Genomic DNA, 57671 nt, shown 5'->3' with positions numbered 1-57671 from the left:
TTCATAAATTGAACAATTCCGGTATCATCGCGCGCCCCAAGACCGTGATCCACCCTATAAAGATGAAAACGACCCTGATCGCCGCGGCCGAAGTCGACCGCCTGGAGACCTGGCAGCGCTATACCAGCAACATGTGCCATGGCTGCCATTCGACCTGCTGCACCCTGCCGGTGGAGGTGAAGATCAAGGATCTGATCCGCATCGGCGTGGTAGACGAGTTCGAGAAAGACGAGCCGCCGAAGAACGTGGCCAAGCGCCTGCAAAAAGAAGGCATCATCGAGCGCTTCAACCAGAAGTCGGGAATCTTCACCCTGACCCGGATGAGCAACGATGACTGCATGTACCTGGATCGTAAGAGCCGGCTGTGCACCATTTATGACAAGCGCCCGGATACCTGCCGCAACCACCCCAAGGTCGGGCCGCGGCCAGGGTATTGCGCCTATAAGCCCAAGGTAGTCGGGCGCTGATCGTCAGCCTTCAAGGGCCTCTTCGCAGGCTTGCCCGCGCCCACAGGCTCTTCACAACATTCAGAACCCGTGCAGCACCTGTGGGAGCGGGCAAGCCCGCGAAGGGGCCAACGCAAATCCTGAAGGCATAAAAAAACGCCCCCGGCCTTTCGACCGGGGGCGTTTTCATTCAGCCAAAGCTAACTTAGCTGTTTTTGGCTTTCTTGGCAGCGCGGGTACGCTCGCTTTCGTCCAGGATCTTCTTGCGAAGACGGATGGACTTCGGCGTTACTTCGCACAGCTCGTCTTCCTGGATGTATTCCAGAGCCTGTTCCAGGGTGAAGCGAACTGGCGGAACCAGAGCGATGACTTCGTCTTTACCCGAAGCACGCATGTTGTCGAGCTTCTTGCCCTTGGTAGGGTTGACGCCCAGGTCGTTGTCGCGGCTGTTCTGGCCGATGATCTGACCGTTGTAGATCTCCTGACCGTGCTCGACAAACAGCTTGCCACGCGCCTGCAGGGTTTCCAGCGAGTAGGTCAGCGCCTTGCCGGTTTCGACCGAAACCAGTACGCCGTTCTGACGGCCGGACATGTGGCCGGACTTCACCGCGTCGTAGCGGTCGAAGATCGAGGTCAGGATGCCTGCACCGTTGGTCAGGGTCAGGAACTGGTTACGGAAACCGATCAGACCACGCGCCGGGATGTTGTATTCCAGGCGGACACGGCCCTTGCCATCCGGAACCATGTTGGTCAGGTCGCCTTTACGCAGACCCATTTCTTCCATCACCTTGCCCTGGGCTTCTTCAGGGATGTCGATGGTGACGTTCTCGAACGGCTCTTGCTTGACGCCGTCTACTTCACGAATGATTACTTCCGGGCGACCCAGGGCCAGCTCGAAGCCTTCGCGACGCATGGTTTCGATCAGTACCGACAGGTGCAGTTCGCCACGACCCGAGACCTTGAACTTGTCTGGGGAATCGGTTTCTTCAACGCGCAGGGCAACGTTGTACAGCAGCTCTTTGTCCAGACGGTCCTTGATGTTACGGCTGGTGACGAACTTGCCTTCCTTGCCGCAGAACGGCGAGTCGTTGACCTGGAAGGTCATCGAAACGGTTGGCTCGTCAACGGTCAGCGGCTTCATCGCCTCAACGGCAGTCGGGTCGCACAGGGTGTCGGAGATGAACAGCTCGTCGAAACCGCTGATGCAGACGATGTCGCCAGCCTGGGCTTCTTCAACGTCAACGCGGTGCAGGCCGTGGTGGCCCATCAGCTTGAGGATACGGCCGTTACGCTTCTTGCCGTCAGCGTCGATGGCAACAACCGGCGTGTTCGGCTTGATGCGACCACGGGCAATACGGCCAACGCCGATAACACCCAGGAAGCTGTTGTAGTCCAGTGCGGAGATCTGCATCTGGAACGGGCCGTCACGGTCAACAGCTGGCGCTGGAACGTGGTCGATGACAGCCTGGTACAGGGCAGTCATGTCTTCGCCCATTTCGGTGTGGTCCAGACCGGCAATGCCGTTCAGGGCCGAGGCGTAGACCACTTTGAAGTCCAGCTGCTCGTCGGTAGCGCCGAGGTTGTCGAACAGGTCGAAGATCTGGTCCAGAACCCAGTCAGGACGTGCGCCCGGACGGTCAACCTTGTTGATCACGACGATTGGCTTCAGGCCGGCTTCGAAGGCCTTCTTGGTCACGAAGCGGGTTTGCGGCATAGGGCCGTCTTGAGCGTCGACCAGCAGCAGCACGGAGTCGACCATCGACATTACACGCTCAACCTCGCCACCGAAGTCGGCGTGGCCGGGGGTGTCGACGATGTTGATGTGGTAGCCGTTCCAGTTGATGGCGGTGTTTTTCGCCAGAATGGTAATACCGCGCTCTTTTTCCTGGTCGTTGGAGTCCATGACGCGCTCGTCGTTGAGCTCGTTACGCTCCAGAGTGCCGGACTGACGCAGGAGTTTGTCGACCAGGGTGGTTTTACCATGGTCAACGTGGGCGATGATGGCGATGTTACGCAGATTTTCGATCACAAGTGTATCTCGATCAGAGGATTCGGTTGCCGCCAGTGTAGGCGGCCAATATGTACTGTTTAAGGCTCAGCGGGCCCGGCGGTCGGGAGGGCGATGGCGGATACTGCCGCCAAACAGCCCCGGCGTCTTATGTCGGACGATAAACACGCACATTGGCATGTCCCTCACTGAGCAGATGGTGTGCGTGCAAACGGCTCATCACACCCTTGTCGCAATACAGCAAGTACTGGCGCGTCGGATCCAGATGCTTGAACTTGCTGTTGATGGCATAAAACGGCATGGCCTGGACTTCGATACCTTCCAGCACCAGGGGTTCGTCTTCCTGGGCATCGGGGTGACGAATGTCGATGACGATCTGGCCCGACAGTGCCTCGGCCACTTCCTCGATTTCGACATCCTTGCCCAGCTCGTCGATCACATGGTCGATGGAGATCAGCTTGGCGCGCTCCAGGGCGCGCTCCAGCACGGCCATGTCGAACTGCTTTTCTTCATGCTCCATGCGGTGGCGCTTGGCGTGAGTGGTCGGGTTTACCGAAATCACGCCGCAGTATTCTGGCATGTGCTTGGCGAAGTCGGCGGTGCCGATTTCGTTGGCCTGGTCGATGATGTCCTGCTTGTGGCTGGCCAGCAAAGGGCGCAGCACCAGCTTGTCGGTGGCCGAGTCGATGATCGACAGGTTCGGCAGAGTCTGGCTGGACACCTGGGAAATGGCCTCGCCAGTTACCAGGGCGTCGATCTCCAGGCGGTCAGCCATGTGCGCGGCGCCGCGCAGCATCATGCGCTTGAGGGTCACGCCCATGTAGCTGTTATCGACCTTGTTGAGGATCTCGCCGACCACTTCTTCGAACGGCACGCTGATGAACAGCACGCGCTGGCTGCTGCCGTACTTCTTCCACAGGTAGTGGGCCACTTCCATCACGCCCAGCTCGTGGGCACGGCCGCCGAGGTTGAAGAAGCAGAAGTGGGTCATCAGGCCACGGCGCATCATCTGGTAGGCCGCCACGGTGGAGTCGAAGCCACCGGACATCAGCACCAGGGTCTGCTCCAGGGCGCCCAGCGGGTAGCCGCCGATGCCCTGGTGCTGGTTGTGGATCACGTACAGGCGCTGGTTGCGGATTTCGATGCGCACCAGAACTTCAGGCTTCTTCAGCTCGATGCCGGCGGCGCCACACTGCTGGCGCAGCTGGCTGCCGACGTAACGGTCGACGTCCATCGAGGTGAAGTCATGGTGGCCACCGCGCTTGCAGCGCACGGCGAAGTGCTTGCCGGCCAGCAGGTGGCCGAAGTGGTGCTTGCACTTGGCAACGATGTCGTCGAAGTCACCCAGCGGGTATTCCTCAACCTGCAGGAAGTGGGTGATACCCGGTGTGCAGGTGAGGCGCTCGATGATCTCGCGCTGGACCTTTTCGTCCTCGATGCGGGTGACCACTTCGAGATTGTCCCAGACACCATCGACCGCGAGCTCAGGATCGAGGTCCTTGAGCACGTTGCGGATGTTCTTGGCGAGCTGGCGGATGAAGCGCTTGCGCACCGGCCGGCTCTTGATGGTGATTTCTGGGAAGACTTTGACGATAAGTTTCATTGGTTAACAGCGCGCGCAGGGCCTGCCGAAAATGTGGGGCGCGAATTATAGCGGAAACTGCTCAGGATTTGACCAACTTTTGTACAGAAGGTTGGATTTATATTGCCTGTACTGGCCTCATCGCCGGCAAGCCTGCTGCCACAGGACTTCGGCAGGCCTCAAGATCTGCGCCCTCTCTGTGGGAGCCGGCTTGCCGGCGATGAGGCCCTTAAAGGAAGCACCCAACCCAACCAATGCACCCTATTGGTGCGTTGATGCCAAAAACCGCATCGTAAGGGTGCACTTTTCCCCGCCAACCCGCCGCCAAATGCCCGCAAACGCCTGCTTTTATCCTACCCTCGCCATTTTCGGGCACTGGCATGCAATTTGCTCCCTTGTGAGGCAGGTAAGCTTGGCCGACTATCCGCGCCCGGCAACACCCTTTTTCCAGGGCAGCGGCCCACCGCGCTCTAGACCCTCCGGAGGACAACATGTCGAAGTCGGTTCAACTCATCAAAGATCATGACGTCAAGTGGATTGATCTGCGTTTCACGGACACCAAAGGCATTCAGCACCACGTGACCATGCCGTCGCGTGATGCGCTGGACGAAGACTTCTTCGAAGTCGGCAAGATGTTCGACGGTTCCTCCATTGCTGGCTGGAAAGGCATCGAAGCTTCCGACATGATCCTGATGCCGGTTGACGACACTGCCGTCCTGGACCCGTTCACCGAAGAACCTACCCTGATCATCACCTGCGACATCGTCGACCCGTCGAGCATGCAGGGCTACGATCGCGACCCACGTGCGATCGCCAAGCGCGCCGAAGAGTACCTGAAGAGCACCGGCATCGGTGACACCGTATTCGCAGGCCCGGAGCCAGAGTTCTTCATCTTCGACGAAGTGAAGTTCCACTCGGACATCTCCGGTTCGATGTTCAAGATCTTCTCCGAGCAAGGCTCGTGGATGACCGGCGCTGACGTGGAAGGCGGCAACAAAGGCCACCGTCCAGGCGTGAAAGGCGGCTACTTCCCGGTTCCGCCGTTCGACCACGACCACGAAATCCGTACTGCCATGTGCAACGCACTGGAAGAAATGGGCCAGACCGTTGAAGTTCACCACCACGAAGTGGCGACTGCCGGCCAGAACGAAATCGGCGTCAAGTTCAACACCCTGGTGAAGAAAGCTGACGAAGTACAAGCCCTGAAATACGTCGTGCACAACGTTGCCGACGCTTACGGCCGTACCGCTACCTTCATGCCGAAGCCACTTTACGGCGACAACGGCTCGGGCATGCACGTGCACATGTCGATCTGGAAAGACGGCAAGAACACCTTCTCGGGTGAAGGCTATGCCGGCCTGTCCGACACCGCCCTGTACTTCATCGGCGGTATCATCAAGCACGGTAAGGCCCTGAACGGTTTCACCAACCCGTCGACCAACTCCTACAAGCGTCTGGTCCCAGGCTTCGAAGCCCCGGTAATGCTGGCCTACTCGGCTCGCAACCGTTCCGCCTCGATCCGTATTCCTTACGTCGGCAGCCCGAAAGCCCGCCGTATCGAAGCACGCTTCCCGGACCCATCGGCCAACCCGTACCTGGCCTTCGCGGCCCTGCTGATGGCTGGCCTGGACGGCATCCAGAACAAGATCCACCCAGGCGATGCTGCCGACAAGAACCTGTACGACCTGCCACCAGAAGAGGCCAAGGACATTCCGCAAGTGTGCGGCAGCCTGAAAGAAGCCCTGGAAGAGCTGGACAAAGGCCGTGCGTTCCTGACCAAGGGCGGCGTGTTCTCCGATGACTTCATCGATGCCTTCATCGAGCTGAAGTCGGAAGAAGAGATCAAGGTCCGTACCTTCGTGCACCCGCTGGAATACGAGCTGTACTACAGCTGCTGATCTGATCGGCGCCTCGCGCCGGTAAAATGATCACGACGGCCTCCTTCGGGAGGCCGTTTTCGTTTGCGCCCCACGCAGAACCCTCGCCACTCACGCTATGCTCTATCTTGGTGCAATATTGAATGCAGTGCCCCGAATTGCTCCCCAATCTGGTTCACATTAAACGTTTCACCAAGACATTCTGATCCGAATTTGCGCAGATCCAGGCCTTTATCGGCAAATCCCGCTTCTTTTCGGAGCTTTGGTTTGTTTCTTGCATTTTTCTGTGGAGAGACTGGCATCAGCAGATGCACCCCGAGCCCGGACCTGGCCAAAGAAGTGCCAGGCAAGCGCCAAAAGAGGTCAACGACGCCTTATGACCATCAGCGATGCGCAGCACCGTCTGCTTCTGGACAACCTGACTACCGCCACGTTGCTGCTCAACGCCGAGCTGCGCCTGGAGTACATGAATCCGGCCGCGGAAATGCTACTGGCCGTCAGTGGTCAACGTAGCCATGGGCAGTTCATCAGCGAGCTGTTTACCGAATCGACCGAAGCGCTCAGTTCGTTGCGCCAGGCGGTGGAGCAGGCGCACCCGTTCACCAAGCGTGAAGCGCAGCTCACCTCGCTGACCGGGCAGACCATTACCGTCGACTACGCGGTAACCCCCATCCTCAACCAGGGCCAGACCCTGTTGTTGCTGGAGGTGCACCCGCGCGACCGGCTGCTGCGCATCACCAAGGAAGAGGCCCAGCTGAGCAAGCAGGAAACCACCAAGATGCTGGTGCGCGGCCTGGCCCACGAAATCAAGAACCCCCTCGGCGGCATTCGCGGCGCAGCCCAGTTGCTGGCCCGCGAGCTACCCGAGGAAGGCCTGCGCGACTACACCAATGTGATCATCGAAGAGGCCGACCGCCTGCGCAACCTGGTCGACCGCATGCTCGGTTCGAACAAGCTGCCGTCGCTGGCCATGACCAACATCCACGAAGTGCTGGAGCGGGTCTGCAGCCTGGTCGATGCCGAAAGCCAGGGCTGCATCACTTTGGTGCGCGATTACGACCCAAGCCTGCCGGACGTGCTGATCGACCGCGAGCAGATGATCCAGGCCGTACTCAACATCGTGCGCAATGCCATGCAGGCGATCAGTTCGCAGAACGAACTGCGCCTGGGCCGCATCACCCTGCGCAGCCGCGCCTTGCGCCAGTTCACCATCGGCCATGTACGCCACCGCCTGGTCGCGCGGGTGGAGATCATCGATAACGGCCCGGGCATTCCGCCGGAACTGCAAGACACCCTCTTCTATCCCATGGTCAGCGGCCGCCCGGACGGTACCGGGCTGGGCCTGGCCATTACCCAGAACATCATCAGCCAGCACCAGGGCCTGATCGAGTGTGAAAGCCACGCAGGCCACACCGCCTTCTCGATCTACCTGCCCCTGGAACAAGGAGCCACCGCCTCATGAGCCGAAGTGAAACCGTATGGATCGTCGACGATGATCGCTCCATCCGCTGGGTCCTGGAAAAAGCCCTGCAACAAGAAGGCATGACCACCCAGAGCTTCGACAGCGCAGATGGCGTGATGGGCCGCCTGGCACGCCAGCAGCCGGATGTGATCATTTCCGATATCCGCATGCCGGGCGCCAGCGGCCTCGACCTGCTGGCACAGATCCGCGAGCACCACCCGCGCCTGCCGGTCATCATCATGACCGCCCATTCCGACCTCGACAGCGCCGTGGCGTCGTACCAGGGCGGTGCTTTCGAGTACCTGCCCAAGCCGTTCGATGTGGACGAAGCCGTCTCGCTGGTCAAGCGCGCCAACCAGCACGCCCAGGAGCAACAAGGCCTGGATGTGCCGCAGAACCTGGCGCGCACACCGGAAATCATCGGCGAAGCCCCGGCGATGCAGGAGGTGTTCCGCGCCATCGGCCGCCTCAGCCATTCCAACATCACCGTACTGATCAACGGCGAGTCCGGTACCGGCAAAGAGCTGGTCGCCCACGCCTTGCACCGTCACAGCCCGCGTGCAGCGTCGCCGTTCATTGCCCTGAACATGGCGGCCATCCCCAAGGATTTGATGGAGTCCGAGCTGTTCGGCCATGAGAAAGGTGCTTTCACCGGTGCTGCCAACCTGCGCCGGGGCCGCTTCGAACAGGCGGATGGCGGCACCTTGTTCCTCGACGAAATCGGTGACATGCCCGCCGACACCCAGACCCGCCTGCTGCGGGTGCTGGCCGATGGCGAGTTCTACCGCGTTGGCGGCCATGTGCCGGTCAAGGTCGACGTGCGCATCATCGCTGCGACCCACCAGAACCTGGAGTCGCTGGTGCAGGCGGGCAAGTTCCGTGAGGACTTGTTCCACCGCCTGAACGTGATCCGCATCCACATTCCGCGGCTGGCCGACCGCCGCGAGGACATCCCTGCCCTCGCCCGCCACTTCCTCGCCCGCGCCGCGCAAGAGCTGGCAGTCGAGCCGAAGATCCTCAAGCCGGAAACCGAAGAGTTCATCCGCAACCTGCCGTGGCCAGGCAACGTGCGGCAAATGGAAAACACCTGCCGCTGGATCACCGTGATGGCCTCCAGCCGCGAGGTGCTGATCGGCGACCTGCCGCCCGAGCTGCTGAACCTGCCACAGGATGCCGCACCGGTCACCAACTGGGAGCAGGCCCTGCGCCAGTGGGCCGACCAGGCGCTGGCACGCGGGCAGTCGAACCTGCTGGACAGCGCGGTGCCGAGTTTTGAACGGATCATGATCGAGACGGCGCTCAAGCACACCGCAGGACGGCGCCGGGATGCGGCGCTGTTGCTGGGCTGGGGGCGTAATACCTTGACGCGCAAGATCAAGGAGCTGGGCATGAATGTGGCGGGTGGGGATGACGAGGAAGGGGACGAGCACTGACTTATCGGTAAACCCGTAATCTCCCGGGGCTGCTTTGCAGCCCTTTCGCGGCACAAGGCCGCTCCTACAGGGGTTCGCGTTCTCCTTTAGGAGCGGCCTTGTGCCGCGAAAGGGCCGCAAAGCGGCCCCAGCTATTTCAGCCCCGATGCACCGATCCTGTGCCCAATGCACCTCCGGAAGGCACAAACCCCCTCAAAACCCGGCCAAATCCCCCTCAAAGCCCAACATTCACGGGCTTTGCAAAACTGGCACGCCCCCTGCAATAGCTAATACATACCCAGTTTCGGGGGCCCTGGTACAGGCAGGCCGGGTGAACCCCTCTTTTATTCGCAGCACCGCCCGTTTTGGGGACCTCGGTACAGGCAGGCCGGGTCATCCCCCCTTTATACGCAGTAACCCCTTTTGGGGACCCTGGTACAGGCAGGCCGGGATATCCCCTCTTTTATTCGTGCAGTTTCACCTGCACCCGCCAACGCCCATCGTCCTCTGCACCGGCCCACTCGCCGTGCAGGGGACGCGCGGCAATCACAGTCAGCAGCAACCCTTCGTCACTGTTCTGCACCCGCCAACTGACCGGTTTGCCTTGCAGGCTCAATTGCCCGTGCTGGCTCTTGCCCTGGGCCTGGAACAGCAGCGCAACCGTACCTTCCACATTCTCGCCATGCAGCTCGGGTTCTTCGTTGAACCACAACGTCAGGCCATCCTGCATCACCTCCACCTGCTGGAGCTCACGCTCGTCGGGCGCGGTCAGGCGGCCAATCATCAGCCCTACCATCAAACCGACAATCGCCAGTGACAGCATTACCCGAGGGAAGGCCTTCGAACGCACGTCCGGTTCAGGAGTAGAATGCCCGTCATCTTCACGCTTGGAGCCGTGCATGTTTCACGTCATCCTTTTTCAACCAGAAATTCCGCCGAATACCGGCAACATCATTCGCCTGTGCGCCAACAGCGGCTGCGACCTGCACCTGATCGAACCCATCAGCTTCGAACTGGATGACAAGCGCCTGCGTCGCGCGGGGCTGGATTACCATGAGTATGCCACGCTCAAGCGCCATGAGAGCCTGGCCGGATGCCTGGAAAGCCTCGGTAATCCAAGGCTGTTCGCCTTTACCACCAAGGGCTCGCACCCGTTCCATGAAGTGGCCTATCAGCCGGGCGACGCCTTTCTGTTCGGGCCAGAAAGCCGCGGTTTGCCGGCCGAGGTTCTCGACAGCCTGCCGGCCGAACAGCGTCTGCGCCTGCCGATGCGGCCGGGGTGCCGTAGCCTGAACCTGTCCAATACCGTGGCGGTGACGGTGTATGAGGCCTGGCGGCAAAACGGGTTTGCCGGGAGCTGATTTCTTACCTGCAAGGGCCTTTTCGCGGGCTCGCCCGCTCCCACATTGAAATGTGTACGCCAATCCGTAGGGGGAGCGGGCAACAAAAAAGCGCCCCGAGAGGCGCTTTCTTGATACCGGCAGTGATTACTGTACGGTCGGCACTTCGCCGGCTTCCTGCATGCGCTGCATTTCTTGCGCGTACAGGGCGTCGAAGTTGACCGGCGACAGCATCAGGGCCGGGAACGAACCACGGGTCACCAGGCTGTCCAGGGTCTCGCGGGCGTACGGGAACAGGATGTTCGGGCAGAACGCACCCAGGGTGTGGCTCATCGAAGCCGCATCCAGGTTGGCGATCAGGAAGATACCGGCCTGCTGCACTTCAGCAATGAAAGCCACTTCGTCACCGTTCTTGACGGTTACCGACAGGGTCAACACCACTTCGTGGAAGTCACCTTCCAGGGCTTTCTGCTTGGTGTTCAGGTCCAGCGCAACGCTCGGCTCCCAGGTCTGACGGAAGATCTGCGGGCTTTTCGGGGCCTCGAACGACAGGTCGCGCACATAGATGCGCTGCAGGGAGAACTGAGGGCTGTTGTCTTCTGCAGCAGCGCCGTTGGTCTGTTGGTCAGTCATGGCAGGTCCTTATCCTAATGTTTTTGAATGCAGTGCAAATCAGGCCGCCAGCAGCGCGTCGAGCTTGCCGGCGCGCTCCAGGGCATAAAGGTCATCGCATCCACCGACATGGGTGCTGCCGATCCAGATCTGCGGCACCGACGTACGGCCAGCCTTCTGGCTCATCTCGGCACGAACCTGCGGCTTGCCGTCGACCTTGATTTCCTCGAAGGCCACGCCCTTGCTCTCGAGCAGGTACTTGGCGCGCATGCAGTAGGGGCAGTAGTCGCTGGAATAGACGATGACGGGCTTCATATCACTTCACCAGGGGCAGGTTATCGGCTTTCCAGCTGGAAACGCCACCGCTCAGTTTGGCGGCGGTGTAACCAGCCTTGAGCAGTTCGCGGCAGTGGGTGCCGGACTGCTGGCCCATCGCGTCGACGACGATCAGGGTCTTCTCTTTGTGCTTGTCCAGCTCGCTCATGCGGGCGGCCAGCTTGTCCTGCGGAATGTTGATCGCACCGACGATGTGGCCGGCGGCGTATTCCTTGGCAGTACGGATGTCGATGACCAGGCCCTTGTCGGCATTGACCAGGGCGGTCAGTTGGCCATTGCTCAGGCTCTGGCCGCCGCGGCGGATTTCATTGAGCAGCAGCAGGACCAGCAGAACAACGAAGATCGCAACCAGGATGTAGTGATCTGTCGCGAATTGAATCAGGTGAGCAACCATCAGCGGTGTTCCAGGCGATTGAAAATGCCGGCCAGTATACACAGCCCCCCAGTACCACCAAAGCCCGACGGGCCGGCCGCAAAGGTACCTTCATGTTGCCGCATGGGCCGCGCTGGTCAGGGAACAGGACGAATATTCGCCGCAGGTGGCGTATTTGCCCTAAAATGCGTGTCTTTATCATCTTTGAACAACCGTGAGTTTGATTGATGACGAGCACGCCCAAACCCCTGGTCCTGATTATCCTGGATGGCTTCGGCCACAGCGAAATCCCCGAACACAACGCTATCTTTGCCGCCAAAACGCCGGTCTATGATCGCCTGCGCGCCACCCAGCCGCATGGCCTCATTTCCGGCTCGGGCATGGATGTCGGCCTGCCGGACGGGCAGATGGGCAACTCCGAAGTCGGTCACATGAACCTGGGGGCCGGCCGCGTCGTCTACCAGGACTTCACCCGCGTCACCAAAGCCATCCGCGATGGCGAGTTCTTCGAGAACCCGGTGCTCACCTCTGCCGTGGACAAGGCCGCCAGTGCCGGCAAGGCCGTGCACATCCTCGGCCTGCTGTCCGATGGTGGCGTGCACAGCCACCAGGACCACCTGGTGGCCATGGCCGAACTGGCTGCGCAGCGCGGTGCAGAAAAAATCTACCTGCACGCCTTCCTCGACGGCCGCGACACCCCGCCACGCAGCGCACAGTCGTCCATCGAACTGCTCGACGGCACGTTCGCCAAGCTGGGCAAGGGCCGCATCGCCACCCTGATCGGCCGCTACTATGCCATGGACCGCGACAACCGCTGGGACCGTGTCAGTGCCGCCTACAACCTGATCGTCGACAGCGCCGCCGAGTACACCGCCGACACCGCCCAGGCCGGCCTGGAAGCGGCCTACGCCCGTGACGAAAGCGACGAGTTCGTCAAAGCCACGCGCATTGGTGAAGCGGTCAAGGTTGAAGATGGCGATGCCGTGATCTTCATGAACTTCCGCGCCGACCGCGCCCGCGAACTGTCGCGTGCGTTCGTCGAAGCCGACTTCAACGAGTTCCCGCGTGCCCGCCTGCCAAAACTGGCGGCCTACATCGGCCTGACCCAGTACTCGGCCAAGATCCCCGCCCCCGCAGCCTTTGCACCGTCCAGCCTGAACAATGTGCTGGGCGAGTACCTGGCCAAGAACGGCAAGACCCAGCTGCGCATCGCCGAGACCGAGAAGTACGCTCACGTTACCTTCTTCTTCTCGGGCGGGCGTGAAGAGCCGTTCGAAGGCGAAGAACGCATCCTGATCCCGTCGCCAAAGGTTGCCACCTACGACCTGCAGCCGGAAATGAACGCGCCAGAAGTGACCGACCGCATTGTCGAAGCCATCGAGCAGCAGCGGTACGACGTGATCGTGGTCAACTACGCCAACGGCGACATGGTCGGCCACACGGGCGTGTTCGAGGCGGCGGTCAAGGCGGTCGAAGCGCTGGATACCTGTGTAGGGCGCATTGTCGAAGCGCTGGACAAGGTGGACGGCGAAGCGCTGATCACCGCCGATCACGGCAACGTCGAGCAAATGGAAGACGAATGCACCGGCCAGGCGCACACCGCGCACACCACCGAGCCGGTACCGTTCATCTACGTGGGCAAGCGCAACGTCAAGGTACGCGATGGCGGCGTGCTGGCCGACGTGGCGCCGACCATGCTGAAGCTGCTGGGGCTGGAAAAGCCGGTGGAAATGACCGGTACGTCGATCCTGGTCGACGCCTGATTCGGTGTATCGGGGCCGCTTCGCGACCCTTCGCGGGCGCGCCCGCTCCCACAGAACCGGCTGCACTCGCTGCTTTTGTGGGAGCGGGCATGCCTGCGAAGGGCCGCGAAGCGGCCCCAATTGCACATGAATTCCAGACCAACGCCCCCCTGCTCCCGCAGCGAGGCGTTTTTTTTGCCCGCCCGGGCGGGCATACTAGGCCAGTCTCCATCCTTGGTACGCCAAACCCCATGCTTCGCGCCCTGATCCTCCTAGCCCTGTCTTGCCTGCTCAGCCCGGCCTTCGCCGATGAGCGTGCGCAGACCCAGCAGCAACTGGACGCCACCCGCCAGGACATTGCCGAGCTCAAGAAGACGCTGGGCAAGCTCCAGGAAGAAAAGGCCGGTGTGCAAAAGGACCTCAAAGCCACCGAGACCGACATCGGCAATCTCGAAAAACAGGTGGAGGTTCTACAGCAAGAGCTAAAAAAGACCGAGGGCGATCTGGAGCGCCTTGAAACCGAGAAAAAAAAACTCCAGAGCGCCCGCGTTGAACAACAGCGACTGATCGCCATTCAGGCCCGGTCGGCCTACCAGAACAACGGCCGCGAGGAGTACCTCAAGCTGCTGCTCAACCAGCAGAACCCCGAGAAGTTCGCGCGCACCCTCACCTACTACGATTACCTGAGCAAGGCGCGCGTGGAGCAATTGCGCACCTTCAACGAGACCTTGCGCCAGCTGGCCAACGTCGAGCAGGACATTGCCGGCCAGCAGCAACAGTTGCTGGCCCAGCGCGCCGACCTCGACAGCCGCCGCCAGGCTCTGGAAGCCGAGCGAGGCAAGCGCCAGCAGGTGCTGGCCAAGCTCAATGGCGACATGAAGGACCGCGACCAGAAATTGCAGGCCCGCGAGCAGGACCAGGCCGACCTGGCCAAAGTCCTCAAGACCATCGAGGAAACCCTGGCCCGACAGGCCCGCGAAGCTGAAGAGGCGCGCAAGAAAGCCTTGCTGGCCCAGCAGGAAGCGGAAAAACGCCGCCAGCAGGAGGCCCTGGCCGCTGCCGCTGCCCGCGAACGGGCCCAGGCACCTGTGGAGCCCGTGGAGCCACCGAAAAAGGCTCGTACCACCCTCGGCCCGATGGTTTCCACCGACGGTGCAAGCTACGGCGGCGCATTTTCTTCGGCGCGGGGAAAACTTCCATGGCCCGTGAACGGTCGATTGCTGGCACGCTTCGGTGATGCCCGCGGCAGCGACGCCCGTGCAAAGTGGGACGGGGTGATGATCAGCGCCAACCCGGGCACCCAGGTACGTGCGGTGCACGGCGGGCGCGTGGTGTTCGCCGACTGGTTGCGCGGCGCCGGGCTTCTGGTCATTCTCGACCATGGCAACGGTTACCTGAGCCTGTACGGCCACAACCAGAGCCTGCTCAAGAGCGCCGGTGATATCGTCAAGGCCGGTGAAGCCATTTCCACCGTTGGCGACAGCGGTGGCCAGGACGCGGCAGGCTTGTACTTCGCCATCCGCCAGCAGGGTCGGCCTACCGACCCTTCGCAGTGGTGCCGGGGCTAGTCAAATTTCTACGGCGTAGCCTGAATGCTGCGCCGATGCTCCCCACGGAGCGCTTACAGGATCAGGAGTTCGTTCGACATGCTGCACTCGCCTCGTCTCACCCAGCTGGCCCTGTCCATCGCCCTGGCGGTCGGCGCGCCCCTGGCCACCGCCGCAGAGCCGGCCAAGGCCGCCGCAGTGCCAGCCACCGAGGTGACCGCCAAGGCACCGCTGCCGCTGGAAGAGCTGCGCACCTTCGCCGAGGTCATGGACCGCATCAAGGCTGCCTACGTCGAACCGGTGGATGACAAGACCCTGCTGGAAAACGCCATCAAGGGCATGCTCAGCAACCTTGACCCGCACTCCGCCTACCTCGGCCCCGAGGACTTCCAGGAGCTGCAGGAAAGCACCAGCGGCGAGTTCGGTGGGCTAGGCATCGAAGTGGGCCAGGAAGACGGCTTCATCAAGGTGGTCTCGCCCATCGACGACACCCCGGCTTCGCGTGCCGGTGTGCAGGCGGGCGACCTGATCGTCAAGATCAACGGCGCCCCGACCCGTGGCCAGACCATGACCGAAGCGGTCGACAAGATGCGCGGCAAGATCGGCGAGAAGATCACCCTGACCCTGGTGCGCGACGGCGGCAATCCGTTCGACGTGACGCTGGCCCGCGCGGTCATCCAGGTCAAGAGCGTGAAGAGCCAGTTGCTGGAGAACGACTACGGCTACATCCGCATCACCCAGTTCCAGGTCAAGACCGGCGACGAAGTGGGCAAGGCGCTGGCCAAGCTGCGCAAGGACAACGGCAAGAAGTTGCGCGGGGTAGTGCTGGACCTGCGCAACAACCCGGGCGGCGTGCTGCAGTCGGCGGTAGAAGTGGCCGACCACTTCCTGACCAAGGGCCTGATCGTCTACACCAAGGGCCGCATCGCCAACTCCGAACTGCGCTTCTCGGCCGACCCGGCCGACGCCAGCGAAGGCGTACCACTGGTGGTGCTGATCAACGGCGGCAGTGCCTCGGCCTCCGAGATCGTCGCCGGTGCCCTGCAGGACCAGAAGCGCGCCGTGCTGATGGGTACCGACAGCTTCGGCAAAGGCTCGGTGCAGACCGTGCTGCCGCTGGCCAACGACCGCGCCCTGAAACTCACTACCGCGCTGTACTACACCCCCAACGGCCGCTCGATCCAGGCCCAGGGCATCGTGCCGGACATCGAAGTGCGCCCCGCCAAGCTCACCGCCGAAGTCGACACCGAAAACTTCAAGGAAGCCGACCTGCAGGGCCACCTGGGCAACGGCAACGGCGGCGCCGACCGCCCGACCGGCAGCAGCAAGCGCAAGGAACGCCCGCAGGACGATGATTTCCAGCTGAGCCAGGCCCTGAGCCTGCTCAAAGGGCTGAACATCACCTCGGGCAAATGATCCACACGATGCGTTACCTGCTGTGTCTGCTGTTCTGCCTGTTGGCCGGGGTCGCGCAAGCGGCGCCGGCCGGCAAGGCCTACATGAGCATCATCATCGACGACCTGGGCCAGAGCCCCGACCGTGACAGCCGAACGCTTGCCCTGCCTGGGCCGGTGACCATGGCGATCATGCCCGACACCCCGCACGCCAGCGACTTCGCCCGCCAAGCCCACAAGGCGGGCAAGACGGTGATCCTGCACATGCCCATGGACCCGGCCACCGGGCCCTATGCCTGGCACCCGGGCATCGCCATCGACGAACTGGCCCGCCGCCTGGAGGCGGCCTTGGCGAAGGTGCCCTACGCCGCCGGCATCAACAACCACATGGGCAGCCGCATGACGGCACAGCGCCAACCGATGGCCTGGTTGATGGGTGAACTGCAGCAACGCCACCTGTTCTTCGTCGACAGCCGCACCAGCGCCGCCACCGTGGCCGCAGCCGAGGCCCAGCGCATCGGCCTGGCCCACGTTTCGCGGGATGTGTTCCTCGACGATGTGCGCACAACCGAGGCGATCACAGGGCAGTTGCAGCAAGGCATCGCCCTGGCGCGCAAGCAAGGGTCTGCAGTATTGATCGGGCATCCTTACCCACAAACCCTCGAAGTGCTGGAACGGGCACTGCCACAGCTCAAGGCCCAGGGCATCGAACTGATCAGGCTCAGCCAGATGATCGCCGTGCGCAGCAACCAGGCGATGCCTGGGCATGGCAAGAATGGCCGCTACACCAATCGCTGAGAAGCTGGGGCTGCTTTGCAGCCCTTCGCGGGCACGCCCGCTCCCACAAGATTGTCACAGGGCCTGAAGCCTGCGCGATCCCTGTGGGAGCGGGCATGCCCGCGAAGGGCCGCAAAGCGGCCCCAATAAAAAAAACCCCGCTAAGTGAGCGGGGTTTTCTTTTGCATCAACAGCAATCAGCTGTACACACGCCCCAGCAACTGGCGGTGGCTTTCGAACTGATCCAGCACATCACGCACGATCTGCTCCGGCGCAAAGCCCATCAGGTCATACTCCTGGCTGCCGTCGTGCAGGTACACCTCGGCGCGGTAGTAGCGCTGACGCACTTCCGGTTCGCCTTCAACCGGCGCCTCGCTCGGCGCGGCCATGTAGCCGTCCAGGCTCACTTCGTAAACGAACGGGTTGCCCTCGTCCATCATCACCCGCAGGCCCATCATGTTGCGCGACTGGCCAACGCGGGTTTCGACCTCGAAGCCCAGGGTCTGCAACTGCGCGGCCGCTTCTTTCAGCGCCGGGCTGACCTGCTTGTCCATGAAGCGCTGCACCACAGCCTGGGTCGGTTGCAGCTCCAGCTGGGTCAGGCGCTCGCTGAAACCGCGACGGCCACGGGCGGCCAGCTCGGCGCGTTCGCTTTCTACTGCAACGTCCTGCTTCATGGCCTTGTACAGGCCGAACATGAACAGCACCAGCACCACCGAGAACGGCAGGCCCGCCAGCACGACCATGGTCTGCATGGCTTCGAAGTTGCCGGCAAACAGCAGGCCGATGGTGACCAGGGTGATGACCACCGACCAGAACACCACCATCCAGTGCGGGGCGTCTTCGTCGACCTTGCCGCCTTTGCACGACAGGTTGGCCATCATCACCGCACCGGAGTCGGCCGGGGTAAGGAACAGCACAAAGCCGACAAATACCGCCACACCAATCACGATCTTCGCCGCCGGGAAGTATTCCAGCAGCTGGTAGATCGACATTGACGGCTGTTCCAGCGCGGTCTTGCCCAGCTCCACCGCCCCCTGGTTGATCACCAGGTCCAGTGCGGTGTTGCCGAAGATCGACAGCCAGGCCAAGGTGAACCCCAGCGGGATCAACAGCACACCGCTGACCAGTTGGCGCACGGTACGGCCCTTGGAGATACGGGCAATGAACATACCGACGAACGGGCCCCAGGAGATCCACCAGGCCCAGTAGAACACGGTCCACAGGCCCAGCCAGCGCTCGGACTTGCCGGCTTCGCCTTCGTACACGTACAGGTCGAAGGTTTTCAGGACGATGCCATTGAGGTAGTCGCCAACGTTCTGCACAAAGCCGTTGAACAGGTGCAGGGTGTTGCCCGCCAGCAGCACGAAGAGCAGCAGGCCGCTGAACAGCAGGATGTTCAGGTTGGACAGCCGGCGAATGCCGTTTTCCACGCCCGATACCGCTGCCACGGTGGCCACGCCGGCCATGACCAGGATCACCACCAACAGGTTGGTCTGGCTGTGCTCCATGCCGAACAGGTACTCAAGGCCCGAGGACACCTGCATCGAGCCGATCCCCAGGTTGGTCACTAGGCCCAGCAGGGTCACGAACATGCCGAAGATGTCCACCGCGTTGCCGGCAGCACCCTTGACCCAACGCTCACCCACCAGCGGGTACAGCGCCGAGCGCAGTGCCAGCGGCTGGTTGTGACGGTAGGCAAAGTAACCCACGGCCAGGCCGACCAGGGCGTAGATCGCCCAGCCATGCAGGCCCCAGTGCAGGAAGGTCAGCTGCAGGCCCTGGCGCGCAGCTTCGAGGCTGGCCGGGGTACCTTCCGGTGGGTTGAAGTAGTGGTCCAGCGGCTCGGAAGCGCCGAAGTAGAGCAGCGAGATGCCGATGCCGGAAGAGAACAGCATGCCGGCCCAGGCGCCGTAGCTGAAGTCAGGCTGGTCGTCCTTGCCACCCAGCTTGAGCTTGCCGTAATCGGAGAAGGCCAGGTAGACGACGAACAGCAGGTAACCACAGATCACCAGCATGTAGTACCAGCCAAAGGTACGCGTCAGCCATTTCTGGGCCACGCCCAGCACCTGGCCGGCAGTATCGGGTACAGCGATCAGCAAGGCAGTCAGAACAAGGATCATCAGCGCGGAGGTGAAGAACACTACGCGGTTGACCCGTACCCTCTCGGCGGGGGGCTTGGTAAGTGAGGCAGAACTCATTGCACGAATGCTCCGGGCAGTACGGCTTTGTGGAGGCTAATCATTCTTTCCCGAGCAATTGGTGGAATATCCCCACTGCGTCAGGTGTTATAAAAGCACCCTGGAAACCGTGATCCCGAATCGATACGTTGCAAAAAAACAGACAGGTGGCCTGCTGTAAATGCCCACGCATCCGCAGAGGTGCGCGCATTCGTCACAGATCACCCCGCCCGCTCCAAGGGCCTGTCGCAGGGCCAGTGGCCGTACGGCAGAATCTGCATTTCGCATCGCTCATGCCCGTCAACGCCTTGTATTCCGGGGGTTACGCGATTTCCTGGGGTGTCAATCCGTGCCTTCTCGACCGCCTGAAAAACTGTCAATGGCACAAATTGTCGCAGAGCTTATTCTTTATTGATTGAACGTTCAATCAAAACAAAATAGACTGGCCTTCGCCGAGTCAGCCGCCCGTCGTCTGCTCGCAGGCCTGAGGAGATAGCAAGATGCCCAAGGTCGGTATGCAACCCATCCGCCGCCAGCAGTTGATCGAAGCCACATTGCAGGCGGTCGATCAGGTCGGTCTGGGGGACGCCAGCATTGCGCTGATTGCCCGTTTGGCCGGTGTGTCGAACGGCATCATCAGTCACTACTTTCGGGACAAGAACGGCCTGATAGCAGCGACGATGGGTTACATCATGAGCATGCTCAACGAAGGCGTCAGAGCACGCCGTCAGGCCCTGACGGACGACAGCCCGCGCGCTCACCTGAAAGTGATCATCGAGGGCAACTTCGATGCCAGCCAGGTGAACGGCCCGGCAATGAAAACCTGGTTGGCCTTCTGGGCTTCCAGCATGCACCAGCCCGATTTGCACAGGTTGCAGCGGATCAACGACCACCGCTTGTATTCCAACCTGTGCTGCCAGTTCCGCCGCGCCCTGCCGCTCTACCATGCGCGTAAGGCAGCCCGCGGCCTGGCAGCCCTGATCGACGGCCTGTGGCTGCGTGGCGCCCTGTCGGGTGATGCATTCGACACCGGCCAGGCGATACGGATTGCTTACGAATACATGGATCTACAACTGGCTAAACAGCACACCCTGGGCACAAACGACCAGGCCGCTGAACAAGCACGCACGGCCCTTGCCAACCCAGCAGGAGCGTGACGCGCAAGCCAAACCACACACTGCACTTGCGAGGACACTATGGCCCGTTTCGGAACGCAAAAACTCTACATTGATGGCGCTTACGTCGACGCTGGCAGCGATGCCACTTTCGAAGCCATCAACCCGGCTACCGGCGAAGTCCTCGCCCACGTGCAACGTGCCACCGAGGCTGACGTCGAGAAAGCTGTCGAAAGCGCCGAGCGTGGCCAGAAAGTCTGGGCTGCGATGACCGCCATGCAGCGTTCGCGCATCCTGCGCCGCGCCGTCGACATCCTGCGCGAGCGCAACGATGAGCTGGCCCAGCTGGAAACCCTGGATACCGGCAAGTCGTACTCCGAAACCCGCTACGTCGACATCGTCACCGGCGCCGACGTGCTGGAATACTATGCAGGCCTGGTGCCGGCCATCGAAGGCGAGCAGATCCCGCTGCGCGAATCGTCCTTCGTCTACACCCGCCGCGAGCCGCTGGGCGTGACCGTGGGTATCGGCGCCTGGAACTACCCGATCCAGATCGCCCTGTGGAAATCCGCCCCGGCCCTGGCCGCCGGCAACGCGATGATCTTCAAACCGTCGGAAGTCACCTCGCTGACCACCCTGAAACTGGCCGAGATCTACACCGAAGCCGGCCTGCCAAATGGCGTGTTCAACGTTCTGACCGGCAGCGGCCGCGAAGTCGGCACCTGGCTGACCGAGCACCCGCGCATCGAAAAAGTCTCCTTCACCGGCGGCACCACCACCGGCAAGAAAGTCATGGCCAGCGCCTCCAGCTCCTCGCTGAAGGAAGTCACCATGGAACTGGGCGGCAAGTCGCCACTGATCATCTGCGCCGACGCCGACCTGGACAAGGCCGCCGACATCGCCATGATGGCCAACTTCTACAGCTCGGGCCAGGTGTGCACCAACGGCACCCGCGTGTTCATCCCGGCTGAAATGAAAGCTGCTTTCGAAGCCAAGATCGCCGAGCGCGTTGCCCGCATCCGTGTTGGCAACCCGGAAGACGAGAACACCAACTTCGGCCCGCTGGTCAGCTTCGCCCACATGGAAAACGTGCTGGGCTACATCGCCAAGGGTAAAGAAGAAGGTGCCCGCGTACTGTGCGGCGGCGAGCGTCTGACCGAAGGTGAATTCGCCAAGGGCGCCTTCGTGGCCCCGACCGTGTTCACCGACTGCACCGACGACATGACCATCGTCAAGGAAGAGATCTTCGGCCCGGTCATGAGCATTCTGTCCTACGAGACCGAAGAAGAAGTGATCCGTCGTGCCAACGACACCGAGTACGGCCTGGCCGCCGGTGTGTGCACCAACGACATCACCCGCGCCCACCGCATCATCCACAAGCTGGAAGCCGGCATCTGCTGGATCAACGCCTGGGGTGAATCGCCGGCCGAAATGCCGGTCGGTGGCTACAAGCAGTCGGGCGTCGGCCGTGAGAACGGCGTCAGCTCGCTGGCTCAATACACTCGCATCAAGTCGGTCCAGGTCGAGCTGGGCGGCTACAACTCGGTTTTCTAAGCCCTGTCTAGCCACGCCCGTGCCACTGTGCACGGGCGTTCCCGCTCCCTGATCACCGCCAACACGAGGGTACTTTCATGTCCCAAGAATTCGATTACATCATCGTCGGTGCCGGTTCGGCCGGTAACACCCTGGCTACCCGCCTGACCGAAGACGCCGGCGTCACCGTACTGCTGCTGGAAGCCGGTGGCCCCGACTACCGCTTCGACTTCCGCACCCAGATGCCAGCCGCCCTGGCCTTCCCGCTGCAAGGCCGCCGCTACAACTGGGCGTACGAGACCGACCCGGAGCCGCACATGGACGGCCGCCGCATGGAATGTGGCCGTGGCAAGGGCCTGGGTGGCTCGTCGCTGATCAACGGCATGTGCTACATCCGCGGCAACGCCATGGACTTCGACGGCTGGGCAGAGCTGCCAGGCCTGGAAGACTGGACCTACCTGGATTGCCTGCCGTACTTCCGTAAAGCCGAAACCCGTGACATCGGCCCGAACGATTACCACGGTGGTGAAGGCCCGGTCAGCGTTGCCACGCCAAAGGCCGGCAACAACCCGCTGTTCCACGCCATGGTCGAGGCCGGCGTGCAGGCTGGTTACCCGCGCACCGAAGACCTCAACGGCTACCAGCAGGAAGGCTTCGGCCCGATGGACCGTTCGGTCACCAAGAACGGCCGCCGCTCCAGCACCGCCCGTGGCTACCTGGACCAGGCCAAGAAGCGCCCGAACCTGACCATCGTCACCCACGCCCTGAGCGACCGCGTACTGTTCGACGGCAAGCGCGCCGTTGGCGTGACCTACCTGGTCGGCGACAGCGAAGAGCGTGTTGAAGCCCGTGCCCGCAAGGAAGTGATCGTCAGCTCCGGCGCCATCGCTTCGCCGCAGCTGCTGCAGCGCTCCGGCGTCGGCCCGCGTCACCTGCTGGAAAGCCTCGACATCCCGGTTGTACACGACCTGCCGGGTGTTGGTGAAAACCTGCAGGACCACCTTGAGCTGTACCTGCAGTACGCCTGCACCCAGCCGGTATCGCTGTACCCATCGCTGCTGTGGTGGAACCAGCCGGCCATCGGTGCCGAGTGGCTGTTCAACGGCACCGGCATCGGCGCCAGCAACCAGTTCGAGGCTGGCGGTTTCATCCGTACCCGCCCTGAATTCAAGTGGCCGAACATTCAGTACCACTTCCTGCCGGTGGCCATTAACTACAACGGCTCCAATGGCGTGAAGGAACACGGCTTCCAGGCGCACATGGGTTCCATGCGTTCGCCTGCCCGTGGTCGCATCCAGGCCAAGTCGAAAAACCCGCGCCAGCACCCGAGCATCCTGTTCAACTACATGTCCACCGAGCAGGACTGGCAGGAATTCCGCGACGGCATCCGCCTGACCCGCGAGATCATGGCCCAGCCGGCGCTGGACCCGTACCGTGGCCGCGAGATCAGCCCGGGCGCCGACGTGCAAACCGACGAGCAGCTGGACAAGTTCATCCGCGAGCACGCCGAAACCGCCTTCCACCCGTCCTGCTCGTGCAAGATGGGCACCGACGACATGGCAGTGGTCGACGGCGAAGGCCGCGTGCATGGCATGAAAGGCCTGCGTGTGGTCGATGCCTCGATCATGCCGCTGATCATCACCGGCAACCTCAACGCCACCACGATCATGATTGCCGAAAAGATCTCGGACAAGATTCGTGGCCGCAAGCCGCTGCCGCGCAGCACTGCCAAGTACTATGTGGCGGGCGATGCGCCGGTGAAAGGCAAGCCGATGCGTGAAGTGAAGCAGGGTTGAAACCTTGATCAGGGGCCGCACAGCGGCCCCTTTCACTTTTGCTCAGGTGGGCACCGCAAAGAAGGTGCGCATCAACGAGTCATCCTCACTGCCCAGTCGCACAGCCAGTGCCTGGCGGTCGAACAACATTCCGGAGCGCATCTCACGCACGGTATTCCCGCTTGGCGCCTGCGCCAGTGCCTTCAGGCACACCTCCGTAAAGTGATAGTTGTGCCCTTGAACGGCCGTTACCTTTTCCACTTGCAGGTAGCGCCCGGGCATCATCAAAGACTCTGCCTCATCTGGTCGCCTTGAAAAGGGCCCGATCGGCGTCGCCTGCATGTCCTCGCCTGGTTCCAATACATACACCAACGCATTTTCATCAAAAGCACTCCGGCCACTGACCTGGGTCTGAGGGTCATTGAAAACCTCCCAGAGGGCATAGGGGTTTTCCGTGAATGACGTGAAGTCGGTGGTCACCAGTACATCACCCACTTCAATGGCACCCTCACCAGATACCTGAAGACCCGTGCCCCGCAGGCTGGAAGCCGCCCGGTACAGCCTCACCTGATTACTGACGCCAATTTGCCCCAGTGCGCGGGCAAGGTCGTGGCTGCGCTGGATATTCCCGGCGCGACTGCCCTCTAGCGGCATGCCCCGCCACAGGTTGTTGTAGCGCTCCGGCGAGCTGGTGTACTCGGCAATGGCGGGCGAACCAAAGCCGTGCTCATCGCGATAGACGGGATACGGCTCACTGAATGCATCCAGATACTCGCCATTGGCCCCCACGGCATCGAGATCAGCGCACGGCACCGCGCCCAACAGGGCTTCCTGCCGCGCCAGCGCCTTATCCGACGTAGCCAGCAATTCGTCTGCCGCTGGGGCCATGTAAGGCCCCCATTCGACCTTGCCGGCAGAGGCTTGCGCCTGACCAGCCACACGCGGGGGGACGTGGCCATCGGTGAACAGCTCGCTGGCACGCATCATGGCTATATCAAGCAGAATGAACAGAATATCCGTCAGTACTGACCACCATGCAGCTGTGCGCCAGGCCTGCTTGCCATTGATTGCCCGGTCCAGGTGCAGAGCGAGGCTTGCGGTGCCCAGACCGAGCGATGCCAATATCACTGGCCAGCCAAGCGGCGTCATCGGCGCGATTATAAAACTCGCTGCTTGCAAGCCCGCCAGCCAATCGGCCTTGCGCAGTTGTGCGTTGGTGGTCAGCCGCTCATGAGCATCGCTGGCCAGATCATCCATGACCGCATCGCGCAGATGGACGAACAGGTCCCCTGCAATGGCCGGCCCGGAAATCATGGTGTCGCCCCGCGACTGCGCAAGCGACTTGAAGTAATCGCGTAAACGCGGGCGCAGCGACTGCGCCAGTACCCCGTCCCCGACGAACAACCTGACCAGCCGCTCTCGCCCCACATCCGTGGCTGCCTGGTCCGCCATCCATTCCTGAAACGCGTGGCGATCGTCGAATACCTGCACGACATCCTGTGCATCGGCAAGATAGAGGCACAACCTGCCAGTCTTCAGCTTACGCAGGAACAGCATCCTGGCGCTGATATCGCCGACGGCCAGTGCGCTCCATCCATGTTGGGTATTCGCTTCCTGGTCCTGTCGCAGGCCTTGCACGGTACTCGGCAAACCGGGTACAGCGACCGTTGCCATTACCAGCTCCTGGCGCTCAGGGTCGCTCAACGTGGATCGGCCCACAGCGGCAAGGAAGCGGGCGCGGGCCAAGACACAATAGTCTTCGCCATTGCGCGAGCGAAACTGGCGCAGTGCCTCGGCGTAGCGCCCCGCAAAATCCAACCGCCAGAACGCCGCCAAGACCTCCTGTGGGTCGAGCCGCACCTCGTTGCGCTCGTCATAGACCCTGTGGCTGGCATCGACCCGGTAGAAGCCACCGTAAATACTCAGCTCGTCAGCACTGGCCTGCTGCTGCGGGCTGAACCGCTGGATGACCAGCTCGGTCAGGCTCAAGGACCGCAGTGGCGGCCCGTTGTGGCACCAGCCAGTGAAGCTCGACGAACTGCTGGCCGCCGACTGGAACTCGTGCCAGTAAAGCCCGTCCGGATCCAGCCAGTAACCTAGCTGGCGGCGAAGCACATGGCCCGCCGCCTGGCGCGCCAAGTTGTGCAAATCAGGAAATTGTCCGAGCAGGCGCTGGGCCACCTGGGCCAGAGAAATGGGTGCTTTGACGTTCATGTTACGCGGCTGCCTGATAGTGGGCGCACCATTGCAGCCGCAAGCCGCAGCGACGATGCGGTATCGCTTTACAGCCTGCGCTGGCCTCGGGTTAGAATCGATTGGCACGTGACCTGCTAGCTTTTGCTGAAAAACGCGCTACCACGTCCCTTCCCGCCGCTGTCTCGGAGTACCTGCCTTTGGATGCAAGCACCATCAACAGCCTGTTCTTGATCGGCGCATTGCTGGTGGGTGCAAGTATTCTGGTCAGCTCGCTGTCGTCGCGGCTGGGCATCCCCATTCTGGTCATCATCCTCGCCGTCGGCATGGTCGCCGGTGTCGATGGTGGCGGCATCATCTTCAACAACTACCCGACCGCCTACCTGGTGGGCAACCTGGCACTGGCCGTGATCCTGCTCGACGGTGGCTTGCGCACGCGGGTGGCAAGCTTCCGCGTGGCGCTGTGGCCGGCACTGTCGCTGGCCACGGTCGGGGTAATGATCACCACCGCCCTCACCGGCCTGGTCGCCGCCTGGCTGTTCAACCTGAGCCTGATACAGGGCCTGCTGATCGGCGCCATCGTCGGCTCAACCGACGCCGCTGCGGTGTTCTCGCTGCTGGGCGGCAAAGGCCTGAACGAGCGGGTTACCGCCACCCTGGAGATCGAGTCGGGCAGCAATGACCCGATGGCGGTTTTCCTCACGGTCACCCTGATCGACATGATCGCCAGCGGCCAGACCGGCCTGCACTGGAGCCTGCTGGGCCACCTGTTGCGCGAATTCGGCATTGGCGGGCTGCTGGGCCTGGGTGGCGGCTGGGTGATGCTGCAGCTGGTCAACCGCATCAACCTGGCCGGTGGCCTGTACCCGATCCTGGTGGTAGCCGGCGGCCTGGTGGTGTTTTCGCTGACCAACGCCCTGCACGGTAGCGGCTTCCTCGCCGTGTACCTGTGCGGCCTGGTGCTGGGCAACAAGCCTATCCGCAGCCGCCACGGTATCCTGCACATGCTCGACGGCATGGCCTGGCTGGCCCAGATCGGCATGTTCCTGGTGCTGGGGCTGCTGGTCACGCCCCACGACCTGCTGCCCATCGCCTTGCCGGCGTTAGGCCTGGCATTGTGGATGATTCTGGTGGCGCGGCCGCTGTCGGTGGTCGCTGCACTGCTGCCGTTCAAGGCCTTCCATGGCCGCGAAAAGGGCTTTATCTCCTGGGTAGGCCTGCGCGGCGCGGTACCGATCATCCTGGCGGTGTTCCCGCTGATGGCGGGCCTGCCAGACGCCCAGCTGTTCTTCAACCTGGCGTTCTTCATCGTGCTGGTGTCGCTGTTGGTGCAAGGCACCAGCCTGCCGTGGATGGCCAAACTGCTGAAAGTGACCGTGCCGCCAGACCCGGCGCCGATCTCCCGCTCAGCCCTGGAAGTGCACATCACCAGCGAGTGGGAAATGTTCGTCTACCGCCTGGGCGCCGAAAAATGGTGCATCGGTGCCGCCCTGCGCGAGCTGAAAATGCCCGAAGGCACCCGGATTGCCGCCCTGTTCCGTGGCGAGCAACTGCTGCACCCCTCCGGCAGTACCGTGCTGGAAGTGGGCGACATGCTCTGCGTGATCGGTCACGAGCATAACCTGCCGGCGCTGGGCAAACTGTTCAGCCAGGCACCACAGCGTGGCCTGGACCTGCGGTTCTTTGGCGACTTCGTGCTCGAAGGCGATGCCGAACTGGGTGCGGTGGCAGCGCTTTACGGCCTGAAACTCGATGGCCTGGACGCGAAAATGCCGCTGGCGCAGTTCATCCGACAGAAGGTCGGAGGCGCTCCAGTAGTAGGTGACCAGGTCGATTGGCATGGCACGATCTGGACCGTGGCAACCATGGACGGGAACAAGATCCAGAAAGTAGGCGTCAGATTCCCCGAAGGAACGCGACCCGGACCAGGATTGTTCCTCTAAACTTCGTTTCTGCCGGATCCACAAGTAGTCTGCCTATGTCCCTGCGCGTGTACCTTCGCACAGCCCTGCTCGGGCTGTGCCTGTCCCTTTCCTTTGCGGCCACCGCAGCAGAGGCCCCGACCACCGCCAGCATCCAGAACAGCCTCGACAAGATTGCCGAGCGCAAACTGCCCGAGGCTGACCAGAAGGCCCTGCAGCAAGTGCTCGAACAGACGTTGAGCCTGCTTGCCAGCAAGGAAGACAACGAAAGGAAGCTCGCCGCGCTCAAGCAGCAGCTGACCAGTGCCCCCAAGGAAACCAGTGACAGCCAGAAGGAACTGGCCAGGCTCAAGGAAAGCAAGGCGCAGCCTGTCGCTCAACGCTACGCCGCCCTCAGCGTGCCACAGCTCGAGCAAATGCTCAGCGAACGTAACACCCAGCAGGGCGAGCTGCAGAAGGCGCTGTCCGAAGCCAACAGCCTGATCATCAATTCGCAAACCCGCCCGGAACGCGCCCAGGCCGAAATCAGCAACAGCCAGGCCCGTACCCAGCAGATCAACAGCATCCTCAAAACCGGCAAGGATGGCGGCAAATCGATCAACGCCGACCAGCGCAACCAGCTCAATGCCGAGCTGGCCTCACTCAACGCACTTACCTTGCTGCGCCGCCAGGAACTGGCTGGCAACAGCCTGCTGCAAGACCTGGGCAACGCCCGCCACGACCTGCTGATCGAGCGTGCCGCGCGCCTGGAGCAGGAAATCCAGGACCTGCAGACGCTGATCAACGATAAACGGCTGGCCCAGTCGCAAGAGGCGGTTACCCAGCAATCGATCGAGGCCCAGAAAGCCGGCGGCAGCAGCCTGCTGGCCAGCGAGAGCGCGGCCAACCTCAAGCTTTCCGACTACCTGCTCAAAAGCACCGACCGCCTCAACGAGCTGACCCAACAGAACTTGCGCACCAAGCAGCAACTCGACAGCCTGACCCAGGCCGATCAGGCGCTGGACGAGCAGATCAGCGTACTCAAGGGCAGCCTGTTGCTGTCGAAGATCCTCTACAAACAGAAGCAGGCGCTACCGCACCTCAAGCTCGACCGAGACCTGGCCGATCAGATCGCCGATATCCGCCTGTACCAGTTCGAGATCAACCAGCAACGCGAACAAATGAGCAGCCCGGTTACCTACGTCGACAAACTGCTGGCCAGCCAGCCGCAGGCAGACGTCACCCCGGCCTTGCGCAAAGCCCTGCTGGAGGTGGCGATCACCCGCAGCGATCTGCTTGAGCGCCTGAACCGCGAACTGTCGGCACTGCTCAACGAGTCGATCACCCTGCAACTCAACCAGAAGCAGCTGCTGGGCACCGCGCAGAGCCTGCGCACCACCCTCGACGAACAGATGTTCTGGATCCCCAGCAACAAGCCGCTGGACTGGGACTGGCTGAGCTATGTACCCCAGCGCCTGGCCGACCAGGTCGCCAACCTGCCGTGGGGTTCGGGCCTGAAAGAGCTGGCCGACGGCCTGAGCCAGCGCCCGCTGCTGTTCCTGCCGCTGTTGCTGGTCATCGGCGCCCTGTTGTGGCGGCGCAAGTACCTGTACCAACGGCTGGGCAAGGTGCACCAGGACATCGGCCACTTCCGCCGTGACAGCCAGTGGCACACGCCCCAGGCGATCCTTATCAACATCCTCCTGGCGATGCCGGTCAGCCTTGGCCTGGCGCTGTGCAGCTACGCCCTGCAGATCGACGCCCGCGGGCAAAACGCCAACCTCGGTGCCGCCCTCTGGCAACTGGCCCAGGCCTGGCTGGTGTTCTACACCGCCTACCGCATCCTGGCCCCCGGTGGCGTGGCCGAAATCCACTTCCGCTGGCACAAGCCGCAAGTCGAGTTCCTGCGTGGCTGGGTACGCCGCCTGGGCACCGTGGTGCTGGCGCTGGTGGGCGTGGTGGCGGTGGCCGAGCACCAGCCTTCGGCGCTGGCCGACGATGTGCTGGGTATCGGCGTGGTGCTGACCTGCTACGCACTGATGGCCTGGCTGCTCAGCCGCCTGCTGCTCAGCAGCCCCGCGCACCGCGACACCTCGCTGTTCCGCAAGGCAGTGGGCGTAGCGTTCACCGCACTGCCCATCGCCCTGTTCGTCGCCGTGTGTTTCGGCTACTACTACACCGCATTGAAGCTCACCGACCGACTCATCTACACCCTGTACCTGCTGCTGTTCTGGCTGGTGATCGAGGCGGCGTTCGTGCGCGGCCTGTCGGTGGCGGCACGGCGCCTGGCCTACCAGCGCGCGCTCAGCAAACGGGCAGCGGCCAAGGAAGGGCTGGATGGCGAAGTCATCACCGAAGAGCCGACGCTGGACATCGAGCAGGTCAACCAGCAGTCGCTGCGCCTGATCCGCCTGGCCCTGCTCGGCGGCTTCATCGCCGGCCTGTACTGGGTGTGGGCAGACCTGATCTCGGTGTTCGCTTACCTCAACAACTTCGTCCTGTACGAATACACCAGCGGCACCGGCGCCGCCGCCAGCATGGTGCCGATAAGCCTTGGCGACCTGCTGGGTGCGCTGGTGATCGTCGGCATCACCTTCGCCCTGGCCGGCAACTTGCCTGGCCTGCTGGAAGTGCTGGTGCTGTCACGCCTGAACCTGGCCCAGGGCAGTGCCTATGCCACCACCACGCTGCTGTCGTACACCATTGTCGGCATCGGTATCGTCAGCACCCTGTCGACCCTGGGGGTGAGCTGGGACAAGCTGCAATGGCTGGTGGCCGCGTTGTCAGTGGGCCTGGGCTTCGGCATGCAGGAAATCTTCGCCAACTTCATCTCCGGCATCATGATCCTGTTCGAGCGCCCGGTACGCATTGGCGACACCATCACCATCGGCAACCTGTCGGGCACGGTGAGCAAGATCCGCATCCGCGCCACCACCATCACCGACTTCGACCGCAAGGACATCATCGTCCCCAACAAGACCTTCATCACCGGCCAGCTGATCAACTGGTCGCTGACCGACACGGTCACCCGGGTAACGCTGAAGCTGGGCATCGACTACGGCTCTGACCTGGACCTTGTGCGCGACCTGCTGCTCAAGGGCGCACACGAAAACCCGCGCGTGCTCAAGGACCCGGAACCGATCGTGTACTTCCTCAACTTTGGTGAAAGCTCGCTGGACCACGAGTTGCGCATGCACGTGCGCGACCTGGGCGACCGCAACCCGACGCTGGACGAGATCAACCGCTACATCAACCGCGAGTTCAAGGCTCACAACATCAAGATCTCGGTACGCCAGGTCGAGGTGTTCCTGATGGACCAGAAGGGCGGCAAGCAGCAGCTGATTCCGCTGGAGCAACCTAAACCGGATGGCACTGCACCGGCCTGAGTGGGCTCGAATGCTTTATTCTGTGCTGAATCTCAGGAGCAGCCCGTGAAAGCCCTCGACCAACTCACCTTCGACAACCGCTTCGCCCGCCTGGGCGATGCGTTCTCCACCCAGGTGCTGCCCGAGCCCATTGCAGACCCGCGCCTGGTGGTAGCCAGCGAGTCGGCCATGGCCTTGCTCGAGCTCGACCCCGCCCAGGCCGACCTGCCGGTGTTCGCCGAGCTGTTCAGCGGCCACAAGCTGTGGGAAGAAGCCGACCCACGGGCGATGGTCTATTCCGGCCACCAGTTCGGCTCGTACAACCCACGGCTGGGCGATGGCCGCGGCCTGCTGCTGGCCGAAGTACTCAACGACAAAGGCGAGCACTGGGACCTGCACCTCAAGGGCGCCGGCCAGACCCCTTACTCACGCATGGGCGATGGCCGCGCCGTGCTGCGCTCGTCGATACGCGAATTCCTTGCCTCGGAAGCCTTGCACGCACTGGGTATCCCAAGCAGCCGGGCGTTGTGCGTGATCGGCTCCAGCACCGCGGTGTGGCGTGAAACCCGCGAAAGCGCCGCCATGCTCACGCGCCTGGCGCAGAGCCATGTGCGTTTCGGCCATTTCGAGTATTTCTACTACACCAAGCAGCCCGAGCAGCAGCGCGTGCTGATCGACCATGTCCTTGAGCAGCACTACCCCGAATGCCGTGACGCCGAACAACCGTACCTGGCCATGTTCCACACCATCGTCGAGCGCAACGCCGAACTGATTGCCCGCTGGCAGGCCTATGGCTTCTGCCACGGGGTGATGAACACCGACAACATGTCGATCCTGGGCATCACCTTCGACTTCGGCCCTTACGCCTTCCTGGACGACTTCGACGCCAACTTCATCTGCAACCACTCCGACGACCGTGGCCGCTACAGCTACGCCAACCAGGTGCCCATCGCCCACTGGAACCTCAGCGCGCTGGCCCAGGCCCTGACCACCGTGATCGAAGTTGAGCCGTTGAAGGAAGCGTTGGGGCTGTTCCTGCCGCTGTACCAGGCCCATTATCTGGACCTGATGCGCCGGCGTCTGGGCCTGACCACTGCCGAGGACGACGACATGGCGCTGGTCGAGCGCCTGCTGCAGTGCATGCAGCGTGGCGGCGTGGACTACAGCCTGTTCTTCCGAAAACTCGGTGAGCAGCCGGTGGCCGATGCGCTGAAAGTGGTGCGCGACGACTTCATCGACCTGGCCGGCTTCGATGCCTGGGGTGCAGATTACCTGGCCCGCTGTGAACGTGAACCCGGCAATGCCGAAGGCCGCCGTGAACGGATGCATGCGGTGAACCCGCTGTATGTGCTGCGCAACTACCTGGCGCAGAAAGCCATCGAAGCGGCTGAAGCGGGGGACTACAGTGAGGTGCGGCAATTGCACCAGGTACTGACCAGACCCTTCGAGGAGCAGCCCGGGATGCAGGCCTACGCCGAGCGGCCGCCGGAATGGGGCAAGCACCTGGAAATCAGCTGCTCTTCCTGATTGATGATTGCTCTACCGGCCCTATCGCCGGCAAGCCAGCTCCCACAGGTAACGTGCCAGACTTGAGGCAAGCGGTACCCCTGTGGGAGCTGGCTTGCCGGCGATAGGGCCCGAACAAACAACACAAGGAATTGATATGTCCGACCCACTGGTAATCCCCTGCCCCCACTGCAACGGCCTCAACCGCCTCCCCGCCGAGCGCCTGGGCGATGCCCCGAAATGCGGCCGCTGCAAACAGGAGGTGCTGTTGAGCACCCCCTTCGAGCTCACCGAAGCCAGCTACGCCAGCCAGATCAAAGGCGACCTGCCGCTGCTGGTCGACATCTGGGCCGACTGGTGCGGCCCGTGCAAATCCTTCGCCCCCACCTTCGAACAGGCTGCCCGCCAACTTGCCGGCCGCTGCCGTCTGGCCAAGCTCGACAGCGAAGCCAACCGCAACCTCGCCGGGCAACTGGGCATACGCTCGATCCCCAGCTTGCTGCTGTTCAAGAACGGGCGCGAAATCAGCCGCCAGGCCGGGGCGTTTCCACTCCAGTCGTTGCTGGAGTGGGTGCGTAGCCAAGGGGTTTAAGCGTTCTCTTCGAGTAACGAATGCAACTCGACAAACTGCTGAGTCAGTTTGTGCCGCGGCTCCAGGTGAATCAGCGGCAGGCTGGCGTGGTGCGATTCGCGCATCTTCACCGAGCTGCCCAGGTACACCGGAAGCACCGGCAGGCCTTCGGCCAGCAGCTCGTCGAGCATCTGCTGCGGCAGGCTGGCACGCGACTGGAACTGGTTGACCACGATGCCTTCGACCATCAGGTCTTCGTTGTGGTCTTCCTTGAGGTCTTCGATCTCGGCCAGCAGGCCGTACAGGGCCTGGCGCGAGAAGCTGTCGCAGTCAAAGGGGATCAGCACACGATCAGCCGCGATCAACGCGGAAACCGCGTAGAAGTTAAGCGCCGGCGGGGTATCGATGTAGATACGCTCGTAGTCCTCGTCCAGCTCGTCGAGCAACTTACGCAGCTTGTTGATCTTGTGCTTGGCCTCAAGCTTGGGCTGCAGGTCGGCCAACTCGGCAGTGGCCGTGACCACGTGCAGGTTGTCGAACGGGGTTTCGTAGATGTCGACCTTGTTCTTCTTGCTGAACGGCCCGCTGGACAGGCTTTGCTTGAAGAAGTCGGCGATACCCATGGGGATGTCCTCGCCGGTCAGGCCGGTGAGGTACTGGGTCGAGTTGGCCTGGGCATCCAGGTCGATCAACAAGGTCCGATAGCCTTCATTGGCACTGACCGCCGCCAGGTTGCAGGCGATGCTCGACTTGCCCACGCCACCTTTCTGATTGAACACCACGCGCCGCATGATTGACCTCCGTGTTTCAACGAATGCCCGAGTATGTGGCGGCACTGCGGCAATGGCCAGTGCCATTTGGCCTGCATCACCCCTGGCCGACCACCTGCCCCGTCAACAGCTCGGCAAACGCCTTGGCCATCACCGAATTGCCGCGCTCGCGCTGCACCAGCCACACCGCCGACATCGCCCCCTCATCCAGCAGCGTGCGGTACACCACGCCTTCGATGCGCATGCGCTGGAACGACGCCGGTAACACCGACACCCCCAGCCCCGCCGACACCAGGCCGATGATGGTCATCGCCTCCCCGGCCTCTTGGGCAAAGTGCGGGCTGAAGCCTGCCTGCCGCGCCAGGCTGAGCAATTGGGCATGCAGGCCGCTGCCATAACTGCGCGGGAAGAATACGAACGGCTCGTGGGCCAGCGCCGCCATGTGCACCCCTTGCTCAGTGCTTTCAGCCAGCGGATGCGATGCGTTGATGACCGCCACCAGCGGCTCGCGGAACAACTCGGTGGCCACCAACCCTTCTGGCAACGGCATCGGCCGCATCAGCCCCACTTCGATGGACTCGTCGAACACCCCTTCGGCCACATCGCGGCTGCTCATTTCCTTGAGGTTCAGGTGCACCGCCGGGAAGCGCTGGCGGAAGGCATGAATGGCCTTGGGAATCTTCGAGGTGAACGGGGCCGACGAGGTAAAGCCGATCTTCATCTCGCCCAGCTCCCCCAACTGCGCGCGCCGAGCCACGTCGGCGGCCTTCTCCACCTGCGCCAGCACCTGACGGGCCTCTTCGAGGAACAGCCGCCCTGCCTCGCTCAGTTCCACCCGACGGTTGGTACGCTCGAACAGCCTGGCCCCCAGTTCCTGTTCCAGGGCCTGGATCTGCTGGCTCAGGGGCGGCTGGGAAATACCCAGTTGCTGGGCGGCACGACCAAAGTGCAGTTCTTCGGCCACGGCGATGAAGTAACGCAGATGACGCAGCTCCATGATCAGCTCCAAATGATTCGAAAAACGTCTTAAATAGGTCGAACAATATATTGGATCTAATCATTAGCCAGCTATATGCTTTTTTCATTGCGCCAGAGGTACCCGCCCGTGAAAACTGCTGTAGCCCCCCTTCCCGCCGAGCCAGAACCTGCTCTACTGAACGAAATGTGGATCGAAAAAGGCACCCCCGCCTTCATGAAGACCGTGCTGGCGCTGTTCAGCGGCGGCTTCGCCACCTTCGCCCTGCTGTACTGCGTGCAGCCGATGATGCCGCTGCTGTCGAAGGAATTTTCCATCAACGCGGCCCAGAGCAGCCTGGTACTGTCGGTGTCCACCGCCATGCTGGCGTTCGGCCTGTTGATCACCGGCCCCATTTCTGACCGTATCGGGCGCAAGCCGGTGATGGTCTTTGCCCTGGTTTGCGCCGCCCTCTCCACCCTGGCCAGCGCGGTGATGCCAAGCTGGGAACTGGTACTGGCCACCCGCGCCCTGGTTGGTCTGTCACTGAGCGGCTTGGCTGCCGTGGCCATGACCTACCTGAGCGAAGAAATCCACCCACAGCACATCGGCCTGGCCATGGGCCTGTACATCGGCGGCAACGCCATTGGCGGCATGAGCGGCCGGCTGATTACCGGCGTGCTGATCGACTTCGTCAGCTGGCACACGGCAATGCTGACCATCGGTGGCCTGGCCTTGGTCGCCGCACTGGTTTTCTGGAAGGTGCTGCCCGAATCGCGCAACTTCCGCCCGCAGATGATGAACCCGCGCAGCCTGCTGGACGGTTTTGTCATGCACTTCAAGGATGCCGGGCTGCCTTGGCTGTTCCTTGAAGCCTTCCTGCTGATGGGCGCCTTCGTCACCCTGTTCAACTACATCGGCTACCGCTTGCTGGCCGAGCCTTACCATATGAACCAGGCGCTGGTGGGCTTGCTGTCGGTGGTCTACCTGTCCGGCATCTACAGCTCGGCACAAGTCGGCGCGCTGGCGGACAAGCTGGGCCGGCGCAAGGTGTTCTGGGCCAGTATCGTGGTGATGGCGGGTGGCTTGCTAATGACCCTGGCCAGCCCGCTGGCGATGGTGATTGTGGGCATGCTGGTGTTCACCTTCGGCTTCTTTGGCGCGCACTCGGTGGCCAGCAGCTGGATCGGCCGCCGGGCGCTGAAGGCCAAGGGGCAGGCATCGTCGCTGTACCTGTTCAGCTATTACGCAGGGTCCAGCGTGGCCGGTACGGCGGGCGGGGTGTTCTGGCACCAGTGGGGCTGGAACGGCATAGGACTGTTCATTGGCAGCTTGTTAGCCGTGGCGTTGCTGGTGGCGCTGCACCTGAGCAAGTTACCACCCAAGACAGCCTGAGCATGGGGCTGCTTCGCAGCCCAATCGCCGGCAAGCCAGCTCCCACAGGAACCCACAAGGCTCATGACCTGTGGAGTACTTGTGGGAGCTGGCTTGCCGGCGATTGGGCCATCAGATCAGTTGATGATCTCGACAATATCCACATCCACTTCCCGGCTCATCAGGTGCTTTTCCACCTCACCGGTCAGCTTCACCTTGGTCTTGTCGTTGAACGGCGTCGGTGGCAAGTCTTCGTCGTCGATTTCAACAGTGAGGGTGCCGGTGTTGTCCTTGAACTCGTACTTGTCGTCGTTGTTGATCTTCTTGGTCACATACCCCTGCAGCACCACAGGCGTGTCATCGGCGGCATCGTTGGCAGCCGCAACAGTGGTGACAGACTGGGCGCCAGGGCCGGTATAGGTTGCGGCCAGAGCAGCGGTGCTGAACAGAGGGGCGAGGATCAGGGCGAAATAACGTGCTTTCATGGGGATCGGGTCCTGTTTCGGTTTCGATGGGACCAGATTACCGACGATCGCTGAATTAAAACTTAATGCAACAAAAAGCCCGGTACAGGGCCGGGCTTTTTGTTTTCAGCATTCAACTCACAGGTGGTACTGCGCAGACAGCTCGTGAACGGCATTGATGAACACGCCAGCGTGCTCCGGGTCGACTTCCGGGGTAATGCCGTGGCCAAGGTTGAACACATGGCCGGTGCCGTGGCCGTAGCTGGCCAGGATGCGCGCCACTTCCTGGCGGATGGCTTCCGGCTTGGCGTAAAGCACGGTCGGGTCCATGTTGCCTTGCAAGGCTACTTTGTCGCCCACGCGGCGGCGGGCATCGCCGATTTCGCAAGTCCAGTCCAGGCCCAGTGCGTCGGCACCGGCTTCAGCAATGCTTTCCAGCCACAGGCCGCCGTTTTTGGTGAACAGGATCACCGGCACCTTGCGCCCTTCGTGTTCGCGGATCAGGCCGCTGACGATCTTGCGCATGTAGGCCAGGGAGAATTCCTGATAGGCCGCCGCAGACAGGTTGCCGCCCCAGGTGTCGAAGATCTGCACAGCCTGGGCGCCGGCAAGGATCTGGCCGTTGAGGTAGCTGGTGACTGACTGGGCCAGCTTGTCCAGCAGCAGGTGCAGGGCTTGCGGGTTGTCGTAGGCCATGGCCTTGGTCTTGCGGAAGTCCTTCGACGAGCCGCCTTCGACCATGTAGGTGGCCAGGGTCCACGGGCTGCCCGAGAAGCCGATCAGCGGCACGCGGCCGTTCAGTTCGCGGCGGATGGTGCTGACCGCGTCCATCACATAGCCCAGATCTTTCTGCGGGTCGGGGATCGGCAACGCTTCGATGTCGGCCGGGGTGCTGATGACTTTCTTGAAACGCGGACCTTCACCGGTTTCGAAGTACAGGCCCAGGCCCATGGCATCGGGGATGGTGAGGATGTCCGAGAACAGGATCGCCGCGTCCAGCGGGTAGCGCTCCAGCGGCTGCAGGGTGACCTCGCAGGCAAACTGCGGGTTCATGCACAGGCTCATGAAGTCACCGGCCTTGGCGCGGCTGGCGCGGTACTCCGGCAGGTAACGCCCGGCCTGGCGCATCATCCACACCGGGGTGACGTCTACAGGTTGCTTGAGCAGTGCACGCAGGAAACGGTCGTTCTTCAGGGCAGTCATGTCGGCATCCGGAAAAATAGTGCGGGCATTTTCTCAGACGCCAGCGCAAAAGGCACGGCCATGGCCATGCGTTTTGTCTATTGGATGCCACAGATCAAGCGTTTTTGTATACAAAAATGCCCTGGGGGCTGCTTTGCAGCCCTATTCGCGGCACAAGGCCGCTCCTACAGGGAATCGCATATCTCCTGTAGGAGCGGCCTTGTGCCGCGATGGGCCGCGAAGCGGCCCCAACAATGGATCAGACTTCCAGATAGTCCAGGATACCTTCCGCAGCCGTACGCCCTTCGAAGATCGCCGTCACCACCAAGTCCGAACCGCGCACCATGTCGCCACCGGCAAACACTTTCGGGTTGCTGGTCTGGTGCTTGAACTTGCCCTTCTCCGGCGCTACCACGCGGCCCTGGCTGTCCAGCTGGATGCCATGCTGCTCGAACCACGGCGCCGGGCTTGGGCGGAAGCCGAAGGCGATCACCACGGCATCGGCCGGCAGGATCTCTTCGGAACCCGGGATCGGCTCAGGGCTGCGGCGGCCACGGGCATCCGGCTCGCCGAGACGGGTCTCCACCACCTTCACACCTTCCACCTTGTCCTCGCCGACGATGGCGATGGGCTGGCGGTTGTAGAGGAACTTCACGCCCTCTTCCTTGGCGTTTTTCACCTCTTTGCGCGAACCCGGCATGTTGGCCTCGTCACGGCGATAGGCGCAGGTGACCGCTTGCGCGCCCTGGCGGATCGACGTGCGGTTGCAGTCCATTGCGGTGTCACCACCGCCCAGCACCACAACCTTCTTGCCCCGCATGTCGACGAAGTCTTCCGGCGACTTCTCGAAGCCCAGGTTGCGGTTGACGTTGGCGATCAGGAAGTCCAGCGCGTCATGCACGCCCGGCAGGTCCTCGCCCGGGAAGCCGCCCTTCATGTAGGTGTAGGTGCCCATGCCCATGAAGACTGCGTCGTACTCGGCGAGCAGCTGCTCCATGGTGATGTCGGTGCCCACCTCGGTGTTCAGGCGGAACTCGATGCCCATGCCGGTGAACACTTCACGGCGGTTGCTGAGCACGGTCTTTTCCAGCTTGAACTCAGGGATGCCAAAGGTCAGCAGGCCGCCGATTTCCGGGTTCTTGTCGAAGACCACCGGGGTTACCCCAGCGCGTACCAGCACGTCTGCGCAGCCCAGGCCAGCCGGGCCGGCACCGATGATGGCGACGCGCTTGCCGGTTGGCTTGACCTTGGACATGTCCGGGCGCCAGCCCATAGCGAAGGCGGTGTCGGTGATGTACTTCTCCACCGAACCGATGGTCACCGCGCCGAAGCCGTCGTTCAGGGTGCAGGCACCTTCACACAGACGGTCTTGCGGGCACACGCGGCCACACACTTCCGGCAGGGTGTTGGTCTGGTGCGACAGCTCGGCCGCAGCCAGGATGTTGCCTTCGGACACCAGCTTCAACCAGTTGGGGATGAAGTTGTGCACCGGGCACTTCCATTCGCAATACGGGTTACCACAGCCCAGGCAGCGGTGCGCCTGGTCTACGGACTGCTGCGGCTTGAACGGTTCGTAGATTTCCACGAACTCCTTCTTGCGCTGGCGCAGCAGCTTTTTCTTCGGGTCCTTGCGGCCCACTTCGATGAACTGGAAGTCGTTATTCAGACGTTCAGCCATTTTTCAAAACCTCTTTACAGCAGCTGCAAGCTACACGCTGCAAGCCGCAAGACGATCACTTAAGCCGGGCAAACCTCGTACTGCCTTTACGTGCAGCTTGAGGCTTGCCACTTGCAGCTGTTTTTACTGCGGGTTGGCACGGGTGCTGGACAACAGTTGCTTCAGGTTGGCTGCCTTCGGCTTCACCAGCCAGAAGCGCCGCACGTAGTCGTCCAGGTTCTCGGAGAGCTCACGCCCCCACTCGCTGCCGGTTTCTTCCACATACTCGCCAAGGACGCGCGCCAGGTGGCTGCGGTAGGCCTCCATCGCTTCACCACTGATACGCTGGATTTCCACCAGCTCGTGGTTGAGCTTGTCGACGAAGCTATTGTCCATGTCGAGCACGTAGGCGAAGCCGCCAGTCATGCCAGAACCGAAGTTGTAACCGGTCTTGCCCAGGACGCAGACAAAGCCGCCGGTCATGTACTCACAGCAGTGATCGCCAGTGCCCTCGACAACAGCGTGGGCGCCGGAGTTACGCACAGCGAAGCGCTCGCCCGCAGTGCCTGCGGCAAACAGCTTGCCGCCAGTGGCACCGTACAGGCAGGTGTTGCCGACGATGGCGCTGTGCTGGGTTTCGAACGGGCTGCCGGCTGGCGGCACGATGGTGACCTTGCCACCGGTCATGCCTTTGCCGACGTAGTCGTTGGCATCGCCTTGCAGGTGCAGGTTCAGGCCACCGGCGTTCCATACGCCGAAGCTCTGGCCGGCAGTACCCTTGAAGCGGAAGGTGATCGGGTTGGCGGCCATGCCCTGGTTGCCGTACAGCTTGGCGATTTCGCCAGAGATACGGGCACCGATGGAACGGTCGCAGTTGCAGATGTCGAGGTTGAACTCGCCACCGGCCTGATCGCGGATCGCCGGCAGGGCCATGTCCACCATCTTCTCGGCCAGCTCGCCTTTGTCGAACGGCGGGTTCTTGTCGACTTCGCAGAACTGCGGCTTGTCCGCAGGAATGTGCGAGCTGCCCAGCAGCGGCGACAGGTCCAGGTACTGCTGGCGCTCGGTATCGCCTGGCAGCATTTCGAGCAGGTCGGTACGGCCGATCAGCTCGCCCAGGCTGCGCACGCCCAGCTTGGCCAGCCACTCACGGGTTTCTTCGGCGACGAAGGTAAAGAAGTTGATCACCATGTCGACGGTGCCGATGTAGTGGTCCTTGCGCAGCTTGTCGTTCTGGGTGGCTACGCCGGTGGCGCAGTTGTTCAGGTGGCAGATGCGCAGGTACTTGCAGCCCAGGGCGATCATTGGCGCGGTACCGAAGCCGAAGCTTTCGGCGCCGAGGATGGCCGCCTTGATCACGTCCAGGCCGGTTTTCAGGCCGCCGTCGGTCTGTACCCGTACCTTGCCGCGCAGGTCGTTGCCGCGCAGGGTCTGGTGGGTTTCGGCCAGGCCCAGTTCCCACGGGGCGCCGGCGTACTTGATCGAGGTCAGCGGCGAAGCACCGGTACCACCGTCATAACCGGAGATGGTGATCAGGTCGGCATAGGCCTTGGCAACGCCAGCGGCGATGGTGCCCACGCCGGCCTCTGCCACCAGCTTGACGGACACCAGGGCCTGCGGGTTGACCTGCTTGAGGTCGTAGATCAGCTGGGCCAGGTCTTCGATCGAATAGATGTCGTGGTGCGGCGGTGGCGAGATCAGGGTCACGCCCGGTACCGCATAACGCAGCTTGGCGATCAGGCCGTTGACCTTGCCGCCTGGCAACTGGCCGCCTTCACCCGGCTTGGCGCCCTGGGCAACCTTGATCTGCAGCACTTCGGCGTTCACCAGGTATTCCGGGGTCACACCAAAGCGGCCGGTGGCCACCTGCTTGATCTTGGAGCTCTTGATGGTGCCGTAGCGGGACGGGTCTTCACCGCCTTCACCGGAGTTGGAACGCGCGCCCAGGCGGTTCATCGCCTCGGCCAGCGCTTCGTGAGCCTCTGGCGACAGTGCACCCAGCGAGATACCGGCGGAGTCGAAGCGCTTGAGGATGGCCTCCAGCGGCTCGATCTGCTCCAGCGCCAGTGGCTGGTCGGCCACTTTCACCTTGAGCAGGTCACGGATCATCGACACCGGGCGCTGGTCTACCAGCGTGGTGTATTCCTTGAACTTGGCGTAGTCGCCCTGCTGCACGGCGGCTTGCAGGGTGTTGACCACGTCAGGGTTGTAGGCGTGGTACTCGCCACCGTGGACAAACTTCAGCAGGCCACCTTGCTGGATCGGCTTGCGCGCGCTCCAGGCTTCGGCCGCCAGCAGCTTCTGGTCGCTTTCCAGGTCTACGAAGCGCGCGCCCTTGATGCGGCTGGACACGCCCTTGAAGCTCAGGCCGACCACTTCCTCGGCCAGGCCGATGGCTTCGAACAGCTGCGCACCGCGGTACGAGGCGATGGTGGAGATACCCATCTTCGACAGGATCTTCAGCAGGCCCTTGGAGATGCCCTTGCGGTAGTACTTGAACACTTCGTCCAGGTCGCCCAGCACTTCGCCAGTACGGATCAGGTCGGCCAGTACTTCATACGCCAGGTACGGGTAAACGGCCGAGGCACCGAAGCCCAGCAGCACGGCAAAGTGGTGCGGGTCGCGGGCGGTGGCGGTTTCCACCAGGATGTTGCTGTCGCACCGCAGGCCCTGTTCGGTCAGGCGGTGGTGTACCGCGCCAACGGCCAGCGATGCGTGCACCGGCAGCTTGCCCGGGGCGATGTAGCGGTCGCTCAGCACCAGCTGGGTCTTGCCAGCGCGCACGGCTTCTTCAGCCTGGTCGGCGATGTTGCGAATGGCCGCTTCCAGGCCGACGCTCTGCTCATAGTTGAGGTCGATCAGCTGACGGTCAAAACCTTCACGCTCCAGGTTCATCAGCGAACGCCACTTGGCGGGCGAGATGACCGGCGAGCTGAGGATGACCCGCGAAGCATGCTCCGGGGACTCCTGGAAGATGTTGCGCTCGGCGCCCAGGCAGATCTCCAGCGACATCACGATGGCTTCGCGCAGCGGGTCGATCGGCGGGTTGGTCACCTGGGCGAACTGCTGGCGGAAGAAGTCGAACGGCGAACGCACACGCTGCGACAGCACGGCCATCGGCGTGTCGTCACCCATCGAGCCAACGGCTTCCTGGCCCTGCTCACCCAGCGGGCGCAGCACCTGGTCACGCTCTTCGAAGGTGACCTGGAACATCTTCATGTATTGCTTGAGCTGGTCAGCGTCGTAGCTGGCCGCGCCCTGGTCGTCGGTCAGCGTCGCCTGAATGCGGGTAGCGTGCTGACGCAGCCAGCGCTTGTAAGGGTGGCGCGACTTCAGGCGGTTGTCGATGGCGTCGGTGTCGAGGATCTGGCCGGTTTCAGTGTCCACGGCGAGGATCTGACCCGGGCCGACACGGCCCTTGGCCAGCACTTCCTCAGGCTGGTAACCCCATACGCCGATTTCCGAGGCGATGGTGATGTAGCCATTGGTGGTGGTCACCCAGCGCGCCGGGCGCAGGCCGTTGCGGTCGAGCAGGCACACCGCGTGGCGGCCTTCGGTCATGACGATACCGGCCGGGCCATCCCACGGCTCCATGTGCATGGAGTTGTATTCGTAGAAGGCGCGCAGGTCGGCGTCCATGGTCTCGACGTTCTGCCAGGCTGGCGGTACCAGCATGCGCACGCCGCGGAACAGGTCGATGCCACCGGTCACCATCAGCTCCAGCATGTTGTCCATGCTCGACGAGTCGGAACCGACGCGGTTGACCAGCGGGCCGAGCTCTTCGAGGTCGGGAATCTGGTCATTGGCGAACTTGGTGCGACGGGCCATGGCCCAGTTGCGGTTGCCGGTGATGGTGTTGATCTCGCCGTTGTGGGCGAGGAAGCGGAATGGCTGTGCCAGCGGCCATTTCGGCAGGGTGTTGGTGGAGAAGCGCTGGTGGAACACGCAGATCGCGGTTTGCAGGCGCTCGTCACCCAGGTCTGGATAAAACGCCGCGAGATCGCGCGGCATCATCAGGCCTTTGTAGATGATGGTCTTGTGCGAGAAGCTGCAGATGTAGTGGTCGCTGTCGTGGGCGTTAGCCACCGACGAACGGCGACGGGCACTGAACAGCTTGATAGCAAATTCCTGGTCGCTCAGGCCTTCACCGCCGATGAACACCTGCTCGATCTGCGGCAGGCGCTCCAGGGCCAGGCGGCCGAGTACGCTGGTGTCGATCGGTACCTTGCGCCAGCCGACCAGTTTCAGGCCAGCGGCGAGGATTTCGCGGTCCATGTTGGCGCGGGCAGCTTCGGCTTTGACCGGGTCCTGGTTGAAGAACACCATGCCGACGGCGTACTGCTTGGGCAGTTCGACGGCGAAGTGTTCCTGGGCCACGGCTCGCAGGAATTGATCGGGCTTCTGCATGAGCAGACCGCAACCGTCGCCGGTCTTGCCGTCGGCATTGATACCGCCGCGGTGGGTCATGCAAGTCAGCGCCTGCATGGCGGTTTGCAGAAGGTGGTGGCTCGGTACGCCCGTCATATGGGCGATCAGGCCAAAACCACAGTTGTCCTTGAATTCTTCGGGATGGTACAGACCTGTTTTCATAGACACATTCTCACCAGGTTCACCTCTCAACGGAGGCAAATCTCTTTTTTAACAACCACTTACCATCCACGCCGATCAAACGCCAGCTTTTTTGCGGTGGTCATGGAAAACCATTGTTGCACAGCGACAGCGATGCCCACAAATTTTCATGTCTCACCATTGAAAATTTATGTCGCAATTTTGAATGTTTTTGCGCCATGCGCCGTGATAACGGCTTGGCTCGAGTCTGAAGCGTTTCAGCCATGACTGCAACTAGGGGCTTGTGGCCGGCAGTCTGGGACAGAAAAGCCTGCCGCGTTGAAACGCAGCAGGCTATTCGAAAGTCAGTAATCGCTCAGCAACTGGGCGGCGGGGTGATGCCGCCCGGAAGGTATCAGCGGGCCGTGGCCAGCTCTTGTTGGACGCTGCCGACGGTACGTGGCCAAGGTTTACCAGCCTGGACCTTCTCTGGCAAGTTCTTGATTGCCGCAACCGCAGCATCGCGGTTGGCGAAGCTGCCGTAGGTGACTACGTACAGCGGCTTGCCCTGCAGGTTTTTCTTGAAGTAGCGATAGTCGCCACCCTGGTTCTTGACGAACGCCTGGGCCGAGGCCTCAGAGCTGGTGCCCAGGATCTGCACCACGTAATTGCCCGGTTTCTGCGCGGAGTACCAGCCGCTGTTGCCGCTGCCACTGACGGCAGGTTTTTCGGCAGGCTTGGCGGCCGGCTTGGCAACGGCGACCTGGGTAGGCGCGGGTGCAGGCTTGGCAGGTGCAACCGGCTTCGCAGGCTGGGTTGCAACAGGCTTGGGCGCAGGCGCAACCGGCTGTACCGGCGCAGTAGCCACAGGCTGTGCAGGCACAGGTGCCGGGCCAGCTGGCACGCCTTGCGGCGGCGCAATGGTGGTCACGGTTGGCGGCGGGTTGCCAGGCTGCAGGGCAGTGTCACCCGCCGGGCTGCCTTCTTCACCCTCACCCATGCCCGCGGCCTGGGCCAGCGGTTCGCGCATTACAGGCTGGGACTGACCAACCAGCGGCAACGGCATCGGCTGGGAAGAGCCGGAGAACTCGATATTGGCACCCTGCTTGCCATCGCCAAGCGGCAACTGGGCCTGGGCGGCCGGCGCCTCAGCGGTTGGTTTGTCACCTTTCTTGGGCATCAACACCGCAGCCGCCACAGCGACCACGACCACAGCGGACAGCGCGAGCACATGTTTTTTAGGCATCTTGAACCCCATGGATGGTCGCTTGACCGTCGAACGGCTGGCGATCATGGCTTCGATCAAAGTGTCACGGGCGACCTGGTTGATGTTGCCAGGCCAGCCGTCGGAGTGTTCATGGATATCGACGATCTGTTCACGGCTGAACACCTCGATGCCCCGGCCAGCCCCTTCCAGGCGCTGCTCCAGGTACTCGCGGGTTTCTTCTTCACTGTAGGGGGCAAGCTCGATGATGTGGAAGCGTTCTTCCTCGACATTGAGCTCGTCCAGCCCGGCAATCAGTGAAGGCTCACCGAACAGGAACACGTGCGGGCGCCCTTCCGGTACCCCCGCCGCCAACTCCAGCAACGCTTGGAGTGCCGACTCGTCGAGTTGTTCCGCATCGTCCACCAGCAAATACACTTCCTGCCCGGTCAGTGCCAGCTGCACCACCTTGGACAGGATCGCCTGCACTTCGGGCTGGGCCACACCCAGGTCCTGCGCGACCTGGGCAAGCATGCTGGAAGCATCGCTGGCACTGCGGGCAGACACCACCACACTCTGCACAGCCTGCTTGTTGGTGCTGGCCACCAGGGCCTGGCGCAGCAGCGACTTGCCGCTGCCCAGCGGGCCGCTGACCACCAGCATCAGCTGGCTGTAGCGCGCCAGGTGGTGCAGTTGGCCAAGCACGGGCTTGCGCTGGGCCGGGAAAAACTTGAAGCCGGGCACACGGGGCGCGAACGGATCGTGGCTCAACTGGTAATGGTCGAGAAAGGCCTCATCGGCATGCAAACTGGTCATTGCGCTGTCACAACCTCAAAGCTGGGCCACGATCGCGCGGTAATCCGCCGACAGCGTGGCCTGAAGAATCTCTTTCGGATAGTCGTCGGTCACAACGGCTTCGCCCATCTGGCGCAACAGCACCAGACGCAAGCGGCCGTCGATCACTTTCTTGTCGACCGCCATGTGCTCCATGAAATGCGCCGGGGTCATTTCCTGTGGTGGCACCACCGGCAAACCTGCGTCCTGCAACAGGCGGATTCCGCGATCGCGCTCGGCCTGGTCGATCCAGCCAAGGCGCATGGACATTTCCAGGGCCATCACCGTGCCCGCTGCCACGGCTTCGCCGTGCAGCCACACGCCGTAGCCCATGTGGGTCTCGATGGCATGCCCGAAGGTATGCCCCAGGTTCAGGGTGGCCCGCACGCCGGACTCGCGCTCGTCGGCACCGACCACTGCAGCCTTGGCCGCGCAGGAGCGGCGGATGGCTTCAGTCAAGGCAGCCGAATCGAGGGTGCGCAAGGCCTGCATGTTGTCTTCAAGCCAGCCGAGAAACGGCTTGTCGCAAATCAGGCCGTACTTGATCACTTCGGCCAGGCCAGCAGACAGTTCGCGCGCCGGCAGGGTCTTCAGGCTGGTGGTATCGATCAGCACCGCATTGGGCTGATAGAAGGCACCGACCATGTTCTTGCCCAGCGGGTGGTTGATACCGGTCTTGCCGCCCACCGACGAGTCGACCTGGGAAAGCAGGGTGGTCGGTACCTGGATGAAGTCGACACCGCGCTGGTAGCAGGCGGCAGCGAAGCCGGCCATGTCGCCGATCACGCCGCCGCCAAGGGCAACCACAGTTGTGCGACGATCATGGCGGGCTGTCAGCAGGCCGTCGAAGATCAGCTGCAGCGTTTCCCAGTTCTTGTGGGCTTCGCCATCGGGCAATACCACCGGCAGCACCGAGTAGGCACCCAGGGTCTTGCTCAGACGTTCGAGATACAGGGGCGCGACGGTCTCGTTGGAAACGATGGCGACCTGCCGGCCGGCAATGTGCGGTGCCAGCAGCTCGGGCTGGTCCAGCAGGCCTTCGCCAATGTAGATCGGGTAGCTGCGCTCGCCCAGGTCGACCTTAAGTGTCTGCATGTATCCCCACAATGTACTTGGGCGCGGCGCCATTCGGGCAACCCACGCGCTATCGTTGAACCTCGCCTCGGCGCTGGTGGCCGAGAATAGTCCCGGGTTAACGGGGCGGCAACTGCTGCAAGCGTTCGAGAATATCGATCACCACCATGCGCGGCGGCCGCTCGTCGGTTTCCACCACCACGTCGGCGATCTCGCGGTAGAGCGGGTCGCGGGCTTCCAGCAGGGCGCGCAGGGTCGCCTCGGGGTTGGCGGTGCGCAGCAGCGGGCGATTGCGATCACGCGCGGTACGGCCCACCTGCTGTTCCACCGAGGCATGCAGGTAGATCACCCGGCCGCCCCGGCGCAATGCCTGGCGGTTGGCTTCGCGCATTACAGCGCCACCGCCGGTGGCCAGGACCACGCCGTCAAGTGCGCACAGTTCGGCGATCATCGCCTGCTCGCGCTCACGGAAACCTGGCTCGCCTTCCTTGTCGAAAATCCACGGGATGTTGGCGCCGCATCGCAGTTCGATTTCCTTGTCGGAATCCTTGAACAGCAGGCGCAGCTCTTTGGCCAATAGGCGTCCGATGGTGCTTTTACCAGCGCCCATGGGCCCCACAAGTATCAAATTTCGCACAGAATCAACGACTCACAGCAATCGCCTGGTCACTCATGATACGCGGAGTCAGGAAGACCAGCAGCTCGGATTTTTTCTCTTGTAATGCATCGCGTCGAAACAGCCGCCCAACATACGGCAGATCGCCTAAAAATGGCACCTTGTCGACCACATTGTTTTGCGAAGTCGAGTACACGCCACCGATCACGATCGTTTCGCCGTCCGCCACCCGAACCTTGGCATTGACCTCGTTCTTGCGGATCGGCGGTACGTTGTTCAAGGCATTGACGTAATCCGGCTCGTCCTTGGTCACCCGGACCGCCATGATCACCTTGTTGTCCGGTGTAATCTGCGGGGTCACCTCCAGCGACAGCGAGGCTTCGCGAAAGGCGACCGAGGTGGCGCCGCTCTTACTGGTTTCCTGATATGGCACCTCGGTGCCTTTGAGGATCCTGGCCGTTTCCTTGTCGGCCGTGACCACCTTGGGCTGCGAGATGATTTCGCCGTTGCCGCTCTTTTCCATGGCGCTGAGTTCCAGGTCGAGGAGCACGCCGCCGCGCAGCAGGCCCAGGCCGACACTGCTGCCCGCCCGCTCCACGCCGAGGTCGATGAACAACTCCTTGCCCGGCCGCAGGTTTTCACCGTACAGCGGCCCACCCCAGCGCACCCCCAGGCTTTTCTCGTAGTCGACATTGGCCTCGACGATACGTGCCTCGATCGCCACCTGGCGCACCGGCACATCCAGCTGCGCGACCAGTTGTCGCAACTCGGCCAGTCGGTCGGCGGGCTGGTGCGCCACCAGGGTGTTGGTGCGCTCATCGACACCCAGGCTGCCACGAACGGCGACTCTGCTGTCATCCGCCAGGCTGGTCATCAACAGCTCGACCAGTTCCGCGGCGTTAGCATGGTGGATCGGTATCAATTCACGACGTAACGGCTGCAATTGTGCATCCGGCAACAGGCCGACATGGGCATCAAACGGCTGTGGGGCAAACGCTGCCGCAGGCGCCACCAGCAGCACATTGCCCTCTTGCTGCCGGGCAAGGCCCTTGCTGCGCAGCACCAGGTCAAGGGCCTGGTCCCAGGGCACGTCCTGCAACCTCAAGGTCACGCTGCCCTGCACGTCATCGCTGGCAACCAGGTTGACGCCCGCATAATCGGCCAGTACCTGCAGCACCGAACGCACCTCCACATCCTGAAAGTTCAACGACAGGGGTTCACCCTGGTAAGGCGTCGCCCACACCAGCGGGATCGGCAGCAGGGCTGCCAACATCCATTTCATCACTCTCTTCATTCTGGTTCGGGGCCTCCTTGCCCACGCGGTTTGCAAGGGTGATGAACGCCGTGCGCTCGTGCCACACCCCTGCCATGAATAGCCGTTCGTGCACTTCGACCTGGCCTTGATCAATCCGCGCCACCACACCGTGGTTACGCCCCAAGCGCTCACCTGCCCGCACGCGATAGAGCCTGCCAGCCGCCATCAACAGAGCCTCATGCGCCGCACCTCGCGACAGGCTGCCGACCATTTCCAGTTGCGCCAGCGGCACGCTGGCCAGCCCGGAGCCAGCCGTTCGCGTCGCCCCTGGCGCGAAGGGGTCGACCGCAGGCACTGGCGTCGCGGCCATGGCCGGCATATGCGCAAGCACGTCAGGTGCCGGTACGGGCGCGGTGGCCTGGAAGGCATCGACCCGTAGTTGCAGACGCAATAGGCCGGGCTGACCCTCGACTGCGGCCAGGTTCATGTCACCGCTGCGCAGCAGGCGTGCCTGGCCCAGCCAGTCGCCCAGCCACTGACGCAAGTCCACGTAACGCCCCACCACCTGTACTTCCAGCGGTACTTTCCAATAGCCTGCCTGTTGCTCGGCTTCTTGTACGTCGAACCGCTCGACCAGCAACCCGTGCGCATGCCCCGAAGCCGCCAGGCGCTCAAGCAGGTCGCTCATGCCCTCCCCTGCGGCCAGGTGCCAGTGGGCCTCCAGCAACCGCCGCTCGGCAAAAACCAGAGACGCCTGCAATCGCTCCAGCTCGACCATTTGCGCCGCACTGGCTGCCTGCTGCTCGTTCAATGTGGCGTGCCTGGCCGCCTCCTGCACCTGCTGCTGTAACCCTGGTGGCAGGCGAAACGCACAACCCAGGCCGAACACCAGCACAGCGACCAGCACTGGCGCGATACGCCTGATGCTTCTGGAACGCTCGGCTACCGCCAGCCAGGCAAGGATCGGTGCTGCATTCACGACCAGAACGCCGAAACGCGCGCAACGAGCAGAAATTCATCGCCACCCGGCATGCTCCTGACGCGCTTGAGCGCCAGATCGAGCAGAACACCCGACCGATCCAGATCGCGCATGAACTGCGCAACCACGGCGCCGGACGTAGCCAGCCCGGTCATCTGCAGATGGCCGTTTTCCAGGCTGAGGTCGAGAAGCTGGACCCCAACCGGTAGCGCCCTTTCGAGGTCAGCGAATACATCGCCTAGAACACCCTGCTGGGCACGCAAGCCCTCTAGCGCTGCCGACCGTGCGATGAGTGCCTCATGCTGTGCACGCACATCAGCCAGCGGCTGCAGTTGCCCGGCCAGCACCTCAAGGGCGGCATGGTGTTGGGCATTGGCCACCACCTGTTGCTGCCCGCGCTGACGGGCCAACTGGTCGACCAGCGTCACGGCGCACAGCGCCAGCAGTGCGCCGGCAATCAGCTGGCTACGAAAGCGCCGAATCGCCGCCTCGCGCTGCCGTTCACGCCAGGGCATCAGGTTAAGCCGCATCATGGGCGCAACCCTCCAAGTGCCAGGGCGCACGCCAGGAGCATCGTGCCGTCAACGTGTTCCAGCCCCTCCAGGCCAGGTAAATGCCTGCACGGCGTAGTCAGCTGGTGACCAAGGTTTTGCAACCAGGTTGGGTCCACCGATGAGCTGCTGGTAATCCACAGGCCACCAGGCAAATGCTCATCGGCAAGCAGCGCGTGCAGTTGCTCCGACAACTGCCCCATGTTGTTCAGCCCCTGCACTTGAAGCTCACGACGCTGGTAAGGCCGGTCGGGCTGCCAGTCATAAAGCACTGCGCTGTGCGCTTCGACCCGCAGCAGTGCCGAACCTTCGAGGCAGCCCTGAGGCAACATGCGGCACAAGGCAATGTTGTCGACCTCGATAGCCTCCAGTTGCAACCCGGCCTCTTTGACGATGGCATCAAGAGACGCCAACGCACTTTGCCGACACGCGGCCACCATCACCTCGGCGCACCCCGGTTGCGTGGGGGATGCCCCCAGGACTTGAAAGTCCAGGGCCAAGTCCTCCAACGGAAACGGAAACAGCCGCTCGGCGTCGGCCAGCAACTGCGTCTCCAGTTCTGCCCCGGCCTGCTCCATCGGCAAATGACACCGCTTGCAGATCACCTGGCTGGCCGGTAACGCCAACGCTACCCGACGCTGCCTCAGGCCGCTGCGCAGGTAGGCACGGCGCAGGGCTGCCACCACGGTAGCGGGCTCCGCGACCCAATCCTTGCCTGCCAGTAATTCGAACGGCTCTTGTGCCGATGCAAGCACCCGGCAGCGCCGGTTGCGCCGCTGAAGTTGCACAACACGAACAGCGTCAGGGGCAATTTCCACCCCCACGAGTGAACTGGCATCCTTGCCAAAGCGTCCTAACATGCGGCTTCCTTGCTGCCTGCTGCAGCGGTCGGTCGCAACCCCGCGTCAACACTAGGCCCGGCCAGCCCATCGAGGCGACGGGCAGCCTGGCCGGTAACCCGGAGAGGCGAAAAAATGCTTATAATGCCCAGCGCTTTCTGGTCCGCCGGGCCTGCGTGCTACCCACTCTCAACCTGGACACCGAAAAGCCTTGATACGTCTGCTGAAGTTCTTCTGGTGGTCTTCCGTCGCAGTCATTTGCGCGCTCGTACTCGGTGTGAGCGGTGCGTTTCTGTATCTTAGCCCCAGCCTGCCCTCGGTCGAGTCCCTCAGAAGCATCCAGTTGCAGATCCCCCTCAGGGTGTATAGCAGCGACGGCAAACTGATTGCCGAATTCGGCGAAATGCGCCGCTCGCCGATCCGTTTCGCGGAAATTCCGCCACAGTTCATTCAGGCGCTTCTGTCAGCCGAGGACGACAATTTCCTCAATCACTACGGTGTCGACCCCAGCAGCCTGATGCGTGCAGCGACCCAGCTGGTGAAAACCGGGCACATCCAGACCGGCGGCAGCACCATCACCATGCAGGTGGCGAAGAACTTCTTCCTCACCAGCGAACGCAGCTTCTCGCGCAAGACCAACGAGATCTTGCTGGCCCTGCAGATCGAGCGTGAACTGACCAAGGACGAAATCCTTGAGCTGTACGTGAACAAGATCTACCTGGGCAACCGCGCCTACGGCATCGATGCCGCCGCGCAGGTGTACTACGGCAAATCGATCCGCGACGTGAGCCTGGCGCAGATGGCGATGATCGCCGGCCTGCCCAAGGCACCGTCACGCTTCAACCCACTGGCCAACCCGGTGCGCGCCAAGGAGCGCCGCGACTGGATCCTCGGCCGCATGTACAAGCTGGGCAAGATCGACCAGGCCAGCTACCAGACCGCCCTGGCCGAGCCGCTCAATGCCAGCTACCACGTGCCGACGCCTGAGGTGAATGCGCCTTACATCGCCGAAATGGCCCGCGCCGAAATGGTCGGCCGCTACGGCAGCGACGCCTACACCGAGGGCTTCCGCGTCACCACCACGGTGCCTAGCGACATGCAGGACATGGCCAACAAGGCCATTCTCAAAGGCCTGTCTGATTACGACGAACGCCACGGCTACCGTGGCCCCGAAGCACGCTTCCCGGGCCGCACCCAGGCAGCCTGGCTGCAGGAGCTGGGCAAGCAGCGCATCCTTGGCGGCCTGGAGCCGGCCATCGTCACCCATGTCGACAAATCCGGCCTCCAGGTACTGACCCGGGACGGCCAGCAAGCCGAAGTTGCCTGGGACACCATGAAATGGGCGCGCCCGTTCATCAACAGTAACGCCCAGGGCCGCTCACCGCAGTCGCCGGCAGACGTGGCGCAGGTCGGTGACCTGGTGCGCCTGCAGCGCCTGGAAGATGGCAAGCTCAAGTTCAGCCAGGTGCCTGGCGCGCAAAGCGCCCTGGTCACCCTCGACCCTTACAACGGTGCCATCCGCGCGCTGGTTGGCGGCTTCTCGTTCGAGCAGAGCAACTACAACCGCGCCATGCAGGCCAAGCGCCAGCCTGGTTCGAGCTTCAAGCCGTTCATCTATAGTGCTGCGCTGGACAGCGGCTACACCGCATCCACCCTGGTCAACGATGCGCCGATCGTGTTCGTCGACGAATCCGTGGACAAAGTGTGGCGTCCGAAGAACGACACCAACACCTTCCTCGGCCCGATCCGCCTGCGCGAAGCGCTGTACAAGTCGCGCAACCTGGTGTCGATCCGCTTGCTGCAGGCCATGGGTGTAGACCGCACCATCGACTACATCGCCAAGTTCGGCTTCAACAAGCAGGACCTGCCGCGCAACCTGTCGCTGGCCTTGGGCACCGCCACCCTGACCCCGATGGAAATCGCCACAGGCTGGAGCACCTTTGCCAACGGCGGCTACAAGGTAACCCCGTACCTGATCGACCGCATCGAAAGCCGCAACGGCGAAACCCTGTTCACCGCCAACCCGCCCCGCGTACCGCAAGGTGCCGAGGACCAGGCTGGCCTGGCGGCACCCGAACAGCCGATCAGCACTGCTGCCATGCCAGGTGAGGCGCCATCCGCCTTCAACCAGCCGGCCGCTGCACCGCAAACGCCGGCTGTGGCTGAACAGATCGTCGACGGGCGCACCACCTACATCCTCACCAGCATGCTGCAGGACGTGATCAAACGCGGTACCGGCCGCCGGGCGCTGGCCCTGGGCCGCACCGACCTGGCGGGCAAGACCGGTACTACCAACGAGTCCAAGGACGCCTGGTTCTCCGGCTACAACGCCGATTACGTGACCACCGTATGGGTCGGTTTCGACCAGCCGGAAACCCTCGGCCGCCGCGAGTACGGCGGCACGGCGGCGCTGCCGATCTGGATGAGCTTCATGGGCGCGGCGCTCAAGGACAAGCCGGCGCATGCGCCAGCAGAGCCGGAAGGCATCCTCAGCCTGCGCGTCGACCCGATCAGCGGCCGCGCTGCCTCCCCGAGCACGCCGAATGCCTTCTTCGAGCTGTTCAAGGCCGAAGATTCGCCACCCTCCGTGGACGAACTAGGCAATGGCGCAGCACCGGGCAGCCCGCTGCCGGCCGATGAAGCGGCGCCGATGGACCTGTTTTAAGGCAGGGCGCCTGACTCAGGTTTTGCGTGGGCGCGTGAATCGAGCGCCGCGCGGGCGGCGCTCGATCTCATAGGCGCCACAAGTGCCCTGACGAACACATTTCAGCCCTGACACATTCCCAAGCCCCAACAAAAAGCCCCGGTTCAAAAGAACCGGGGCTTTTTCATGACAGCTACAGCGGCAATCAGCCGTTGAACACTTGATCCACGCTGGTCAGCGGGTAGTGCTTCGGATACGGCAGGGTAGCAACGCCGGATTCGATGGCGGCCTTGGCCACAGCGTCGGAAACGACAGTGATCAGGCGTGCGTCCAGCGGCTTCGGAATGATGTACTCACGACCGAACTCCAGGCCTTCGACACCGTAGGCTTCGCACACTTCTTTCGGCACTGGCAGCTTGGCCAGGTCCTTCAGGGCGATGGCGGCGGCGATCTTCATTTCTTCGTTGATGCGCTTGGCACGAACGTCCAGGGCACCACGGAAGATGAACGGGAAGCCCAGAACGTTGTTGACCTGGTTCGGGTAGTCGGAACGACCGGTGGCCATGATCACATCGTTGCGAGTGGCGTGCGCCAGCTCAGGCGAGATTTCCGGATCCGGGTTCGAGCAGGCGAACACGATCGGGTTGGCAGCCATCGACTTCAGGCCTTCAGGGCTCAGCAGGTTCGGGCCGGACAGGCCTACGAACACGTCAGCACCGTCGAGCGCGTCAGCCAGGGTGCGCTTGTCGGTAGCGTGGGCGAACTGGGCCTTGTACTGGTTCAGGTCGTCACGGCCAGCGTGGATGACACCGCTGCGGTCGATCATGTAGATGTTTTCGACCTTGCCACCCATGCTCACCAGCAGCTTCATGCAGGAGATGGCAGCAGCCCCGGCACCCAGGCAGACGATCTTGGCATCTTCGAGCTTCTTGCCGGCGATTTCCAGGGCGTTGATCATGCCAGCCGCGGTAACGATGGCGGTACCGTGCTGGTCATCGTGGAACACTGGGATGTCGCACTGTTCGATCAGGGTGCGCTCGATTTCGAAGCACTCAGGTGCCTTGATGTCTTCGAGGTTGATGCCACCGAAGGTGATCGAGATACGGCGAACGGTGTCGATGAACGCTTGCGGGCTTTCCGATTCGACTTCGATGTCGAACACGTCAATACCAGCGAAACGCTTGAACAGAACGCCCTTGCCTTCCATGACCGGCTTGGAAGCCAGTGGGCCGAGGTCACCCAGACCGAGGATGGCGGTGCCATCGGAAATCACCGCAACCAGGTTGCCTTTGCCGGTGTATTTGTAAGCCAGCTCTGGATCACGGCCAATTTCACGCACGGGCTCAGCAACACCTGGGCTGTAGGCCAGGGCGAGGTCACGGGCGGTGGCAGTGGGCTTGGAGAGTTCGACGCTCAGTTTCCCCGGACGAGGTTGAGCGTGGTATTCGAGAGCGGCGGTTTTCAGGTCTGACATGGTGGGCATTCCGCTATTTACTGTTCTGACGGACCGCCGAGGATACGCAAAGAGCCGGGGAGTCACAAGACTGGTCGGTCACTTGTGTCAAGGCCTTTAGCCTACGACTTTACGCTATAACCCACGGGGGCATACGGCTAACAGTGTGTACAATCCAATAGCGAAATGTCTACATCTTTTAGCCTGAAAAACGCTCCAACATGCTCGGATCGGTCAATTGCAACACCCAGCGTCGCTGCCCAGGCTTCAGGCCGCCCTTGCGGGAACGGTCCAGCACCCAGCCTCGCGCTTCGACCTGGCGTCCCTTGAGGTTATCGAAGAAGCTGGCGGGGAAGTTGCGTTGCAGACGAGCGGGAACCTGCAGCACCACAGTGTCGTCCAGGGTGAGCCAGACCCCACCACGATTGCGCTCGATACCCTTGATGCGGCCACCGACCACAGCGAAGCCCGACTGCCTGACATTGCCTGCAGGCACCACGGGCGAGCGTCGCCACACACCGACACCGCCCTTGCGCGCCGCTTGCTCGGCAACCTGCAGGCAGCCGCTGAGGCTTACATTGGGGGCAACTGCCACGCGGTAGCCCAAACCCTCGCTGAGCAACCGTGCTTCCATATTGTCGCCATTCAGGCCGTAGATATGCGCCAATGTGCGGCCATACTTGTCTTTTCCCTCAACGCCAGGCACCAGCCCGACGCGGCCGTCACTGGCATTGACCAATGCTTGAAGGCGTCGCCTGGCGGCCTCGGCATAGGGCTCGCTGCTGCGCCCTTTGCGGCCGACTTCCGGGGTATTGATGCCGATCAGGCGCACGCTGCGGCCATCGACCAGGCGCAAGGTATCGCCATCCACCACCTGGCGTACCTGCACTTGCTGTGGCTGCTCCGGCAGCGGGCAGAACGCCAGGGCAGGGAAATGCCAGATGACGCCCATAAAAAAAGCGCCCACAAGGGGCGCTTTTTTTTGCAGCAATGCGAAACCCGAGGGGTTCGCCATGCGCATGATTACTTCTTGGCACCGAACATGCCGAAGCGATCGGCGAACTTCTGTACGCGACCACCGGTGTCCAGGACTTTCTGCTTACCGGTGTAGAACGGGTGGCACAGGTTGCAAACGTCGATCGACAGGGTGTTGCCCAGGGTCGAACGGCTTTCGAACTTGTTGCCGCAGCTGCAGGTGACTGCAACTACTTCATAGTTCGGGTGGATACCTTCTTTCATGGTCGCTTCCTCGAGCTGCGTGCCGCCATCCAACACCAATTGTTGAATACCGCACGTAATTAGGCGGCAAATAATACCAGAGCGCTGCGCTAGTGCAAGTTGTCGCTTGCACCGACCGTCGTCTGCTAGGCTCGCCAGTCTTTGATACGCCCTCCGAGACCTTCCGCGTGCCCGACGTCATCCTGCGACTTGCCCTGCCCTCCCCGCTGCGTCGCCTGTTCGACTACAAGGCACCCGCGAGCATGGCGCGCCAGGCCTTGACCCCAGGCATGCGCATTCGCGTGCCATTCGGCCGCCGCGAGATGATAGGCGTGCTGGTGGAGGTGTGCGCACAGAGCGAGGTGCCCGCCGACAAGCTCAAGCCGGCCAGCGCCCTGCTCGATCCGGTATCGCCGATCCCGCCATCGCTATTCAAACTGTGCCTGTGGACCGCCCAGTACTACCAGCACAGCCTGGGCGATACCCTGAGCTGGGCCCTGCCGACGCTATTGCGCCAGGGCGAACCTGCCGAGATGCGCCAGGAGCGCTTCTGGCATATTGCCCCCGGTGCCCGCCTGGAAGACCCCCGGATCGCCCGCGCGCCGCGCCAGCGCGACGCCCTCAAGACCCTGGCCCAGCACCCGCACGGCGTGGCCCACAGCCTGCTGGCCAAGCTCAACCTGAACAAGGACAGCCTCGACCTGCTGCTGGCCAAGGAGCTGGTGCAGATTGAAGTCCGCCGGCACTCGCCGGCGCTACGCCACGAACACTGGCTGGCGCAGCCGGAACTGCCGCTCAACGATGAGCAGCGCGACGCCTTTGACGCTGTGCGCGAAGGCTTTGGGGGCTTTGGCGCATTCCTGCTGGCCGGCGTCACCGGCAGCGGCAAGACCGAGGTCTACCTGCAGCTGATTCGTGAAACCCTGGAAGCCGGGAAGCAGGCGCTGGTGCTGATCCCGGAGATCAACCTCGGCCCACAGACCCTGGCGCGCTTCGAGCAACGCTTC

The 57671-nt window shown here is 62.5% G+C and carries 43 protein-coding genes (1 of these 43 cut by a window edge); 19 read left to right on the top strand and 24 right to left on the bottom strand.

The window, feature by feature from the left end:
- The first annotated feature begins 62 nt into the window (after positions 1-62).
- Positions 63-467: a YkgJ family cysteine cluster protein gene (locus E8E78_RS24775; protein ID WP_003249225.1), complete on the top strand. Its 405-nt coding sequence runs from the start codon at positions 63-65 to the stop codon at positions 465-467.
- Positions 468-651: 184 nt separating this feature from the next.
- On the opposite strand, the gene typA is transcribed toward E8E78_RS24775, so the two are convergent.
- Both typA and thiI read right to left on the bottom strand, forming a co-directional pair.
- Positions 652-2475: a translational GTPase TypA gene (gene typA, locus E8E78_RS24770; protein ID WP_016502013.1), complete on the bottom strand. Its 1824-nt coding sequence runs from the start codon at positions 2473-2475 to the stop codon at positions 652-654.
- A 127-nt stretch (positions 2476-2602) separates the two neighbouring features.
- Entirely contained in the window at positions 2603-4057 is a 1455-nt protein-coding gene (gene thiI, locus E8E78_RS24765; RefSeq protein WP_016502014.1) for a tRNA uracil 4-sulfurtransferase ThiI, read from the bottom strand.
- A gap of 470 nt (positions 4058-4527) precedes the next feature.
- On the opposite strand from thiI, the gene glnA reads away from it, so the two are divergent.
- The 3 genes from glnA (at position 4528) to ntrC (ending at position 8808) form a co-directional block, all read left to right on the top strand.
- Positions 4528-5934, top strand: a complete 1407-nt coding sequence (glnA, locus tag E8E78_RS24760; RefSeq protein WP_016489592.1) for a type I glutamate--ammonia ligase — start codon at positions 4528-4530, stop codon at positions 5932-5934.
- A 355-nt stretch (positions 5935-6289) separates the two neighbouring features.
- The gene (gene glnL / locus E8E78_RS24755) at positions 6290-7375 is read left to right on the top strand and encodes a nitrogen regulation protein NR(II) (RefSeq protein WP_016489593.1); all 1086 of its coding nucleotides are present in this window, start codon (positions 6290-6292) and stop codon (positions 7373-7375) included.
- A complete protein-coding gene (gene ntrC, locus E8E78_RS24750) occupies positions 7372-8808 on the top strand; it encodes a nitrogen regulation protein NR(I) (protein ID WP_016489594.1) in 1437 nt (478 codons plus the stop codon). The genes glnL and ntrC overlap by 4 nt, the downstream gene beginning before the upstream one ends.
- A gap of 442 nt (positions 8809-9250) precedes the next feature.
- Here the strand turns inward: ntrC and E8E78_RS24745 are convergent, their stop codons facing one another.
- A complete protein-coding gene (locus E8E78_RS24745) occupies positions 9251-9688 on the bottom strand; it encodes a hypothetical protein (RefSeq protein ID WP_049274586.1) in 438 nt (145 codons plus the stop codon).
- On the opposite strand from E8E78_RS24745, the gene trmL reads away from it, so the two are divergent.
- On the top strand, positions 9687-10148 hold the full coding sequence (gene trmL / locus E8E78_RS24740; RefSeq protein ID WP_013974580.1) for a tRNA (uridine(34)/cytosine(34)/5-carboxymethylaminomethyluridine(34)-2'-O)-methyltransferase TrmL: 462 nt from the start codon (positions 9687-9689) through the stop codon (positions 10146-10148). The two genes, E8E78_RS24745 and trmL, sit on opposite strands and share 2 nt — an antisense overlap.
- Before the next feature lie 126 nt (positions 10149-10274).
- Here trmL and secB read toward each other — a convergent pair whose 3' ends face one another.
- From secB to E8E78_RS24725, 3 genes are read right to left on the bottom strand one after another with little or no spacing between them, the layout of a single operon-like run.
- Complete coding sequence (gene secB / locus E8E78_RS24735) at positions 10275-10760, bottom strand: protein-export chaperone SecB (RefSeq protein ID WP_016489596.1); 486 nt, start codon at positions 10758-10760, stop codon at positions 10275-10277.
- Between the two features lie 39 nt (positions 10761-10799).
- Positions 10800-11054 (bottom strand): glutaredoxin 3, encoded by a 255-nt coding sequence (gene grxC / locus E8E78_RS24730; protein ID WP_003249204.1) that lies wholly within the window; start codon positions 11052-11054, stop codon positions 10800-10802.
- 1 nt (position 11055) lies between these two features.
- Entirely contained in the window at positions 11056-11469 is a 414-nt protein-coding gene (locus tag E8E78_RS24725) for a rhodanese-like domain-containing protein (RefSeq protein ID WP_016502017.1), read from the bottom strand.
- A 206-nt stretch (positions 11470-11675) separates the two neighbouring features.
- Between E8E78_RS24725 and gpmI the strand changes: the two genes are divergently transcribed.
- From gpmI to E8E78_RS24705, 4 genes are all read left to right on the top strand, one after another.
- Positions 11676-13211 carry a 2,3-bisphosphoglycerate-independent phosphoglycerate mutase gene (gene gpmI, locus E8E78_RS24720; protein WP_049274587.1) on the top strand — a complete coding sequence of 512 codons (1536 nt, stop codon included), beginning with the start codon at positions 11676-11678 and terminating at the stop codon, positions 13209-13211.
- Positions 13212-13441: 230 nt separating this feature from the next.
- Complete coding sequence (locus tag E8E78_RS24715; protein WP_280314802.1) at positions 13442-14758, top strand: murein hydrolase activator EnvC; 1317 nt, start codon at positions 13442-13444, stop codon at positions 14756-14758.
- A gap of 78 nt (positions 14759-14836) precedes the next feature.
- On the top strand, positions 14837-16153 hold the full coding sequence (locus E8E78_RS24710; protein WP_016502020.1) for a S41 family peptidase: 1317 nt from the start codon (positions 14837-14839) through the stop codon (positions 16151-16153).
- A gap of 8 nt (positions 16154-16161) precedes the next feature.
- Entirely contained in the window at positions 16162-16929 is a 768-nt protein-coding gene (locus E8E78_RS24705; protein WP_049277797.1) for a divergent polysaccharide deacetylase family protein, read from the top strand.
- Positions 16930-17105: 176 nt separating this feature from the next.
- Here the strand turns inward: E8E78_RS24705 and E8E78_RS24700 are convergent, their stop codons facing one another.
- A complete protein-coding gene (locus tag E8E78_RS24700) occupies positions 17106-19052 on the bottom strand; it encodes a BCCT family transporter (RefSeq protein WP_229609090.1) in 1947 nt (648 codons plus the stop codon).
- Between the two features lie 536 nt (positions 19053-19588).
- Between E8E78_RS24700 and betI the strand changes: the two genes are divergently transcribed.
- From betI to betA, 3 genes are all read left to right on the top strand, one after another.
- Complete coding sequence (gene betI / locus E8E78_RS24695) at positions 19589-20245, top strand: transcriptional regulator BetI (protein ID WP_016502023.1); 657 nt, start codon at positions 19589-19591, stop codon at positions 20243-20245.
- A 39-nt stretch (positions 20246-20284) separates the two neighbouring features.
- On the top strand, positions 20285-21757 hold the full coding sequence (gene betB / locus E8E78_RS24690; RefSeq protein WP_049277792.1) for a betaine-aldehyde dehydrogenase: 1473 nt from the start codon (positions 20285-20287) through the stop codon (positions 21755-21757).
- 77 nt (positions 21758-21834) lie between these two features.
- A complete protein-coding gene (betA, locus tag E8E78_RS24685) occupies positions 21835-23532 on the top strand; it encodes a choline dehydrogenase (protein WP_016502025.1) in 1698 nt (565 codons plus the stop codon).
- A 42-nt stretch (positions 23533-23574) separates the two neighbouring features.
- Here the strand turns inward: betA and E8E78_RS24680 are convergent, their stop codons facing one another.
- A complete protein-coding gene (locus tag E8E78_RS24680; RefSeq protein WP_059394469.1) occupies positions 23575-25725 on the bottom strand; it encodes a DUF6543 domain-containing protein in 2151 nt (716 codons plus the stop codon).
- A gap of 179 nt (positions 25726-25904) precedes the next feature.
- Between E8E78_RS24680 and E8E78_RS24675 the strand changes: the two genes are divergently transcribed.
- From E8E78_RS24675 to trxC, 4 genes are all read left to right on the top strand, one after another.
- Positions 25905-27647, top strand: coding sequence for a potassium/proton antiporter (locus E8E78_RS24675; protein ID WP_041167927.1), 1743 nt, complete (start codon positions 25905-25907; stop codon positions 27645-27647).
- Between the two features lie 35 nt (positions 27648-27682).
- Positions 27683-30991 carry a mechanosensitive channel MscK gene (gene mscK / locus E8E78_RS24670; protein ID WP_280337146.1) on the top strand — a complete coding sequence of 1103 codons (3309 nt, stop codon included), beginning with the start codon at positions 27683-27685 and terminating at the stop codon, positions 30989-30991.
- 45 nt (positions 30992-31036) lie between these two features.
- The gene (gene selO, locus E8E78_RS24665) at positions 31037-32497 is read left to right on the top strand and encodes a protein adenylyltransferase SelO (RefSeq protein WP_049274622.1); all 1461 of its coding nucleotides are present in this window, start codon (positions 31037-31039) and stop codon (positions 32495-32497) included.
- A gap of 136 nt (positions 32498-32633) precedes the next feature.
- Positions 32634-33068, top strand: coding sequence for a thioredoxin TrxC (trxC, locus tag E8E78_RS24660; protein ID WP_049274623.1), 435 nt, complete (start codon positions 32634-32636; stop codon positions 33066-33068).
- Here trxC and E8E78_RS24655 read toward each other — a convergent pair.
- The gene (locus tag E8E78_RS24655) at positions 33065-33838 is read right to left on the bottom strand and encodes a ParA family protein (protein WP_049274624.1); all 774 of its coding nucleotides are present in this window, start codon (positions 33836-33838) and stop codon (positions 33065-33067) included. The two genes, trxC and E8E78_RS24655, sit on opposite strands and share 4 nt — an antisense overlap.
- A 76-nt stretch (positions 33839-33914) precedes the next feature.
- A complete protein-coding gene (locus tag E8E78_RS24650; RefSeq protein ID WP_016502034.1) occupies positions 33915-34814 on the bottom strand; it encodes a LysR family transcriptional regulator in 900 nt (299 codons plus the stop codon).
- A 165-nt stretch (positions 34815-34979) separates the two neighbouring features.
- Between E8E78_RS24650 and E8E78_RS24645 the strand changes: the two genes are divergently transcribed.
- Positions 34980-36167: an MFS transporter gene (locus E8E78_RS24645; RefSeq protein WP_232877009.1), complete on the top strand. Its 1188-nt coding sequence runs from the start codon at positions 34980-34982 to the stop codon at positions 36165-36167.
- A 116-nt stretch (positions 36168-36283) separates the two neighbouring features.
- Here the strand turns inward: E8E78_RS24645 and E8E78_RS24640 are convergent, their stop codons facing one another.
- The 11 genes from E8E78_RS24640 to pilM all read right to left on the bottom strand — a co-directional run bounded on the left by E8E78_RS24640 (position 36284) and on the right by pilM (position 51370).
- The gene (locus E8E78_RS24640) at positions 36284-36631 is read right to left on the bottom strand and encodes a NirD/YgiW/YdeI family stress tolerance protein (protein ID WP_049274626.1); all 348 of its coding nucleotides are present in this window, start codon (positions 36629-36631) and stop codon (positions 36284-36286) included.
- 117 nt (positions 36632-36748) lie between these two features.
- Positions 36749-37813, bottom strand: a complete 1065-nt coding sequence (gene hemE / locus E8E78_RS24635; protein WP_049274627.1) for a uroporphyrinogen decarboxylase — start codon at positions 37811-37813, stop codon at positions 36749-36751.
- A gap of 238 nt (positions 37814-38051) precedes the next feature.
- Positions 38052-39470, bottom strand: coding sequence for an FAD-dependent oxidoreductase (locus tag E8E78_RS24630; protein WP_016502038.1), 1419 nt, complete (start codon positions 39468-39470; stop codon positions 38052-38054).
- Positions 39471-39593: 123 nt separating this feature from the next.
- Positions 39594-44039, bottom strand: coding sequence for a glutamate synthase large subunit (gene gltB, locus E8E78_RS24625; protein WP_016502039.1), 4446 nt, complete (start codon positions 44037-44039; stop codon positions 39594-39596).
- Positions 44040-44412: 373 nt separating this feature from the next.
- Positions 44413-46017: an AAA family ATPase gene (locus E8E78_RS24620; protein WP_049274628.1), complete on the bottom strand. Its 1605-nt coding sequence runs from the start codon at positions 46015-46017 to the stop codon at positions 44413-44415.
- A gap of 15 nt (positions 46018-46032) precedes the next feature.
- Positions 46033-47130, bottom strand: coding sequence for a 3-dehydroquinate synthase (aroB, locus tag E8E78_RS24615; protein ID WP_016502041.1), 1098 nt, complete (start codon positions 47128-47130; stop codon positions 46033-46035).
- A 97-nt stretch (positions 47131-47227) separates the two neighbouring features.
- Positions 47228-47746, bottom strand: a complete 519-nt coding sequence (gene aroK / locus E8E78_RS24610; RefSeq protein WP_024717571.1) for a shikimate kinase AroK — start codon at positions 47744-47746, stop codon at positions 47228-47230.
- A 4-nt stretch (positions 47747-47750) separates the two neighbouring features.
- Complete coding sequence (locus E8E78_RS24605) at positions 47751-49019, bottom strand: secretin N-terminal domain-containing protein (protein WP_084966660.1); 1269 nt, start codon at positions 49017-49019, stop codon at positions 47751-47753.
- Entirely contained in the window at positions 48943-49944 is a 1002-nt protein-coding gene (locus tag E8E78_RS24600) for a pilus assembly protein PilP (protein WP_197863657.1), read from the bottom strand. The genes E8E78_RS24605 and E8E78_RS24600 overlap by 77 nt, the downstream gene beginning before the upstream one ends.
- A gap of 11 nt (positions 49945-49955) precedes the next feature.
- Entirely contained in the window at positions 49956-50492 is a 537-nt protein-coding gene (locus E8E78_RS24595; RefSeq protein WP_059394472.1) for a PilN domain-containing protein, read from the bottom strand.
- On the bottom strand, positions 50489-51370 hold the full coding sequence (gene pilM, locus E8E78_RS24590) for a pilus assembly protein PilM (protein ID WP_049274632.1): 882 nt from the start codon (positions 51368-51370) through the stop codon (positions 50489-50491). The genes E8E78_RS24595 and pilM overlap by 4 nt, the downstream gene beginning before the upstream one ends.
- A 190-nt stretch (positions 51371-51560) precedes the next feature.
- On the opposite strand from pilM, the gene E8E78_RS24585 reads away from it, so the two are divergent.
- Positions 51561-54014 (top strand): penicillin-binding protein 1A, encoded by a 2454-nt coding sequence (locus E8E78_RS24585; RefSeq protein ID WP_061204004.1) that lies wholly within the window; start codon positions 51561-51563, stop codon positions 54012-54014.
- Positions 54015-54198: 184 nt separating this feature from the next.
- Here E8E78_RS24585 and E8E78_RS24580 read toward each other — a convergent pair whose 3' ends face one another.
- The 3 genes from E8E78_RS24580 to rpmE form a co-directional block, all read right to left on the bottom strand.
- Positions 54199-55467 (bottom strand): malic enzyme-like NAD(P)-binding protein, encoded by a 1269-nt coding sequence (locus E8E78_RS24580; RefSeq protein WP_049274634.1) that lies wholly within the window; start codon positions 55465-55467, stop codon positions 54199-54201.
- 178 nt (positions 55468-55645) lie between these two features.
- Positions 55646-56467 carry a thermonuclease family protein gene (locus tag E8E78_RS24575; RefSeq protein ID WP_016502049.1) on the bottom strand — a complete coding sequence of 274 codons (822 nt, stop codon included), beginning with the start codon at positions 56465-56467 and terminating at the stop codon, positions 55646-55648.
- Positions 56468-56469: 2 nt separating this feature from the next.
- Complete coding sequence (gene rpmE, locus E8E78_RS24570) at positions 56470-56685, bottom strand: 50S ribosomal protein L31 (protein ID WP_016489630.1); 216 nt, start codon at positions 56683-56685, stop codon at positions 56470-56472.
- A gap of 167 nt (positions 56686-56852) precedes the next feature.
- Between rpmE and E8E78_RS24565 the strand changes: the two genes are divergently transcribed.
- Positions 56853-57671, top strand: partial view of a primosomal protein N' gene (locus E8E78_RS24565; RefSeq protein ID WP_280314819.1) — the beginning only. The gene runs 1401 nt beyond the window's last position; the window shows 819 of its 2220 coding nt (coding positions 1-819); it begins with the start codon at positions 56853-56855; the stop codon falls past the right edge of the window.

It is taken from the genome of Pseudomonas sp. BN505, from assembly GCF_029873175.1.
In the GTDB taxonomy this organism is placed as follows: domain Bacteria; phylum Pseudomonadota; class Gammaproteobacteria; order Pseudomonadales; family Pseudomonadaceae; genus Aquipseudomonas; species Aquipseudomonas putida.
This window is presented reverse-complemented; position numbering and strand designations above follow the sequence as displayed.

Bases quoted from the DNA above. Each gene is read 5' to 3' on its own strand.
- E8E78_RS24645 (WP_232877009.1), top strand. From the start codon at position 34,980: ATGTGGATCGAAAAAGGCACCCCCGCCTTCATGAAGACCGTGCTGGCG.
- gltB (WP_016502039.1), bottom strand. From the start codon at position 44,039: ATGAAAACAGGTCTGTACCATCCCGAAGAATTCAAGGACAACTGTGGT.
- secB (WP_016489596.1), bottom strand. From the start codon at position 10,760: ATGACTGACCAACAGACCAACGGCGCTGCTGCAGAAGACAACAGCCCT.
- ntrC (WP_016489594.1), top strand. From the start codon at position 7,372: ATGAGCCGAAGTGAAACCGTATGGATCGTCGACGATGATCGCTCCATC.
- betA (WP_016502025.1), top strand. From the start codon at position 21,835: ATGTCCCAAGAATTCGATTACATCATCGTCGGTGCCGGTTCGGCCGGT.
- trmL (WP_013974580.1), top strand. From the start codon at position 9,687: ATGTTTCACGTCATCCTTTTTCAACCAGAAATTCCGCCGAATACCGGC.
- E8E78_RS24640 (WP_049274626.1), bottom strand. From the start codon at position 36,631: ATGAAAGCACGTTATTTCGCCCTGATCCTCGCCCCTCTGTTCAGCACC.
- E8E78_RS24580 (WP_049274634.1), bottom strand. From the start codon at position 55,467: ATGTCAGACCTGAAAACCGCCGCTCTCGAATACCACGCTCAACCTCGT.
- E8E78_RS24655 (WP_049274624.1), bottom strand. From the start codon at position 33,838: ATGCGGCGCGTGGTGTTCAATCAGAAAGGTGGCGTGGGCAAGTCGAGC.
- E8E78_RS24725 (WP_016502017.1), bottom strand. From the start codon at position 11,469: ATGGTTGCTCACCTGATTCAATTCGCGACAGATCACTACATCCTGGTT.
- E8E78_RS24710 (WP_016502020.1), top strand. From the start codon at position 14,837: ATGCTGCACTCGCCTCGTCTCACCCAGCTGGCCCTGTCCATCGCCCTG.
- E8E78_RS24620 (WP_049274628.1), bottom strand. From the start codon at position 46,017: ATGACCAGTTTGCATGCCGATGAGGCCTTTCTCGACCATTACCAGTTG.
- E8E78_RS24605 (WP_084966660.1), bottom strand. From the start codon at position 49,019: ATGAAGAGAGTGATGAAATGGATGTTGGCAGCCCTGCTGCCGATCCCG.
- E8E78_RS24630 (WP_016502038.1), bottom strand. From the start codon at position 39,470: ATGGCTGAACGTCTGAATAACGACTTCCAGTTCATCGAAGTGGGCCGC.
- grxC (WP_003249204.1), bottom strand. From the start codon at position 11,054: ATGAAGCCCGTCATCGTCTATTCCAGCGACTACTGCCCCTACTGCATG.
- betI (WP_016502023.1), top strand. From the start codon at position 19,589: ATGCCCAAGGTCGGTATGCAACCCATCCGCCGCCAGCAGTTGATCGAA.
- betB (WP_049277792.1), top strand. From the start codon at position 20,285: ATGGCCCGTTTCGGAACGCAAAAACTCTACATTGATGGCGCTTACGTC.
- rpmE (WP_016489630.1), bottom strand. From the start codon at position 56,685: ATGAAAGAAGGTATCCACCCGAACTATGAAGTAGTTGCAGTCACCTGC.
- E8E78_RS24575 (WP_016502049.1), bottom strand. From the start codon at position 56,467: ATGCGCATGGCGAACCCCTCGGGTTTCGCATTGCTGCAAAAAAAAGCG.
- gpmI (WP_049274587.1), top strand. From the start codon at position 11,676: ATGACGAGCACGCCCAAACCCCTGGTCCTGATTATCCTGGATGGCTTC.
- aroB (WP_016502041.1), bottom strand. From the start codon at position 47,130: ATGCAGACACTTAAGGTCGACCTGGGCGAGCGCAGCTACCCGATCTAC.
- trxC (WP_049274623.1), top strand. From the start codon at position 32,634: ATGTCCGACCCACTGGTAATCCCCTGCCCCCACTGCAACGGCCTCAAC.
- E8E78_RS24595 (WP_059394472.1), bottom strand. From the start codon at position 50,492: ATGATGCGGCTTAACCTGATGCCCTGGCGTGAACGGCAGCGCGAGGCG.
- E8E78_RS24705 (WP_049277797.1), top strand. From the start codon at position 16,162: ATGCGTTACCTGCTGTGTCTGCTGTTCTGCCTGTTGGCCGGGGTCGCG.
- pilM (WP_049274632.1), bottom strand. From the start codon at position 51,370: ATGTTAGGACGCTTTGGCAAGGATGCCAGTTCACTCGTGGGGGTGGAA.
- E8E78_RS24680 (WP_059394469.1), bottom strand. From the start codon at position 25,725: ATGAACGTCAAAGCACCCATTTCTCTGGCCCAGGTGGCCCAGCGCCTG.
- E8E78_RS24775 (WP_003249225.1), top strand. From the start codon at position 63: ATGAAAACGACCCTGATCGCCGCGGCCGAAGTCGACCGCCTGGAGACC.
- glnA (WP_016489592.1), top strand. From the start codon at position 4,528: ATGTCGAAGTCGGTTCAACTCATCAAAGATCATGACGTCAAGTGGATT.
- E8E78_RS24715 (WP_280314802.1), top strand. From the start codon at position 13,442: ATGCTTCGCGCCCTGATCCTCCTAGCCCTGTCTTGCCTGCTCAGCCCG.
- E8E78_RS24745 (WP_049274586.1), bottom strand. From the start codon at position 9,688: ATGCACGGCTCCAAGCGTGAAGATGACGGGCATTCTACTCCTGAACCG.
- E8E78_RS24650 (WP_016502034.1), bottom strand. From the start codon at position 34,814: ATGGAGCTGCGTCATCTGCGTTACTTCATCGCCGTGGCCGAAGAACTG.
- mscK (WP_280337146.1), top strand. From the start codon at position 27,683: ATGTCCCTGCGCGTGTACCTTCGCACAGCCCTGCTCGGGCTGTGCCTG.
- glnL (WP_016489593.1), top strand. From the start codon at position 6,290: ATGACCATCAGCGATGCGCAGCACCGTCTGCTTCTGGACAACCTGACT.
- hemE (WP_049274627.1), bottom strand. From the start codon at position 37,813: ATGACTGCCCTGAAGAACGACCGTTTCCTGCGTGCACTGCTCAAGCAA.
- thiI (WP_016502014.1), bottom strand. From the start codon at position 4,057: ATGAAACTTATCGTCAAAGTCTTCCCAGAAATCACCATCAAGAGCCGG.